The 56,266-nt window shown below is 43.4% G+C and carries 68 protein-coding genes and 1 pseudogene (1 of these 69 cut by a window edge); 5 read left to right on the top strand and 64 right to left on the bottom strand.

The window, feature by feature from the left end; genetic code table 11:
* From DZ860_RS16930 to DZ860_RS16775, 33 genes are all read right to left on the bottom strand, one after another.
* A protein-coding gene (locus tag DZ860_RS16930; RefSeq protein ID WP_120033668.1) for a conjugative transfer ATPase crosses the window boundary here: on the bottom strand, positions 1-486 show its start. It extends 2,232 nt beyond the left edge of the window; 486 of the gene's 2,718 nt are visible here — the first part of the coding sequence; its start codon is at positions 484-486; its stop codon lies off the left edge, out of view.
* Positions 486-899 carry a TIGR03751 family conjugal transfer lipoprotein gene (locus DZ860_RS16925; RefSeq protein WP_120033667.1) on the bottom strand — a complete coding sequence of 138 codons (414 nt, stop codon included), beginning with the start codon at positions 897-899 and terminating at the stop codon, positions 486-488. Before DZ860_RS16925 ends, DZ860_RS16930 begins: the two co-directional genes overlap by 1 nt.
* Complete coding sequence (locus DZ860_RS16920; protein ID WP_120033665.1) at positions 886-2,292, bottom strand: TIGR03752 family integrating conjugative element protein; 1,407 nt, start codon at positions 2,290-2,292, stop codon at positions 886-888. Before DZ860_RS16920 ends, DZ860_RS16925 begins: the two co-directional genes overlap by 14 nt.
* Complete coding sequence (locus DZ860_RS16915; RefSeq protein ID WP_120033663.1) at positions 2,285-3,130, bottom strand: TIGR03749 family integrating conjugative element protein; 846 nt, start codon at positions 3,128-3,130, stop codon at positions 2,285-2,287. The genes DZ860_RS16920 and DZ860_RS16915 overlap by 8 nt, the downstream gene beginning before the upstream one ends.
* Positions 3,130-3,765 carry a PFL_4703 family integrating conjugative element protein gene (locus DZ860_RS16910; RefSeq protein ID WP_120033662.1) on the bottom strand — a complete coding sequence of 212 codons (636 nt, stop codon included), beginning with the start codon at positions 3,763-3,765 and terminating at the stop codon, positions 3,130-3,132. Before DZ860_RS16910 ends, DZ860_RS16915 begins: the two co-directional genes overlap by 1 nt.
* Positions 3,762-4,115 carry a hypothetical protein gene (locus tag DZ860_RS16905; RefSeq protein WP_120033660.1) on the bottom strand — a complete coding sequence of 118 codons (354 nt, stop codon included), beginning with the start codon at positions 4,113-4,115 and terminating at the stop codon, positions 3,762-3,764. Before DZ860_RS16905 ends, DZ860_RS16910 begins: the two co-directional genes overlap by 4 nt.
* Positions 4,108-4,524 (bottom strand): hypothetical protein, encoded by a 417-nt coding sequence (locus DZ860_RS16900; protein WP_120033658.1) that lies wholly within the window; start codon positions 4,522-4,524, stop codon positions 4,108-4,110. Before DZ860_RS16900 ends, DZ860_RS16905 begins: the two co-directional genes overlap by 8 nt.
* A gap of 9 nt (positions 4,525-4,533) precedes the next feature.
* Positions 4,534-4,863, bottom strand: a complete 330-nt coding sequence (locus tag DZ860_RS16895) for a DUF3487 family protein (protein WP_120033656.1) — start codon at positions 4,861-4,863, stop codon at positions 4,534-4,536.
* 4 nt (positions 4,864-4,867) lie between these two features.
* Positions 4,868-5,224: a TIGR03745 family integrating conjugative element membrane protein gene (locus DZ860_RS16890; RefSeq protein ID WP_120033654.1), complete on the bottom strand. Its 357-nt coding sequence runs from the start codon at positions 5,222-5,224 to the stop codon at positions 4,868-4,870.
* Positions 5,221-5,481: a TIGR03758 family integrating conjugative element protein gene (locus DZ860_RS16885; protein ID WP_120033652.1), complete on the bottom strand. Its 261-nt coding sequence runs from the start codon at positions 5,479-5,481 to the stop codon at positions 5,221-5,223. Before DZ860_RS16885 ends, DZ860_RS16890 begins: the two co-directional genes overlap by 4 nt.
* Positions 5,478-5,780, bottom strand: coding sequence for an integrative conjugative element protein, RAQPRD family (locus DZ860_RS16880; protein WP_120033650.1), 303 nt, complete (start codon positions 5,778-5,780; stop codon positions 5,478-5,480). The genes DZ860_RS16885 and DZ860_RS16880 overlap by 4 nt, the downstream gene beginning before the upstream one ends.
* 319 nt (positions 5,781-6,099) lie before the next feature.
* Positions 6,100-6,750, bottom strand: a complete 651-nt coding sequence (locus DZ860_RS16875; protein WP_120033648.1) for an IncC plasmid conjugative DNA transfer DtrJ family protein — start codon at positions 6,748-6,750, stop codon at positions 6,100-6,102.
* Positions 6,750-8,918 carry a type IV conjugative transfer system coupling protein TraD gene (gene traD, locus DZ860_RS16870; protein WP_120033646.1) on the bottom strand — a complete coding sequence of 723 codons (2,169 nt, stop codon included), beginning with the start codon at positions 8,916-8,918 and terminating at the stop codon, positions 6,750-6,752. The genes DZ860_RS16875 and traD overlap by 1 nt, the downstream gene beginning before the upstream one ends.
* Positions 8,919-8,979: 61 nt before the next feature.
* A complete protein-coding gene (locus DZ860_RS24455) occupies positions 8,980-9,126 on the bottom strand; it encodes a hypothetical protein (protein WP_165862924.1) in 147 nt (48 codons plus the stop codon).
* A complete protein-coding gene (locus DZ860_RS16865; RefSeq protein WP_120033644.1) occupies positions 9,119-9,319 on the bottom strand; it encodes a hypothetical protein in 201 nt (66 codons plus the stop codon). The genes DZ860_RS24455 and DZ860_RS16865 overlap by 8 nt, the downstream gene beginning before the upstream one ends.
* A 25-nt stretch (positions 9,320-9,344) precedes the next feature.
* Entirely contained in the window at positions 9,345-9,746 is a 402-nt protein-coding gene (locus tag DZ860_RS16860; RefSeq protein ID WP_120033643.1) for an integrating conjugative element protein, read from the bottom strand.
* Between the two features lie 12 nt (positions 9,747-9,758).
* Entirely contained in the window at positions 9,759-10,268 is a 510-nt protein-coding gene (locus tag DZ860_RS16855) for a lysozyme family protein (RefSeq protein ID WP_120033641.1), read from the bottom strand.
* On the bottom strand, positions 10,235-10,903 hold the full coding sequence (locus tag DZ860_RS16850; protein WP_120033639.1) for a TIGR03759 family integrating conjugative element protein: 669 nt from the start codon (positions 10,901-10,903) through the stop codon (positions 10,235-10,237). The genes DZ860_RS16855 and DZ860_RS16850 overlap by 34 nt, the downstream gene beginning before the upstream one ends.
* Complete coding sequence (locus tag DZ860_RS16845; protein WP_120033637.1) at positions 10,900-11,562, bottom strand: hypothetical protein; 663 nt, start codon at positions 11,560-11,562, stop codon at positions 10,900-10,902. Before DZ860_RS16845 ends, DZ860_RS16850 begins: the two co-directional genes overlap by 4 nt.
* A 329-nt stretch (positions 11,563-11,891) precedes the next feature.
* On the bottom strand, positions 11,892-12,167 hold the full coding sequence (hbs, locus tag DZ860_RS16840) for a non-specific DNA-binding protein Hbs (RefSeq protein WP_120033636.1): 276 nt from the start codon (positions 12,165-12,167) through the stop codon (positions 11,892-11,894).
* Positions 12,168-12,271: 104 nt separating this feature from the next.
* On the bottom strand, positions 12,272-13,393 hold the full coding sequence (locus DZ860_RS16835) for a trypsin-like serine protease (RefSeq protein WP_120033634.1): 1,122 nt from the start codon (positions 13,391-13,393) through the stop codon (positions 12,272-12,274).
* A gap of 5 nt (positions 13,394-13,398) precedes the next feature.
* Positions 13,399-13,599, bottom strand: a complete 201-nt coding sequence (locus DZ860_RS16830; RefSeq protein WP_120033632.1) for a hypothetical protein — start codon at positions 13,597-13,599, stop codon at positions 13,399-13,401.
* A gap of 178 nt (positions 13,600-13,777) precedes the next feature.
* Positions 13,778-14,317, bottom strand: coding sequence for a hypothetical protein (locus DZ860_RS16825; RefSeq protein WP_120033630.1), 540 nt, complete (start codon positions 14,315-14,317; stop codon positions 13,778-13,780).
* An 11-nt stretch (positions 14,318-14,328) separates the two neighbouring features.
* Positions 14,329-15,285, bottom strand: a complete 957-nt coding sequence (locus DZ860_RS16820; RefSeq protein ID WP_120033628.1) for a type II secretion system protein — start codon at positions 15,283-15,285, stop codon at positions 14,329-14,331.
* A gap of 1 nt (position 15,286) precedes the next feature.
* Positions 15,287-15,799 (bottom strand): hypothetical protein, encoded by a 513-nt coding sequence (locus tag DZ860_RS16815; protein ID WP_120033626.1) that lies wholly within the window; start codon positions 15,797-15,799, stop codon positions 15,287-15,289.
* The gene (locus DZ860_RS16810; RefSeq protein ID WP_120033624.1) at positions 15,799-16,308 is read right to left on the bottom strand and encodes a hypothetical protein; all 510 of its coding nucleotides are present in this window, start codon (positions 16,306-16,308) and stop codon (positions 15,799-15,801) included. Before DZ860_RS16810 ends, DZ860_RS16815 begins: the two co-directional genes overlap by 1 nt.
* A gap of 49 nt (positions 16,309-16,357) precedes the next feature.
* Positions 16,358-17,350, bottom strand: coding sequence for a type II secretion system F family protein (locus DZ860_RS16805; protein ID WP_120033622.1), 993 nt, complete (start codon positions 17,348-17,350; stop codon positions 16,358-16,360).
* Positions 17,334-18,962, bottom strand: coding sequence for an ATPase, T2SS/T4P/T4SS family (locus DZ860_RS16800; RefSeq protein ID WP_120033620.1), 1,629 nt, complete (start codon positions 18,960-18,962; stop codon positions 17,334-17,336). Before DZ860_RS16800 ends, DZ860_RS16805 begins: the two co-directional genes overlap by 17 nt.
* Complete coding sequence (locus DZ860_RS16795) at positions 18,959-19,636, bottom strand: hypothetical protein (protein WP_120033618.1); 678 nt, start codon at positions 19,634-19,636, stop codon at positions 18,959-18,961. Before DZ860_RS16795 ends, DZ860_RS16800 begins: the two co-directional genes overlap by 4 nt.
* A complete protein-coding gene (locus tag DZ860_RS16790; protein WP_120033616.1) occupies positions 19,633-20,793 on the bottom strand; it encodes a hypothetical protein in 1,161 nt (386 codons plus the stop codon). Before DZ860_RS16790 ends, DZ860_RS16795 begins: the two co-directional genes overlap by 4 nt.
* Entirely contained in the window at positions 20,790-22,316 is a 1,527-nt protein-coding gene (locus tag DZ860_RS16785; RefSeq protein WP_120033614.1) for a type II secretion system protein GspD, read from the bottom strand. Before DZ860_RS16785 ends, DZ860_RS16790 begins: the two co-directional genes overlap by 4 nt.
* Positions 22,313-23,563 (bottom strand): PFGI-1 class ICE element type IV pilus protein PilL2, encoded by a 1,251-nt coding sequence (gene pilL2, locus DZ860_RS16780; protein ID WP_120033612.1) that lies wholly within the window; start codon positions 23,561-23,563, stop codon positions 22,313-22,315. Before pilL2 ends, DZ860_RS16785 begins: the two co-directional genes overlap by 4 nt.
* A 229-nt stretch (positions 23,564-23,792) precedes the next feature.
* Positions 23,793-24,713 carry a hypothetical protein gene (locus tag DZ860_RS16775; protein ID WP_120033610.1) on the bottom strand — a complete coding sequence of 307 codons (921 nt, stop codon included), beginning with the start codon at positions 24,711-24,713 and terminating at the stop codon, positions 23,793-23,795.
* An 894-nt stretch (positions 24,714-25,607) separates the two neighbouring features.
* Here DZ860_RS16775 and DZ860_RS16770 point away from each other — a divergent pair.
* Complete coding sequence (locus DZ860_RS16770; RefSeq protein ID WP_120033609.1) at positions 25,608-26,261, top strand: hypothetical protein; 654 nt, start codon at positions 25,608-25,610, stop codon at positions 26,259-26,261.
* A 3-nt stretch (positions 26,262-26,264) separates the two neighbouring features.
* Positions 26,265-27,464, top strand: a complete 1,200-nt coding sequence (locus tag DZ860_RS16765) for a helix-turn-helix domain-containing protein (RefSeq protein ID WP_120033607.1) — start codon at positions 26,265-26,267, stop codon at positions 27,462-27,464.
* Positions 27,465-27,532: 68 nt separating this feature from the next.
* Here DZ860_RS16765 and DZ860_RS16760 read toward each other — a convergent pair whose 3' ends face one another.
* The 22 genes and pseudogenes from DZ860_RS16760 to DZ860_RS16660 form a co-directional block, all read right to left on the bottom strand.
* On the bottom strand, positions 27,533-28,447 hold the full coding sequence (locus DZ860_RS16760; RefSeq protein WP_120033605.1) for a DUF1281 domain-containing protein: 915 nt from the start codon (positions 28,445-28,447) through the stop codon (positions 27,533-27,535).
* A gap of 315 nt (positions 28,448-28,762) precedes the next feature.
* Positions 28,763-29,002, bottom strand: coding sequence for a hypothetical protein (locus DZ860_RS16755; RefSeq protein ID WP_120033603.1), 240 nt, complete (start codon positions 29,000-29,002; stop codon positions 28,763-28,765).
* Positions 29,003-29,092: 90 nt separating this feature from the next.
* Positions 29,093-29,425 (bottom strand): hypothetical protein, encoded by a 333-nt coding sequence (locus tag DZ860_RS16750; protein ID WP_165862923.1) that lies wholly within the window; start codon positions 29,423-29,425, stop codon positions 29,093-29,095.
* A gap of 103 nt (positions 29,426-29,528) precedes the next feature.
* Positions 29,529-29,861, bottom strand: a complete 333-nt coding sequence (locus tag DZ860_RS16745; RefSeq protein ID WP_243641875.1) for a hypothetical protein — start codon at positions 29,859-29,861, stop codon at positions 29,529-29,531.
* 63 nt (positions 29,862-29,924) lie between these two features.
* Positions 29,925-30,434, bottom strand: a complete 510-nt coding sequence (locus tag DZ860_RS16740) for a hypothetical protein (protein WP_133305452.1) — start codon at positions 30,432-30,434, stop codon at positions 29,925-29,927.
* A 143-nt stretch (positions 30,435-30,577) separates the two neighbouring features.
* Positions 30,578-30,985, bottom strand: coding sequence for a DUF3577 domain-containing protein (locus tag DZ860_RS16735; protein WP_120033599.1), 408 nt, complete (start codon positions 30,983-30,985; stop codon positions 30,578-30,580).
* A gap of 439 nt (positions 30,986-31,424) precedes the next feature.
* Positions 31,425-32,495 (bottom strand): DNA cytosine methyltransferase, encoded by a 1,071-nt coding sequence (locus DZ860_RS16730; RefSeq protein ID WP_120033597.1) that lies wholly within the window; start codon positions 32,493-32,495, stop codon positions 31,425-31,427.
* Positions 32,488-34,584: an ATP-binding protein gene (locus DZ860_RS16725; protein WP_120033595.1), complete on the bottom strand. Its 2,097-nt coding sequence runs from the start codon at positions 34,582-34,584 to the stop codon at positions 32,488-32,490. Before DZ860_RS16725 ends, DZ860_RS16730 begins: the two co-directional genes overlap by 8 nt.
* Positions 34,585-34,659: 75 nt before the next feature.
* Positions 34,660-35,301, bottom strand: a complete 642-nt coding sequence (locus DZ860_RS16720) for a hypothetical protein (protein WP_120033593.1) — start codon at positions 35,299-35,301, stop codon at positions 34,660-34,662.
* Between the two features lie 144 nt (positions 35,302-35,445).
* Positions 35,446-36,515, bottom strand: a pseudogene (locus tag DZ860_RS16715) (IS3 family transposase); the annotation flags it as partial.
* An 80-nt stretch (positions 36,516-36,595) separates the two neighbouring features.
* Complete coding sequence (locus DZ860_RS24775) at positions 36,596-37,459, bottom strand: DUF1186 domain-containing protein (protein ID WP_165862927.1); 864 nt, start codon at positions 37,457-37,459, stop codon at positions 36,596-36,598.
* A gap of 90 nt (positions 37,460-37,549) precedes the next feature.
* Entirely contained in the window at positions 37,550-38,398 is an 849-nt protein-coding gene (locus DZ860_RS16705) for a hypothetical protein (protein ID WP_120033591.1), read from the bottom strand.
* Complete coding sequence (locus DZ860_RS16700) at positions 38,370-38,615, bottom strand: hypothetical protein (protein ID WP_120033589.1); 246 nt, start codon at positions 38,613-38,615, stop codon at positions 38,370-38,372. Before DZ860_RS16700 ends, DZ860_RS16705 begins: the two co-directional genes overlap by 29 nt.
* Before the next feature lie 91 nt (positions 38,616-38,706).
* On the bottom strand, positions 38,707-40,353 hold the full coding sequence (locus DZ860_RS16695; protein ID WP_165862922.1) for a PcfJ domain-containing protein: 1,647 nt from the start codon (positions 40,351-40,353) through the stop codon (positions 38,707-38,709).
* Positions 40,350-41,039 carry a hypothetical protein gene (locus tag DZ860_RS16690; RefSeq protein ID WP_133305451.1) on the bottom strand — a complete coding sequence of 230 codons (690 nt, stop codon included), beginning with the start codon at positions 41,037-41,039 and terminating at the stop codon, positions 40,350-40,352. Before DZ860_RS16690 ends, DZ860_RS16695 begins: the two co-directional genes overlap by 4 nt.
* Positions 41,036-41,263 (bottom strand): hypothetical protein, encoded by a 228-nt coding sequence (locus tag DZ860_RS16685; protein ID WP_120033583.1) that lies wholly within the window; start codon positions 41,261-41,263, stop codon positions 41,036-41,038. The genes DZ860_RS16690 and DZ860_RS16685 overlap by 4 nt, the downstream gene beginning before the upstream one ends.
* A gap of 4 nt (positions 41,264-41,267) precedes the next feature.
* A complete protein-coding gene (locus DZ860_RS16680; protein WP_120033581.1) occupies positions 41,268-42,065 on the bottom strand; it encodes a GNAT family N-acetyltransferase in 798 nt (265 codons plus the stop codon).
* Positions 42,066-42,094: 29 nt separating this feature from the next.
* The gene (locus tag DZ860_RS24445) at positions 42,095-42,256 is read right to left on the bottom strand and encodes a hypothetical protein (protein WP_165862921.1); all 162 of its coding nucleotides are present in this window, start codon (positions 42,254-42,256) and stop codon (positions 42,095-42,097) included.
* A 73-nt stretch (positions 42,257-42,329) separates the two neighbouring features.
* Positions 42,330-44,477 (bottom strand): DNA topoisomerase III, encoded by a 2,148-nt coding sequence (locus tag DZ860_RS16675; protein WP_120033579.1) that lies wholly within the window; start codon positions 44,475-44,477, stop codon positions 42,330-42,332.
* Complete coding sequence (locus tag DZ860_RS16670) at positions 44,477-44,872, bottom strand: hypothetical protein (RefSeq protein ID WP_120033577.1); 396 nt, start codon at positions 44,870-44,872, stop codon at positions 44,477-44,479. Before DZ860_RS16670 ends, DZ860_RS16675 begins: the two co-directional genes overlap by 1 nt.
* The gene (locus tag DZ860_RS16665) at positions 44,869-45,102 is read right to left on the bottom strand and encodes a hypothetical protein (protein WP_120033575.1); all 234 of its coding nucleotides are present in this window, start codon (positions 45,100-45,102) and stop codon (positions 44,869-44,871) included. The genes DZ860_RS16670 and DZ860_RS16665 overlap by 4 nt, the downstream gene beginning before the upstream one ends.
* Before the next feature lie 15 nt (positions 45,103-45,117).
* Positions 45,118-45,549, bottom strand: coding sequence for a single-stranded DNA-binding protein (locus DZ860_RS16660; protein WP_120033573.1), 432 nt, complete (start codon positions 45,547-45,549; stop codon positions 45,118-45,120).
* A gap of 845 nt (positions 45,550-46,394) precedes the next feature.
* Here DZ860_RS16660 and DZ860_RS24440 point away from each other — a divergent pair.
* Both DZ860_RS24440 and DZ860_RS16645 read left to right on the top strand, forming a co-directional pair.
* Positions 46,395-46,682: a hypothetical protein gene (locus DZ860_RS24440; protein ID WP_120033570.1), complete on the top strand. Its 288-nt coding sequence runs from the start codon at positions 46,395-46,397 to the stop codon at positions 46,680-46,682.
* Entirely contained in the window at positions 46,645-47,562 is a 918-nt protein-coding gene (locus tag DZ860_RS16645) for a site-specific integrase (protein ID WP_120033568.1), read from the top strand. Before DZ860_RS24440 ends, DZ860_RS16645 begins: the two co-directional genes overlap by 38 nt.
* Before the next feature lie 263 nt (positions 47,563-47,825).
* Here DZ860_RS16645 and DZ860_RS16640 read toward each other — a convergent pair whose 3' ends face one another.
* The 5 genes from DZ860_RS16640 to DZ860_RS16620 all read right to left on the bottom strand — a co-directional run bounded on the left by DZ860_RS16640 (position 47,826) and on the right by DZ860_RS16620 (position 51,845).
* On the bottom strand, positions 47,826-47,984 hold the full coding sequence (locus DZ860_RS16640; RefSeq protein WP_083163853.1) for a Hok/Gef family protein: 159 nt from the start codon (positions 47,982-47,984) through the stop codon (positions 47,826-47,828).
* Between the two features lie 285 nt (positions 47,985-48,269).
* Positions 48,270-49,208, bottom strand: a complete 939-nt coding sequence (locus DZ860_RS16635; RefSeq protein ID WP_120033742.1) for a DNA-binding protein — start codon at positions 49,206-49,208, stop codon at positions 48,270-48,272.
* A gap of 703 nt (positions 49,209-49,911) precedes the next feature.
* Positions 49,912-51,246 (bottom strand): replicative DNA helicase, encoded by a 1,335-nt coding sequence (gene dnaB / locus DZ860_RS16630; RefSeq protein WP_120033566.1) that lies wholly within the window; start codon positions 51,244-51,246, stop codon positions 49,912-49,914.
* A 13-nt stretch (positions 51,247-51,259) separates the two neighbouring features.
* Positions 51,260-51,589 (bottom strand): type II toxin-antitoxin system PemK/MazF family toxin, encoded by a 330-nt coding sequence (locus tag DZ860_RS16625; protein WP_120033564.1) that lies wholly within the window; start codon positions 51,587-51,589, stop codon positions 51,260-51,262.
* A 4-nt stretch (positions 51,590-51,593) separates the two neighbouring features.
* Positions 51,594-51,845, bottom strand: coding sequence for an AbrB/MazE/SpoVT family DNA-binding domain-containing protein (locus tag DZ860_RS16620; protein ID WP_120033562.1), 252 nt, complete (start codon positions 51,843-51,845; stop codon positions 51,594-51,596).
* Between the two features lie 277 nt (positions 51,846-52,122).
* Here DZ860_RS16620 and DZ860_RS16615 point away from each other — a divergent pair, with 277 nt between their 5' ends.
* Positions 52,123-52,698 (top strand): recombinase family protein, encoded by a 576-nt coding sequence (locus DZ860_RS16615; RefSeq protein ID WP_120033560.1) that lies wholly within the window; start codon positions 52,123-52,125, stop codon positions 52,696-52,698.
* A 32-nt stretch (positions 52,699-52,730) separates the two neighbouring features.
* Here the strand turns inward: DZ860_RS16615 and DZ860_RS16610 are convergent, their stop codons facing one another.
* From DZ860_RS16610 to DZ860_RS16595, 4 genes are all read right to left on the bottom strand, one after another.
* Positions 52,731-53,015, bottom strand: a complete 285-nt coding sequence (locus DZ860_RS16610) for a type VI secretion system PAAR protein (RefSeq protein ID WP_120033558.1) — start codon at positions 53,013-53,015, stop codon at positions 52,731-52,733.
* 2 nt (positions 53,016-53,017) lie between these two features.
* On the bottom strand, positions 53,018-53,716 hold the full coding sequence (locus tag DZ860_RS16605; RefSeq protein WP_120033556.1) for a hypothetical protein: 699 nt from the start codon (positions 53,714-53,716) through the stop codon (positions 53,018-53,020).
* A complete protein-coding gene (locus DZ860_RS16600; protein ID WP_120033740.1) occupies positions 53,713-55,653 on the bottom strand; it encodes a lipase family protein in 1,941 nt (646 codons plus the stop codon). The genes DZ860_RS16605 and DZ860_RS16600 overlap by 4 nt, the downstream gene beginning before the upstream one ends.
* 17 nt (positions 55,654-55,670) lie before the next feature.
* A partial coding sequence (locus DZ860_RS16595; protein WP_120033554.1) for a DUF4123 domain-containing protein occupies positions 55,671-56,266 on the bottom strand: 596 nt, incomplete at its 5' end.

The following is a 56,266-nucleotide window of genomic DNA, read 5'->3' as shown; positions in this document are numbered from 1 at the left end:
CAATCGCACCTGACGTTCACGCGCGCGCCAAGGGCGGCTGTTGACGGCAAAAATCCCCTGCTCACGGCCGATGATGTCAAAGTGGCGTTGGTCTTCTTTCAATACCGCTTGAGTAAAGGCATCGTTCACTCTCGCTTGCTGGCATAAACGCTCATAGACAGAGCCAAAACTATCAATATCACGAGCAAAGAGTTGCACTATCCACGGGTTTTCATCATCGCAAAGCGCAGTGAGGGTATGCGCAACATGACGTACGATAGCGTTCAGTTGTGTCTGAGTTTTGTCCTCAGTCGGCAAGGGCGTAATGGTAAAGAACAAGCCTAAAGAGCGTGCATCTTCGAGTTGCACCAATCCTTGCTCACCCACTTCTATCCAGGGCAGTTGCGAAGCAAAAGACGGGGGGACACTGTAGCTCAGTGGTTCAACGCCATGCTCCACACCCTCATTAAAAAAGGCACTCACTTTGTTTTTCATGCGCTTAAGCATCACCAGGCCTCCCTAGGAAGAATGGCCGGCGCCTCAGCCGGCGTTGCGTAATGCACTCGCTCATATAAAGGAAAAACCGTGCTGTAGCCTGGGACGGGAAGATTGCCGACGCGATGTGGCAAGATATACATCACCACATCAGGATTGGGCAGACGTGGAAATAGGTTGAGGGTTTCTCGCCAGCTGTCACGGGTGTAATCACTCTGACGCGCCGCTAGAGTTTGGGGGGTGAGTGGACGTTTAAGCGCTCCCAGCGCTTGATACTCACTCATTTCGCCTTGCATGGTCTCTTGCCAAACTTGTTCAACATTGGTGTCAGGTTGTGGCAGAACCGCCTCTTGCGAGGTTGAACACCCGGTTAACCCCGCGTTGACAGTCAGTAGTGTCATTAATAAACGTTTACGGCAGCGCATAAGAGGCCCCTTGTGATGAAGTTTGGTAACGCACACGGTAAGGTACTTCGGGTACCGAGAGCGTGATAGGTTGACGAAGATGGATCGCGGCTTTGATGCCCGGCTCGACATAGATAATGTCAAAACTTGAGCCCATGCGAGATTGAATAAAGTCGGAGACGGTGCCAGTCAATGCCGCTGCAGACTCACCTGCAGCATTTTTCATCGCACTGCCAGTGAGCGCAGAAGTACTGGTTCCCCCATCAACGGAAATGGTTTGTTGCGCGGTAGCAGCGGCTTTGGCCGCAGCGGTGGCGGCATCCAATAATCCTTTGGTGGTGAGGTATTGCGGTGCATTTGAAATGCGAATGCCGCTCAAACATGGATTGCCATTTTGGTCAGCGAGATAACCCAAATCTTGGGTTTGGACACGGCTTCCATCAAAATCAGAGGTAATTGCGCCCTCGACTTCTGGATAAGATAAAATCGTGCCATCGGTGCGAATAAAATCAATGGACTCAACGGCGCCACGTACACACGATAAGCTCCAATCGCCGGTCACAGTGCCGGTGACAATCGCCCCTTGTACCTCGGGTAAGGTAAAGCCATTCGCCAGTAAGTTTTTCGCTCCGATGACCATTGAAAATGGATAAGGACTGGTGACTTGCCCATTGACAGGGATACGACCCATCAGCGCCGTAAGAGAGGTGGCATTGCTGAGTACGGCACCACGATGCAAGGTGTAAATTGGTGTGCTTTGAGTCACATTGGTATCAAATGGCACCTCCATCTCAGACATGGTCGTTGCTTGTGTGGTCCCACTTTGCATTAATGGCGTGATCCAATGGTCAGTGTCGTCTTTTTTTGCATCCAATGGATCTATCCAGATGAGTGTTGATGATGAGGTGGTGGTATTTGATGGCGTTACTTGTTGTGAACCATCATCCAATCTATCCTCTCGCCCCGAAGCGATGCCCAATTGCTCCAGCTCTGGCGCGCTCACGGCAACGTCTTGTTGACGTTCTTTTAAGTTTGATAAATTACTGGCCAGTTTTTGTTCAATAAGCTCAAGTTGCTGATTAAAGCGCTGACTCATGGCTTCGATTTGTGCGGCATTGTCACTTTTTTGTGCATCCAGAGACGCTTGTGTCCGCTCAAGATCGGCGTCCATCTTTTTTTTGTCTTTTTGGTTTTGTGTCAAACTGGCGGTTAAGGTGCGAAGCGTGTCTTCAGGAGTATCACCAATTGCACCGAGCGTGGTCATGGACGAGTTCGAGGTTTCAACCACCACCGATTCAGCTTCTGTCTCCCCCTCTTTTTGCGCTGTTTTTGCTAGAGATGCCATGAAGACAAGCCCAGTCATGACCGCGGCCGCCAAGGCAGAATAAGCGATAAAAGAATTACGTTTAACCACGATGCCCCCCCACTGGAAGTAAGTGTTGACGAAGGGGGCCTGGTGTCACGATAAACGCCGTAGAACTCGCGCTTTCACTGCCAGTCGCCGCTATCTCAGGGTAAACAAAGCTCACCATGCAAGCGCGTGTTATGCACGCACCGCCCAACGCCACTTGTCGCGGGTCGAGTTCTTGTACGCGTTGACTGAGGTTTTTCACCTCAATTGCAGTCACAACCTCTTCACCCAGTTTCCAGGCCGCAATTGGTGTCGCCTCGACAGCCCAATAAGGAAAGGCACTGGCCTGCAGATTATGGCTTAACCCCATCGGCATACGTGTGACCCCCGGCAGCAGCTCAATGGCGTGAGTTGGGCTGTATAAACTTTGCATGGCGTAACGGATCAGCAAAGCTTGTGGCGCCATCTTCAACGCTTGGCTTGCTGAGATCACCGGCTCGTCGTTTTTTTCTGCAGTGGCACCATGACTAAGAGGGGCGCCAATGTGTTTCGGTAACACCACATCCACAAGTGGTATGGTAGTCAATGATTCATCGGCGTGAACATCCAACAAAATGCGCATCCCATCAGAGAGACGTTCAACATGCAGACGTGAGCTCTCAAATGGACGATGGGCACTTAAGTAAATGCGTCCACCGAGTGAGGCGGTGCTTAATACCCCATTAAGATGCGCTGGGATCGCGATGCGTACGTCTTCTGCAAAGTTCACTATCAACTCTTTGCCTGGTGTCATGGTCAATGGGATCGGGATCCCCTCCCAATTCATGACGCGCTCCATGGCAAGAGCGGGAGCGGAACAAAGTACGGCCGCACACCCTATTAACGCTTTTGATAACGTCATTATTTAGACTCCTTAAATTCAATATTACGCGCAGGCCCATCAAAGCAATCAATAGCTAAGCCCCATGGATTGTTATTACGGTCAACGTCATAACGCACCACTTTCAATGGCCAACGAATGGCGCTGGACTTCACCTCAACCCCACCGACGTATTCACTCAGTTGTAAATCCGCTTGTACTGTCCAACTATCACGGCTGTGTTGCTCGACTCGCCATGCTTCAAAGCCATATCCTGGGATCTGAGACAAACTGCGTTCACGTCCCGATAACTCCCCTTTTAGGCGTTTTTGGTCATAGTCTTGACTTAAAATTTGGCGACATTGGGGAGTAAAGTAATAGCTATAGAGGTGCAGATTCTCTTGGTAATCTTCACTGCCATCCGCTACCCATCGGTTCACTTGTGTAAAAATACTGACGGCAAAGTCATAGACATTCGGTTTTGGCACCTCGGACCAAACACGTGAGGCGCCGGCACTGAGATCTGGCGGATTGTGGACGGTCAACTCACCACCGGCTTTGTTCCATCCCCAAAGCGCAAAAAGCGCCAATGCACTGACACTCATCAACGCCACGCGAAGTGAGCGGATATGGGCATCTCGCCCCGCCAGGGCGCTACGAAATCGACTGTGACTCATGCCGCCTCCTGCTGTAATGGGGCTCCAATGTACTGATAGCCAGGGAATTGGCATTGGGTGAAAATATCAAAGCGGGCATATTCACTGAAAAAACTCGCCATCATATCGATATCAATCATTCCCCAGCTTTCGGCTTCGGTGAGGCCCGTTGCTTTTTCAATGCGCACGCCTACCATGATGTAGTACTTGTGCTCGGAGCGCGTGTGGTACAAAAAATAGTCATACAGAGGGTCTTGGCTTTGCCCCATGAGCGCGCCATCAAAGTGCCAATCTCGGCCACAGTTATCGGCTGCCATCAGTACCACGGGTTGAAAGTCCATTTGCTCGGTATTGAAAGGGAAATTACTCATCGTCCCCCTCCTCATCGGCTATCTCATTACCGATGATTTGAATATGAGCAAGGCCCGCTTTTTTCATGAGAGCCGCGGCGTATTGGCGGCCCATACGAAAATGAGGCTGACAGGCGTCGCGGTTTCTAAATATCTGCACATCGCATTGACGTGGTCGGTAACCGGCAATATTGGCCCCTCGGACGGTTTGGACATACACCCACTGCCCGTCGGTCGCTTCATAAAGCTCAATACGCACGCTGTCACCGCGATAGTTTTCGCCGTAATCTTTGTCTTCGCTTAAGTACAACTCGTCGTACTCGGCATAAGCACGAAGCCAACCGCGAAGTAAAATTGCGCCAGCATCGGTAGGTGTAATTTCAATGTTTAATGGCGCGATATCAGCGGCCACGTTGTCAGTCGTGTTCATTTTCTTCTCCTAGGTGCGTCGAGTCGCAAAGCGGCGACTTTGTGTGATGTAGTGTTTTGCATTGATCCAGCAGTCAAACTTTTTTTGTAAATAGTATTGACAGTGATGCGCCTTGATACGTGTGAGTGGCGCCATCAAACCTTTAGGCAATATCGCCATGCTCAGTACGCCCAGTAACAGACCGCTCACAAATGCCATCCACCATCCTGTTATGAAGGCCACAAAAAGCCCTATCACGCCAAGAATCAAGGTGTTGACGATAGTGAGTACGCCAATCTCGCCCAGCGAAAGTCCTTTGTAAAAAGGGGGCATTACATTTAAACAAGCGGTACTTTTCATCGTGCTATTTCTCCAAAACACCCAAGCCAAAGTTCAGACCCCAAATGGAAAACAGCAGCAAGACGGCCCCGATGACGCCATCACTTAATAAGTCTTGTTTGGTGGCCTGTTTTTCTCGGGTTTTTTTATACATGTCCCACATATGCCCCATGAAGTAGATGGCGCAAAAGGCGATAAAAATAGAGCCACCAATCAGTAAAATGTCGTAGGCAAAATAGAGCACCATGGTCAGGATGTTATCGCTCTGTCCTTGTGAGGGATCTTGGTTTTGTGGGATTTTCGCGTGCGCTTTCGCGCCCATAGCAAGAAAAAATACCGCAAAGCATCGGTTTAATAATGGGAAATGAATTATGTTATTCATGAGGTAATTCCGTAAAAAAGAAAAAACTGAAGGATAAGGAAGATGAAAAGCGCTCGAAAAATCATGCGCCTAAATACTTCTTTGGTGACTTTGCTGTTACGCATCCCTTTGAATCCGCTCCAGGCTGTCCAGATAACCCACGCGAGCAAGCCGACAAACGCGACAGAGCCAAGCACCATCGCCAGCGAATTTGGGGTGTATCCGGCGCCATGGGTAAAGGCATCGAGTGAGCGACCCGGATCGATTTCTACGCTCATGGCATCGCCCTTTGAACGTAGTCACCACCTAAAGGCGTGACAGGACGAGGCACAGCGCGATCTGGATGGAGGTAATCGTCGATCCCTGCTTGAATTTGGCGGATATCACTTTTTAAGGCACCATACTCAAATTGGCGTAGCGCACGATAATCCGCTTCACGTTCGGCACGCGCGATAAGGTAATCGAGCTTATCGAGGTGAGCTTGTATAAGAGCGAGCTCTTGCTTTTCGCTTTCAACGCTCGCGCTGGCGGGTAAACTTGCGAGGAGTGCAATACTAAGGAGAATGATGGTTTTCATCTTGGTTTCCTGAACTTAAAAATCGTCTGTTCAAGCTAGCAAAGAGAAGCTATAAAAATCTCAATTAGAAATGGGGAAAATAAAATATTTCTATTTAGTATTTATTTTGGAAATTGTGATATCCTTACGGTGACTTTGTTTTGATGTTGGTTTTACTTATGGTGGCAACAAAAAAGCCTCAACATCTTTCCCCCGAGAAGATGATGAGGCTTTAGGACTAACCACTGACGTTGTTATTGTTTGTATTGTAATGAGACGTCAGGGTAAGGATGGCAGACCGCATATTTAAATCAATGTGCGTCTTTACCTTTGTGATGGGCTATAGATATTTCTTGTAACTGGCGAGGCTTTGTTGCACTAATAAACCCGTAGCAATGATACCGGGGATCAACATAAGTGAGGGCGATATCGCAACGATACCCGGAACGAACAGCCATAAATAACTGCAACCGAGTACGACCCAAGGTAACGATTTATGCGCATAATAATGAACCGTTTCGGTCTCTCTCGCCACAAACGCGATACGTCGTTGTCTCGCTACTAACCCATCAAATGCCCCAAGAAACATAGCCATTAAAAAAAGCGGGTAGGCAAACACCAACAGTGCAATACGCACCATCAGTGCTAACGTGACATAGACAGCGCCGTGCCAAAACGGGGTAACAAAGGCAAATGTGCCACGAAAGTTTAATGCAAGCATCTCGCTAAAGTGCAGCATGATCGCGGATATCCATGGTAATAATCGATTTAGTATCCCTGGGTAATCAGCTTGCAACGCGTCAAGTTGTAAAAGTAAGGTGGTTTTGGCGTGAGTACCGACCTCGTTTCCCCATAGACCGCCCAACCATTCAAATAAAATCAGCACGATCCAAATGCCTATCAAGTGACCAAGTGCGGCAAAGGGCCATTGATACCAACGAAGAGGTTCATCGCGTGGGGACGGTGTTTTCGATGACTCTTGATGCTTCATTATCGATTCTCCTGACCAAACAATGTATCAAGTTCTTCTTCTGAGAAAGCACTCTTTGCGTTTGCAATACAACGGTCAAACCACTGTGTTTCATTCAGCCACTCATTAGTATCTTTGACCGCTTGTGTCTTTTCCATCATGCCATCAACCAGTATTTGTACGCTATCGGGTAACGCTTCGTCGCCAACACTGCTGGGCAGTGGAAAACGCAATTTCCAATATTTTGCCCCCTCTAATTCCGCATACGCTTGCCCGATAGGCAAGTTAGTAATGTCGTTATCATTGATAAGCAGCACCTCTTTATTTTGTAACGTATCTTTATTGGTCGAGCGAAAGCCAGTATCACTACCCGGGTTATCCGTCGCACCTGTATCGGGAATAATGTCCTTGATGGTGACTGTCGCCATTCGTGAGGTGAGGATTTGCGCGGTTTTTTGCTCGCGCACGCGAAGGCAAATTAAACTGTTGAAGTTGCCTTTTGTTTGTGCCGCTTTTGCAGCAGAGCCAAGGCGTGCTTCGATATCTGATTCAGTCTGTGTGTACGCGGTGACCACAAACTTAGCCCCCCTGGCTTTGTTTAAAATGGGGATAAATTCATCGCCTATCAGTTCATTAAATTCATCCGCGTGTATCATGATGTTACGTGGTTTAAATTGACCAAAACCGGGCGCATTACCAAATTTGTAAATCTCACCAGCCAGTGAGCATAAATCCGCAAACATCGAGTTACCAAAAGCGGCGGCGACAGTGGTATCTGAAAGCGCATCAAGGCCAACGTAGACAATACCGCCTTGCATAATGACTTCTCGCCAATCGATAACCGGTCGTTCATCCGCTGGCGTATGTCTTGGTGAGATGATTTCAGCGGTTTTCCCAGTACCGAGCTTTTCCAGCAATGGCAACAAGGACGCGACGATTTTGTCAAAATAAGTCTTATCGTATTGGATAGCACTGCGAAGTCCGGCGAGCACGTCATCATTAATGGGGTATTGACCAAAATACATTTCAAGGGCAACGACTCGTTTTGAGCGTCCTTGTAAATGGCGTGGTGTGTTTTTGTCATTCACATTGCTTTCAAAAGCCGCGACTAAATCAACCGCTTTGGGGTGATAATCAGGCAATTTTTTAATGCAATAACTCACGTATAGCTCATCAATGGCCGTGACGTAACGTTGTATTGAAGCCATATCCGGTTTTCGACCCAGCGCATCCAACGCTCTGGCGATAATGTTGACAAATCGCCAGGCAAACTGTTTAAATGCCGCACTGTTACCACCGCCATCAAGTTGCCCCGCAACCCGTGTTGCCACTTCGGTAATTCGGCCAAAGCGACCCACGGGGGAATATCGCCCACTTTGGTCAGGATAGCCAAGATGTACGATATAAAACTCATCTTCTCGACCGGCGCGCAGCGCTTCGATGTACATACGCATCAGCATATCGGCGTCGCCTTTTGGGTCAAACATAAACACCACATCACCACGACGAATATCTTGAGTAACAATCAGCTCAGCAAGGCGTGTCTTACCTACCCCTGTCGTGCCAAGCACCAATGTATGACCAGCTCTCGCGCTCATTGGCAGTAGGCAGTCGGTTTCATCCTCGATCCCAACCCCGTGCATTCGTGTATCACCGCCAACCGGTGGTAAGGGTTTAACCGGATTTAAGCCATTTAAAAAGAGATTCATCAGGGCGTAGAATCGGCCTGCTTTTTTTACCACCGGGGCGCCCGTCCAAAAACGCTCAATCCACTGCCCCTCATATTTTGCTTCCATTTTTCGTGCAAAAACATAGAGCTTTGAGGGCGTCACATACCGTTCTGCCCAGATTTGTCTTGAGTCGTAGAGTCTTTGTGCGTGACGTGGTAATACGAGAAAACCTTTCCCAAGGAATAGCTTGTTCTTGTAAACCGGTATATCCAGTGAAGACATTGCCCAAAAAGGGAGTTGCAACAAGCCTTTCTGATACGCCAGTACGTCCAACCCTTGCTTAAAGCGAACCATTAAACAATAAAACAACAACCCGGTGACCACAACACGCCACCAAAATGGTAATAAAAAGAGCTCAGGTAATACCCACAGCATCACAATCGCTAGGCCAAACATGACCGAGCTTAATAACTCTTCGGCTGGGCGTAACAGCCCCTCGGCATATCCGTAACTACTCACTTGTGCTCTCTCTTTTCAATATATCACCCACAATTGTTTGCTTTTATCGTTATGCACCCAATTAATTGGGTTGCTTTGACGCCTGACACTTTAGTTTTTCCTCTATCCATTCGATACGTTTTCGGGTTTGATGTGGCTTTGGGTCAAAGAGTCGTCTTGGTTTGGCTTTTTCACTGAGCCATTTTTGGTCAAAAGGGGTTTTATGCATTTCTCTCTCCTTGCTCGTTGTTTGCGCCTTGTTGAATTAGGCGGATCAAGGCCACTTCCGGGCGTACCCCCTCTTTGGCCGATAACGCAGAAACGGCCAACACTAAAGGGGTTAATTCTCTATTCGCAATCGCATGATGCGAAGCTGACAGCACTTGATGTACGTCGGCATTGCTAAGGGAAATCATAGACATTGTTTTCTCCATATGATGGGGCTCCTCATTGTTTGATTTTTTGGTTTTCAATCAATACGGGGTAATGGGTTAAACCAAACGCTCTCGCAAAATCTTTACCAGGAACCGGGTACATGGTGAGTCCATAACTATTCATACGAGCTAATCCCGCTTCGGATTTAACATTGACAACAATTCCCACAGCATGGATTGATTTAAGATACACTTTTCGAGCGTTTAACCATCGATGTGATAATTCATCATCACCAACAATAAACAGCGGCATCCCGATATGTGTTGGTGCTGATGAGGTTGTTACTTTGCCAGGTGTTAATTCAGCGGTGAGCACCGGCAGCATTAAGCTCATTGGATTGCTAGCATAAGCTTGAACACTGCCCATGAATCCGCATAACACGATGATGGGGAGGAAAGAATTAAATTTTGCCATCACATTAGGTCCTTAATGTTGAAGTTGAGTTAATTGGGCGACAAATCGCTGTTCATAACGACGAGCAATTTGCCCGCCTGCGGGGCGGTGAAAATAGCCAGCGGCTTTTACCCAGTTTCCGTGTTGCGCATTACCCTCGCGGAGCAATCGTGCCGCATGATGTAAATTTGCTGCGGGTTCGAAGACGGTGCATGGCGAATCAAATTGATTTTTTTGCCAACGCCAGTTGATCTGGGTAAGGCCGATATCGATAATTTCGGTATGGCGTAAAAACCCCAATAGAGCCTGGCAAGCAGTCGCTTTATCTTGGTAATAATAAGGGACACCTTTGACATTGAGTGTCCATGGCCACGGTCGGATTAACCCGTTTTTTAATCGAGTTTGGCTTTCACCCAACGCAAGGGCGTACAACACCTTAGGCGGCACCTCCCATTGCTGCGCAATGGATTGATACAGCGGAGGTACGGCTCCTGCTGTGGTGCTACCCATCAATAAGATGATGGTAAGGCAATAACGGACCATACACCCTCTTGCTCAAACGCCGCGACCGGCGTTGATTGTCCTTTGGCTAAATTGAACCACAAGCCACGCTGATCATGATTTAAAGTAATAAACCGTTCACTGACATCGGATTGCCTAACCCCTGCCAGACTTGCCCATTGACGAAGCGTAAAATCATTGCCTTTACTGTCCACCATGAATACATCCACTTTGACCCCACGAGTTCGCCACGCTTTCAGCACATCAATGCAAGGTTCACAGTTTGCGGTGACGAAAAGAGAGACACGCTCAGGTAAGCTTTGGCCGATAGGGGTCAATGTTGGATAAAGGGCTTGCCATGCATGACGGTAGGCTTTGTCGAGAGCCAATAGACCATCAATTCGTTTTTTATCAATGACAACAAGGCGCTGCGCATAACGACGACGCTCTTCATCAGTGCGAGCAAATTGACCGAGGATCACTAAGGGATTTTGGTCAATTAATCCATAAGCTTCCGGTTTATTGATGAGTGCTTGATAGCGCGACCACTCGTTGTCGGACAGTTGCCAATCTTGGGCTGAGAATGACTCTTTAATAATCTCATTGTTCACGGTGACAACGTCATCGGCCATCACGGAGCTGGTAACGATAAGGGCTAACAACCAAATTGTTCTCATGAGCGTACCTCTAATTCGATGCGATCTGTGGCTTTTTGTAATTCCACTCTGCCTGGTTCAACTTTGATCAAGCGCCAACTTAGGTAGGATTGGCCCTCTTGAATGGCATGTAATTGCGATAAATGTGTTGCACCGGGCTTACCGACGATCGCTAGATAGGTTAAGCCTCGTTTTTGAACGTCATACAGTTCAAATGGGGCGGTTAAGAGCGCCTTAGGTTGGCGGGTGCTGACGGCTTTACGCGGCTCATTGATGACGCTGCGCGTTGGCCTCGCTTGTGCTTTGTTTAATTTTGCGGTTAATCGGGTTTCCAATGTTTCAAGATTATGTGTCATGTCATCTCTTAATCGCGCATCAAGGTTTGATAACGCGCCCTCATGACTCTGTTGACGATTTGCCAGGCCGCTATAACGTTGATCAAGAGAAGTGAATTCGGCTTCTAGATTTAATAGCTTATTGGATATCACATTAAGTGCCGCGGTTTGTGTTGCCGCACTCTCTAAAAGAACTTGATTGATTTTTTGCTCGACGGCATCTAAATCAGTTTGCTCAATTGGTGGACGCAGTTGTTCATAAGCAAGCAATACACCTACTGTGATGGTGGCGCTCCAAAGGGTTAATACCGCGCACTTAATGGCCGTTTTTGCATAGGGGTTCACGAGTCTCTCCTAAAGACAGAATTTCGTTAATGACGCTAGCAGAAAACCATAGTGAAAATCTCAATTAGAAATATTTTATTTTCCCCCTCTCTAATTGAGATTATTTGAAAATACCGTGGTATAATTTCGCTGGGATTGCTATATAGACTGGCATGGCAAGCAGCTAGCGCCGCTTCGTGTTATTCCACCCAAGTTCGAAATCGTAAGCTTACAATTTATCTCTCGCATGTTTGCGGATTAAGAAGATTGGCTATGCTTGAAGGTGATTATATAGCGAACATAAAAAAGGACGCCACTGGCGCCCTATAAGAAGTTGACATCAGTTAATATTACTGATTGACGGCATCTTTAAACGTTTTTCCAGCTTTGAACGACGGTAATTTACTCGCAGCTATCTTAACCGTTTCACCGGTACGTGGGTTTCGGCCATCACGCGCAGCACGTGCTGAAATTTTAAAAGTACCAAAACCCATTAATGCAACCTCATCCCCATTTGCGAGTGATTCAGTAATACCATTCAATATGGCATCTAGAGCTCTTCCTGCATCGATTTTTGTCAGTTCAGCGGTTTCAGCAATGTGCGCTACTAATTCAGTTTTATTCATTATTTTTTCCATAAGAGAAAGTGGCTGGATTGAGCTCACTTTTAATTAATGATGCTATCCGTTTAAAATACTTATCACAGCGGAGTTCGGAAAGCGTCGCCATTTTACGCGTTAGCGTAGGTATTTTTGTGACGTCGAATACCAAAACCGATTAGAGCCACAATGGATATCATCCCTAACGAACCACCAGAGTCACCGCCCATTGGTGGGCTCACACCAGGAATACTTGGCTCTAGCGGAGTGGCAGGGATAGGTTTATTAATGGTAATAAATGCCGTGTTGGTTAAATGTAATTTACCCTCACTACCATCACTTTCGATAACGTAAGTACATTTTGAGTAGGGTTCAATATTATCGCTATCACTCATGCTTACACAGGTACTTTCTTCTCTAATCAAGGTGACGTTCTCACCCCAAGCCATGTCACTTACTCGTCCTGAGATTGGATGATGCAGAGATTGAATGGTAATGGTTGCCTTACCTTTTGTATCGAACAGCGTTGGGTAGTGCCAGTTATTAACCTGTTCAAGTAGCCAGTCGCTCGCGTAGTGTAAGTTGGTGCCGTAGGTTTCTCTTCGTCCGGTTGTGTATGGTTTGCTGCCTTTATGAATAGCAATGATTTCATTATTACTATTGATCCATGCACTGCCTGAATCACCACCAGTGGTGTGTGAGGCTGTGGTGACGTTTGCGTTGATTTGATAGTTAGGAGATGGACTACATTCCGGGCAATCGCTTAAATCAGTTTGTGTAAAATTGGCTCGATTAAGATCTTTTGGCGTTCCACCAAATCCACTGATGGTCATGGTTTGATTGTGAACGAGGACATCACGGCGTAGGTCTTTAAAAAAGCGAATGGTGTAGTAATCGGCTTGTTGAGGCAGCGAATACAACGCAATGTCATGACCTCTAGACGTATCACCTAAATTTTCGTAACTAGGGTTAAGTGTGATATTGGCGGGTAGTAATGTCATTTGGCTGTTATTAGAAAAATGTACAGTATCAATTTGATCGATGCCTTCGGTCACTTCACCACAATGTGCAGCAGTTAATACCTGGGTGCCAGCGATGAGTGTTCCGGTGCAGTATTTATAATAGTTTGGGTTGTTGTTATCGATAAGAACGGTACCATCCTCTTGTGCCCAATCCAATGGAGTACCGTTTAACACTGCCAATGAACTGAATGACATCAAACTTAATGTGCTTAACAATAATGTTTTTTTCATATATTTTACTGCCTTAATGCTTTAGTTAGATCATCAATCATGCACTGAACGGAGTAATCAGACCCAGAGCCTTTTAATGCTCTGTCAATTGCTGATTTAGATGGGTTAGTGCCTTTAGAATTTAAAATTAATCGCTCTGCCTTACGAACACTGCCTGCTTTTTTGACCAGTTCAGAGAGCTGGTTAGTACGTTCTTGTGATGCCATTATCTTTGCCGTTTTAATTTTGGTTTCAGCACTATAACCTCAACCTTTGAATATATTATATGTCCCATTATGGGATGGCGCAATAATAAGTTATTCAAAGAGGTTGTTATGTGAGATAGGTCATATTGCGTACTGTTTAATTGTAAAGGGGCGAAGTCGCCCCTTATTGATGCACTGGTTAGACGCCAGTCCATTGGTAGGTGATGGGGTTTGCTATGCCGCGACACCCCCAAGCGTGAGTGACCGCTGAATAGGTAGCTCGGATTGAATATTGTGTATTGGCTCTTAACCCACTCATCGATCCAGCAGTGCTTGGATTGGCACTATTACGACGCTGACCACCATCGTTTTCTGTGCCGTATGAGTCGGGAGATTGAACGGTACCATGAGGCGTGTTGATGATCAGCCTCACTCGGCACACACCATAAGTGGTTGGATAATCACCATTAACACTCCAACTGACTTTGCCTGACGGGCCTGTTTTGACGGTGAAGTAACCACCGTTGCTCACTTTGCCTGCCCCCGTCTCTGCACTGCCGCTTGATGGGGAGGGATTAACCTCATAAGGACCTAGCCCCGACGTGTTGGGGTTGTATAGTGCATCCAACTCATCTTCGTAAGCTTGATTGGAATTAAGGGCGTCTTCATAAGAGATTCGAGCTGTTGCGTAACTGCTCAGCAGCAGTGTCACTAATATTATTGGGGTTGTTTTCAGCATATACATTCCTTTTATTTACATTGAGTGATAGCAAGGATCTCACCATCGTTTGATATTGCGAATTCACCTGTTTCGTTATTTTCGACTCGAACTTCTAATCCTACCTCCCAATGAGTAGTGGTCTCAGTGTCGATGAATGGCTTTTGGCTCCCCGTAAGAGTGTATCGATTACTAACATTTATATAACCTAATGCTAGCCATATTCGTGGCTCTGTACCTGTAGGGCAGGACGGCTTTTTCAACCATTCTCCGTGCTTTAGGGTTGTGGTTTCACTGAGACCGCGGCTGACGATTTTTTGTGTACTGTCTGAGTTCAAAATCGTCACGTCTTTGGTGTTAACAATGGCGTGATTACCGCCCACATCCCAATCATTGGTCAAATGCACGGAGCCATCTTTGCGTAAGAACTCGTCATACATGATGCTTTTCGTCAATGGTCTTAGGTTGATTTGAATGTCCCCATTAGTTCGAAGCTGTGCCTCTGGTATTGCCAGTAATGGCAACCCCCATCGTGCGCGAGGTCCGTCGTCCGGCAATGTACTGGTCGGGATCACAAGGTAAACCTTGTTTGTTGGCCCCATAACTTGTTCAAGCGTGAGTTTTTGAGTGGTGAATGGAACCGTATCTGGGCGCACACATGCCCCAGCAGCTTCATTCAACGGTCCACACAACTCTTTAAACGCACCGCCATAATCAAGCATCAGCGCATCAAATGAAGCGGGCCAACTGTCCATAAACTCAGGAAAAAACGGGTTACTCGAAAAACCTTCCTGAGACGTTTTATGGTATTGATAGAGCTGCATTTGCACTATGGTGCTTTTTAAACTCGCCACGTACTCATCCACTTGCTTTTTCTGGTAATAACGAATCCCCATTGGAATTAGGATTAACAAAATAACGGTGGTGAGACTGAGTGCCAGCAGCACATCCAATAAGCCATAGCCACCTTGCTTACGTTTTCTTGGCATATCAGCCCTCTCTTGGGGGAACAAAGCACCCCGTTGCAAAATCAAAATGAGTCTCATCAAACTCATAACGAACGAATGGCACGGTTCGATGAATCGTCAACGAACGCGTATCTGGCTCAAATCGCCATGAACTACCAAGGCTTTGTGCGGCGCTTTTTAGTTTTTCCGCATCATGGTCAGAATCCGCGGTTAGCGTCAGCGACAACTTGGCTATTTCCCCGTATCCAAGCGTGAAATATGATGTCGTGATAGTCCATGGATAGCGCCCTTCAAAATCATTTGGCAGCCATTGGTTATCCATCAAAAAAGCGAGGCTCGTGTCCGCTGGATTTCGGATGCAACCCCCATTGGCAATGGTGTAAAACATGTTTTGTTCCATCGCTTCAAACACGGGAGCTTGAACTGCTTTAACCTTATAAGAAGTCATCCAGCGTTCCGGCTCTAGGATGCTGACGGACAACGCCGTCAGCCCTGCTGTGATGGAAGCGGCTAAAATCAGGCTTCCTATATGCATTACATGGTCACCGTAATTGTATTGCCGGAAACGGTGAGCGTGCTGCAGCCTGCCGCTTGGGTGCAGTTACCAGCGGCAAGGGCGGCGAGAGAGTCGGCCAATGCATCGATGTATTGCGTATCGACATTGGTAACGCCGACTTTGACGCGAGCCAAGTTTGAGGTGTCCGGCTCAAGGGTGTAGTTACCACCGTATTGGTTTGTCCCTACCCCATTACGTGCATCGCCACAGATTTTCATTGATACCGCGTTACGACGTTCGTCACACACTTTGGCCATATTAACGCCCGTATGATTAATGATTTTTACACTCTCAGCTCCTGCTTTGATGGATGTCACCGCGGTGACTGTCTGAGTGCGGTTTGCATAGGCTGAGCCTGTGACATAAAGCTGCACCACTCCCGCTAAGAACAGCGCGGCAAGCGCTGACCACAGTAAGAAGTCCATCAATGTGGCGCCTTTCTGCTGACGACTACGTGGGTTTTTTGGGTACGTTTTGATCGTTTTCATAAGTCAGTTCTCTTTATTAAATTAAATTAAATGTGAATGTTTGATTGAATTACATTTGTACGGAATTAAGCAGCAACATCATTGAACTGCCGATTAAAACGGCAAGCATCACGATGGCGAGCATTAAAATTACTTTTGGAAGTATCATGTCGATACGATTTAACCGTTTAACCACTTCGGCTTGGTGATAGAGTGCAGCACGCTCCAACAGGCGAATGACTTGCGCACTTTCTCCCAACACTTCCAGGTTCGATTGGCTGCGTGGTAGCAATAAACCACTGTCAAGCACCTTGCCAAGGTTGTTTTCTGTTAACAGTTTTTCTCGCATCACGTTGATGTGGCCACGCAAATAGGGGGTTCCATTTTTGGCACTCAATTCGAGCGCTTCATTCAAGTTCATCCCTGCACTTGATAGGTTACAGAGTGTACGGAGCAATCCTGCTGCGACACCGATACGGTAGTGGCTGTAAAGCGGTAGATTATCGGCCCATTGACGAGAGCGGCCCGACCAACGCGGCATTGATACCCCCATTGACAGTAATGCCAGAGTTAACCCCACTAATGTCAGCCCCCCAAAGCTTTGCAAGAACGAACGCAAGTCAATAGCAAAGCCTTGTGGCGCGCGTATGGCCGATAAAATCTCACCGGAGACATAAACGCCGAGATAGCCCACGCCCAATACAATGAATAAAGGAAACGTAACAATTTTGAACAGACGCCCTATCACGTTTTGCCCGCCGGATAACTCATTAAGCGCAGCTTCAATGCCCACCTTGCGATTTCCAGCCGATTCCGCACTGGCAATGGTGCTGGCGACGACTGGCGAACACCATTTAGCCAGTACATCTGAAAATGCCAGACCTTTACCGGGTGCCTCTAACCCCTCTCGACCAATCTTTTTGGTGGATTCATCACCGTGCTTAATCAGCAAATCACAAAACTGAGAAACGGTTAAACCATCCTCTTCACACTGCAACCATTGCTCTAGCAGCTCTTTTTGATTTGCCCTGGTAAACAGCAGCGTCTCAATCGCAATAGCCATGTTCCATCTCCTTTTGCATCTGTTGGTAGAGTGATGAGCTTGTTATCGGCATCAACTCATCAACCTGCTCAGCGGCCGATTCAATATCAACGAGACCTTGTTGAATACGGTGCAAGGTGTGTGTGCGAATATCTGGCCAGCCTTTGCTTTCTAAATGCGCTTCCCAACCCAGATAATTTTCCGCCTTGATGAACTCACGGTCATCGTTCTCAAGTGCAATCATTTCAAGCACCATGACGCGTCCCTTTTCTCCTGCATTTGGCCCATGCTTACAGTGTTCACACCCTCCAGGATGTCTCATTCGCACTGAATCTAAATGCTCAGGTAGCAATGCGGTCAATTGCGACAACTTAATGTCATAGGACTGCGAAAAACCATGGCCGTGATAGATGTTTTTGGCCTCGTCAAGAGTGAGAGCACAATGTGGACACAACTTTCGGATTAACTTTTGATGAGTAAAAAGCTGCATTAAACCTGGAGCGGATACGACCGATGCCGGGATATTCAAATGCTCAATGAATATCGCAGGTACACCAACAGCGCTATTGGCGTGCAAGGTTGAAATGGCCAAACCGCCGGTTTCACCTTTACGGGTAAACTCTTTGGTCGCACTTTTACTACGAAGCTCACCAAATGAGGTGATATCGATATCTTGACGAAGTTGCTCAAGAGCATAAAAGGTATAATCTAGGTAAACGCCACCGCCCTCTTTGAGCTCGCGACGTGGCTCAACCAACGTTTTTGTCACAAACTCTTGCTCAAACTCCACCGGATCTTCGAGGGTGTGAACACAACGCGCCACACGGTCAACTGTTTCAAGTAAGGCATATACTAAGGACGATTTACCCGAGCCCATTGGCCCAGTGAGTACAATGATGCCGCTTCGACGCTTCATCTTCTCTTCAAAAAGACGCACGTGGGTTGGCAGTAAATCCATCGCACTGAGTGTTAATGGCTCCCCCAAAGGCGTGATACAACGCAAAACTAGTTTGATACCACGATCAAGAGGCATTAACGCAGCCCGCCATTCCACCGTTTTGTCCTGACCATCTACTTGTAAGGTCAGTTCAAAACGGTCGTTCAGTGGCACACGTTCGCTGTAGTTATGGTTTCCTTTCATTTGAAACGCATACGCAGCAAGGTTAGAGCCCAACTTCCGGGACTGCCTTAATGCACTCGAACCATCGGCAAAGGCCTTAAGCACCACGCGCTTACCATCAACACGAAGCAAGAAACGGCTCTCTTTGCGGCCAACTTCCAAATGAATGTCGGAGGCTTTTGCGTTTACCGCTGATTGACAAAGCGCAGTGAGCTTTCCACTCATTTCGGAGTGGTCTTCTTTACTGCCGTCACTGATCAGTAATTCGCCCGCAATCTCGAGCATCAACTGAACCGTTTCTGTTGATGCCATCACCACCTTGGGCGATTTTCCATACAGTGCGCCGTCTGCAATCGTTGCGCATGATTGCAAATAAGTTTTGATTTCAGCTAATTTGGGTGCAGCCAAATCGTCGGTATGGATAACACCATGACCGTCCACAAATGAGTGTCCGTCATCGATACAAAGCGCTAGTAATGCAGACTCCATGAGCAGCTCATGCTTTTGCATCATAGAGACTCCCCTAGAAGTAAGGTGTGTACACCGCCCTTGCCTTTAAGCGTGACACTCTCTTTGGTGATACTCGTGATCTTGTAACCAGATAAACGACTGCCTACTTCTACACGCTTAAATTGGCCTTGTGAAAATAGACGCGCGGCATATTGCCCCTCTACGGCGGTCCCCGTTATACCTCTTAAGGTAAGAGTTGGTTCAGTGTTCACTGTTGCTGCTTTTGTTGTCACGCTAACAACATTCACTGGTGAATAATCAAGGCCAATCGCTTGATTGACAGCATCTTCTCGCTTGATTTTTTTTGCGTCCCACTCCCGCGCATTCAGCTCTGAAATGGACACTTTCACTTGTGCTATTTCACGCTTCGTCACATTTTGAATATGCTCAGCCATCGCTGTACCTAAAGCCAATGGCTCCAGGTACAAAACTGGAGAGGGCGATGGTTGTTCGATTGTTGATACTGGCATTGGCTCAACTAACGCCGTTACTTGCACATTATTTGTCTCCACAACCAATGCTTCATCGATAGGTAATGTGGGCTGACTATCAATTTGCACGTCACTCACCGATTGTTTTTGTAAATCTGACGTTTTAGGCATAAAGAGATTGCCCACGATCCCAACGACTGCCAAAACTAACGCCCCAATGGCGATACCTTTTTTCTTATCACTCATGAGTTCACTCCATAAAAAGCGAGGTTTAATACCCCTTGCCAGCGGTCATCACTAGCAGGAAGCAAAGAAAAATCTTCAATGGTCATTGGAAGAGGCGCCATTAACGCCTTCAAAACCTCAACATCAAAAAGACCTAAAGATTGATTCAAAGAGAATGAAGTGCGTTGATAAACCGCTTTGTGCTCTTCAAGTGCTTGTACTTCAAACTCCGTCATTGCCAACGTATCAAGCAACGTTTGCTGAGTTGGCTCGACGGGAATAATGCGCTGTGACCAAAAATCGAGATCCTTTTCTATCGGTGTATTCAATATCGCGCCTTCTCGACTAAAAGAGACATACGGTTTGAGTTCCGAATGAAAATCAAGCCATGCGGAAAACAGTTGAACTTGCCCAAATTTCTCTCTCTTGATACTCATTGTCACAACACCATCCTGTACTTTGATTTGGGTTGCTTGCCATTTAGGCGGAAGCAATTCAGCGACTGCCATAACGTTTTGTATCTGATGAAGGGTTCCACTGGCTGAATAACCGCGAGACATCACCGTGTGATACCCAGCCCAAGGGTCAAGGACGACAGGAGACGGCGGCGCAACATCAACCACCGCCACCTCCTGTGGAGGCGCTGGCCACATCAACACAGCCCCTAACCCCAGCGCCGCGACACCACCACCGGCTACCCATGGCAGTACGGATTTTTTCGCCTTTAAGGTGTAAGCGGACAACGCTTCTTGCTCGCTCTCGGTCAGTGGCAAGCACCACTGCCCCTCAATCACCTTATCTTCCTCAGAGACAGCGCAAAGCACCGTCTTTGCCGTCAGAATAGCCACGTTCTCTTTGATATTGAGTGAGTTCTGCAGCCACTGAGCCACAACCTCACCCTCTTCAATCACGACACAATAAAGTTGTGGCGATTCGCTTTTATCTGACAACACATCAAGAACGGCCACCGAGCGCAAATCTACGCCACGCCCCATTAATGCGTCACGCCAGATTTCACTACGAACCACTGCCGGCTCATTGGCGGTGTATAAACAAACACGGCTATCTCGAACAAACGCTCGGCTATACTTTGATGGCCACGCTTTTCTCAGCTTGCGTAAAACAGATTGAGGCTTACCGTGATGCGGTAAACTCACTAATTCGGGGATCGTTTTCATCCGTCGGCTCTCCTCGGTGTGAGGAGTACGAGCGTGTCAACGCGTTGAGTTTTCGCGCTGGTGCCACCTAAGAATGGAATACCCAAAAATGTGCTCTCTTCTGTGTTCGTGTCCATTTGTGATACCGATGCGATAACCATGGTTTGGCCATATTTCAGCTTGTTGGCAAAATTGATTTTTGACTCACGCATCCGTGGGAAGGTTTGAATCTCGCCGGCGACCTCTTCTCGCACCAAAGCTTCGATTTTGGTCAATAACCCTGACGCACGAAGATAAACATGATCACGTTGAACGTTGGGAACCACGATGAAGTCCACTCCTTCGCTGCGTTTTCCTCGCTGCGTTTCTGTCGTTACGACCCCCTCACTGCTGTTACTCTTGGTGTTTTCCACAAACTCAATGGTGTTTTCTTGTGTCACATGATTGGTTTGATGGTTTTGAACCAAAATGCTAATCGGTGTATCGGTGGAGACTTGACCTTGTTTGTTTAACGCATTGATGAGTGCCGTTGTCCCATCCCACTTACCACCACCGGTAAATGCAAAACTTGGATTGGCAGAGTTAGAGATCAAATCTGTCCCAGGGATGAAGAAATTCAAACTGTTGCCACCACCAATATCACGGACAATATTCCAGTCCACGCCGCGGTTGTGTCCAAGATTTGAGCGAAATTCTAAGACTTGAACTTCAATCGCGACTTGGCGTGTCAATGACGCTTTGTTTTCATTGACGAACGCATTCACCTCGTTCATGCGAGATGGCGTAGTGCGAACCACAATGCGGGATAACGCAGGGATCGCACGGACACTACCGACTAAGTCCTCTTTATCTGCTCCAGACGGGCTATCTTCACCTTTTGTTAAATCTGGATCTTGAGCGAGGAGCGCTTTAATGCCCTCAGCAACTTCCGTGAAAACATCAACATCATTGTTTGAGAGGGTGACAAATTGCCCCTCAACTCGGGTCTCCCCCTCCTCGCTATCGCTACTACCACTGCTCTCAGAGGCACCGATTTGGTCATTAATCATGCCCGGAGGTAGTTCCAGTTCGAACGTCTTTGAGACAAACCGCTCTACCTTTACCCGCTCTTCTTCTGCGCTAAAACCAATATTGAGTTGACGTTCAAGCGCGTTGAGCGCCCCTGATAATGCCCCCTCGTAGTTCAATGTCACCGGGACATCCATGGCGATCCCATCGCCATACCAAGGAATAACGCCAACTTGGGAAAGCAAGTCATCCATCATGAGGGATAACGGCACACGTGACTGGGTCACGCTGACACGATGCTTGAGGTAAGAGATGTCCACTGCTTCATCCAGCGGAGTTAACGACACCGGCGGTTGTTCGATGCGCACCACTTTACTGACATCATGAAAACGTGCTCGCTCTTGCTCCATGTTGGCTAAAATTTCGGCCGATTCAGCATTACGTTTATCGTATTCGTTCAAACCCAACGCCTCACACCCCATCATCGCGAGTGCAAGGGCACTGATGATGAAAACCTTTTTGGTGTTCTTTCTCATAATGGTGTTGCCTCACGAATGTAAATGGTGCGATTTGCATCTAGTCGACGCGCTTCAAGAGGGTACTGCTTTAGTAATATGCTCAGTGCGCTACTGATATCCGCTCGACGAGTCACCACTGGATAGTCGGTACTAAAGGCATAGTTAGCCGCATTCCAAGAGTGGGCCTTATCCCAGTTCCAGTCGTATTGTTTCACCGCATTGGTGATCACCTCTTCCAGGGTGTCACCTTGAGTCATAAAGACAGTCACGGCTTGGGTGCGATAAGGGTGCAGCGCTGCCAAGCCTGCAACCGCATTTTCATAGAGCGTTAATCTTGAGAGCTCTGGGGTTTCTTCGGCAAGTTTTGCTACGGCGGTGCGCAATGACCCTTTCACTAAAAATCCGGATGTTGAACGGTTATCCAACGCATCAAGAAACGTTGGTTCTTGAGCTAGGGCGACCCGCTCAAATCCCGCGCCATTAGCCCAGCGAAGGATGGCTTCTCGATAACTCTCCCCTGTAGCGATGGTGAATGTTTTTACATTCATCGCCTGAGATGATGGCGGCGTGACCGATTGACCGTTTGATAAGGTAGATTTAGTGCTGAGTAAGCTCTTTTTATTATTGATTACGGTAACCGGTTGAGTTGAATGTCGAACGGCTGAACTTGAAAACAAGTTATCGTTATCTGCATCCAAAGATTGTGCATCAGTAGCGCGATCAACCTCACTGCGATTCGCTAGTAATGCTTTATTGAGAGTCACAGAGGGTTGAATATCGTCGTATTTCGGCGGAGCCCAGACATAGCCATTTTTCAAACGAAAGCCCACTTCACGCTTTACCACATCCTCTTCCAGTTCAAAGGCTTGTCCACCGAGTACTTGAATCGCGTGACGAAGTGGGATTTGGCCCATGTCCATTTGAGCGATAGGTAGAGGCTGTGCGTACATTTGTGATTCACCATAAGAGGTCGGTGTACGGACACGCATCCCACTTCCGGTCAATAGAAAATCCAAACCATCTTTGACGGTTAAGTTCGCCATTGCTGGCATACGGGCGTCTACCGGCACATCAAGCATGTCAGTTAACTGCGAGGCAGGGCTACGTCTTTCCAATACATAACGGGATGTTTGGATAGGTGTTGCTATTTCAAGTGGCGGAGCGACTCGAAGATTTAATGGTGGTGAGGGGGGTATTGGGGTAGGCGGCTCAGAGCTCGCACAACCGACTAATACACCCATCACAGAGAGCGCGATCATACGCATACAAAAACTCCTTTGATGAATGAGGTTTATCTGCGAACAAGCTAGCAAAGAGAAGCTATAAAAATCTCAATTAGAAATGGGAAAAATAAAATATTTCTATTCAGTATTTATTTTGAAATATGTGATATCCTAACGGTGATTTTGTTGTGTGTTAGTGGTGTGAGCTTAAACGAAAAAGCCGAACTCAATGAGCTAGGCCTGTATTCTTATGATGAATGTTCGCTAATCGTTAATTCATTGCGTATGGGTATTTGTTACAGGCATATTCAAACAATGCCAACTGCGTATCCTGGTCGTACATCATGCGAACCGGCTCTAAAGCTCCGGACACAAATCGACCCATATAATCATTCGCAATGTCTTCTTTACTTCTCGCACTGATGAATTTACCCAGCGACTTTTTATATTCCGTCTTAACTTGTTTAAAGAGCTGACACAATCGCTGACAAACCAAATAACTGATCGTGACATTACTTGCTCCACCGACATAAATCACATCACTGCGGGGATCAAAAATCTCATTCCATAAATAGACATCAACGGTTCCAAATATTTTTGAAATGCGATCCGCCACGTTACCGCCGTACCAATAATAAGCCGTTCGAGAAATCATTAAGCGCTCACTCTCAGCAATATCCATCGGCCTTACTTTTAACTCAAGAACCTGAGTATCCAGAAACTGGACAACCAGAGAGTCCAGTGCTTGAGTAAATTCATACATCTCACTTTTACCACTCAGGCCTTTGAACGCGTTCCCTATTTTTTTCGTTAGACTCTGAACAGATACACTACTGTTTATACATATTTGTTCTGCCAGTAATTGAACTCGAAGATCTTCTGCCTCAATTAATTGATTTAATAACTTATCAATGGAGCATTTCGCATGAGCTGCGCATCGCTGTAGTTGCTCTACTTGTTCTTGATCTAATTGGATCACTGAATTTTGATTCGATATCGTCGGTAAGGCGATAAGAGAGATCGTCTTCGAGGTCGCTTTGTAGATCTCACCTGTTTGCAGGTTCAACTTTAGTCTTGCGTTGATCCAACGATTCAGCTCTTGAGGTAAGATTTGGGGATTATCACGCAGAAAGGCCGCCTTATTACCTCGCGCGGTTCCATAATGCGTTTGAATGTACTCTTCCAACAACATTGCTTGTTCCTTACCGTGAATATCACGAAAGCGTTTATAAACACTTTCGTTTATATCATACTAAGGATAGATATATAGGCCAAAAAGGTGAGAAATGGATGGATACCGTATCTTTGTCAATGCCACTGTTAGCGTAATCAAAAAAACGCGCAATACCCTTGTTGTATTACAAGTATTGCGCGTAAAGCCGACAGGCGTCGGATAATGTTTTTATTATCATCGCATATACTTATCTTTGGTGAGGAGATAGATAAGTTGGCATTATTTTACTTCAAAATGGCTTGTTGTCGCAGCTTGTGATGCTTAAATCGATACTTTGGTTGCAAAAAAGCCCACCTGAACACATGTGGGCTTTCATCTTATCTATAGCAAAAATAAAGATTGATCAAATCAGTCTAAATTATGCACATCCGACTGTGCTTAATCAAAGTATGATGAAATTAATGACACGAGAAGTACGTAGTACAAAATTTATGTTCGACTTCACAATTTAATTTCAACAGACGAAAAAAAAGCCCGCATACAGGAACGGGCAAAAATTCATCACAAGCCTGGTCGTATGTGATTTAGATAGTTGTAAATAGAAACATGGAAGCATTTACAATATGTGGATACTGCCAACAGACAACATCAATCGAAACTGCTGACTTAAGTAATATCTGATTAAATGGTTGACTAAGCGACCGCAATGCACTGGTTATTTGATTCTTATCACAAATACACATGATTTTATTGTGTGTATTTAGTCAGCACGATAAGCGAATTACAAAGTCCCCCGTTTTCTAAAGCGCCGCAGAAGTGCATAAATGTTTAAAGATAGGTTTTCCTCTTTCAAAACTTAATTTTTTTAGTTAAAATTCGGCTATACTTAATTTGACTTATGGCGTATTAATCGTGACACAAACCTTAACTGATAAACTCAGTGCGTTTTTAAGAATGCACTTAACTCGAGATACATTGGAAGATCTCGAAAAAAATATCATATCTCGTTATGGTGATGTTGATTCTTATATTAAAAACAATTTTACACACATCCCTAAACAACGATTAAGACAACAAATGCGTCGTTACAATATTGATGAAGCTTTGTGCATGTCAGGTGGTATCGTTTGTAATACATACCCTAGAGGTGAAAATTACATTGTAATTGACCTTGATAATGTTAAGGTCTCGCATGTGGAAGTAGCTCACAATAAACGGATTCGAGATGCAGCTCATCGTAAGTTACTATCTCAATTGAATACTATTTTAGAGCCGATACAAATAGACTTATTTGATGCAGATAAAAAAACAAATTTTGATAGCAAACTACATGCTGTCATTGTGGTAGCACATCCTGCTGCATCAGAATCATCACAAAGTACACCTAACGATATATTTATAACGATTCCTTTTTCAAACTGGCGTGGATTTCATCTATTTGTCCCTATATCTGAATTTATATTAGGTTATATGAACGAAGAACACCATCAACCAGTATTTGATATGGCTTGGCCAACACTGTTGGTCGAAATCAAAGACGAAGAAGCAAAACAGAGTAATGAGTAAATTATGAGAACTGGAGTTGGTGGTTTTCAACCAGTACGCCTTACCCAAGCGCGAGAATCATTAGGATTAACAAAGGTTGCTTTAGCTACCTTAGTTAATGTTTCAGCCGCAACGGTGACCAATTGGGAAAACGGAAAACAAAGTCCAGAATGCGATAAATTAACCGCATTATCAAACACTTTAAACATGCCTACCCATTGGTTTTTAAAAGAGATACCTTTTGAAAGTTCGACTCCATACTTCTATCGTTCTTTATCTTCAGCAACGAGAGTGGCGAGAGATACAACAAAAATAAAGCTAGATTGGATGGCTGAAGTCACTTCAACATTGGGGCAATGGTTTGAGTGGCCTCAATTACGACTACCAGAAAATACTAAACATTTTATGGCTATGTCAGAAGAAGATATAGAAGTGTTAGCCATTGAATTTCGTCAGTTAGTTGGACTTGGAAATGGACCGATACAAGATGTTGTCTTAGCTGTTGAAAATGCAGGGGTGATTTGTGCAAGAGGCGATGTTGGATACGATAAGATGGACGGTGTCTCACATTGGCATGATCATTTAGAACGACCATTTATATTTTTAGCGAGTGACAAAAATAATGGAGTACGAAGTCGCTTTGATGCAGCACACGAATTAGGGCATGTCATTTTACACAAGCATATTAATAAAAGTGAACACAACTCAACAACTATACAATTAATCGAAAAACAGGCTGATTTTTTTGCAGGAGCGCTACTATTACCATCAGATTCATTTGCTAAAGATTTAAGTAAACCAACACTGGAGACATTTTTGGCATTAAAACGGCGCTGGAAAGTATCAATAGCAGCTATGATATATCGAGCATGGCAACTTGAAATTATCGATGATTTACAAAAATCTAATTTATTCAAAAGACTATCCGTAAAACGATGGCGAATAAGAGAGCCGCTTGATGATGATTTACCAATAGAAGAACCTCGTATTTTACCTCGAGCAGTAAGAATGCTTACTGATCAAGGCGTATGTAGAAAAGAAGATCTTCTGGATAAGTTAGGGTTGTCAGCAGGTCTAAGTACTATGTTATGTAGCCTACCTGAGGGTTTTTTTAGCCCTCATCAACCGACATATGACAATTTGGTAAACTTTAAGGTTCCAACACGAACTAATACTGAGAATGTGCATAAGGCTGATATTATAAACATTAATCAATGGAAATAACATTGACCTCACTGTGTCTATTCTATTTACCCCACCAGGGATGCGCTCCCTGGTGGGGTAATAAAAACTTAACCGCCGTATTGTTCGAAATTCTCCATGATATAGTCTGGACCGACTACATCATGGTAACCCTCTTCGTTTTCTTCATCAGAAAACACCAAGTCATCCCAACACTGCTCCTGGATCGATCCATCCTCATACAAAACATAGCCGCAAAACGCACAGCCACATTCTGCAAAATAATGAGTAAAAACTGACTCAGGAAAACGAGTTGCCAACTCCTCTATAGGTGGAATAGCGGGACTCCAAGCAGTATCAAATTCAAGTTTTACAAACCCATCACTTGATTCGATAACATTAACGTCTACCATCTCCCACTTTGTTCCAAGACGTTCGCAATTATCGTCATAGCCACTTGGGACAAGCGACAACAAATGCCCATTAAACCCATTGATTTGCGACAACAGATTTGGTGGACACAAGCTACTTAACGAAAACGAGCGATGCAACACAGGCTCAGACACATCAAGCTTTGCCCATAGCACATCAAGAGGTAAACGACGAAAGTAGATACCCGACCAATCGTATGCACTGTTCTTCAACAATGGCGAGATCTTCTTTCTGGCTGCGACAGGCAAGTTACCCCAATACCGCTGCTTCAACCCCGTCTGCTCAAACAAAGTCAAAATGACAAGGCAGATTTCAGGCGTTAACTTCGGTTTTTGGTTCAGTAACATCACGAACGCATCAAAAGCGTGGTTCGCTATATTGGATTCACCGATACCGGCGATCAACTCTGGATAGACATCAAAGCGCATTGGTACAGTCGGTTTTAACAAACCACCTACACCGGCTAAAAACATCTTCACAGCCGCTTTGGTTGCATCGTAATGCAGTAGAGTTTGTGGTTCTGTCATCAAACGCTGAACGTCAAGCGCATCAGGACCACTGACATGGATTTGGTTAACACACCAGTTCGGCATAATAATTTCCTTCTTAAAATAAAAAAGGATGCCCCCATACAGGAAGCATCCTGTATGGACGGTGCGCTAGGCGCAATAATGTTGAGTTAAAAACCTTAAATTTGTTTAAGATTTTGTTAATACTTAAACTTGAACGACATAAATAAGAGAGACAATTGACACTGTGTGAATAATCAACATCACAGCTATCGATTTGACCAGGTCAACCTGTACCCTCTTTATATCTCGAGACAACTCTTCGGTTATATATCGAAATGAATCATCAGGTTTACTATCACCCAAAGATTTGTCTTGTAATCGCATCGAATCAAAACCTCACGATTTAGCAAAAGTAATGACAATTGCAAGCAGAGACACGATCATTGACATAATGAGCGCTCCCATTAACCATTTCTCGTTAGAAGTGAACCGAACACGCCGAGAAATTAACTTTTCTCGTTCAAAGTGGTTCAGGTTGCGATCATCATTCATCTGCTTGCAAGCATTAGAGATTTCACGCAAAAGCTGAATTTTCTCTAACTCACGTTCTTCTATGCGCCTTTGTTCGTCACACATAGCTTATCCTATCATCGATATAATCTAGGCAGAAAAAAGCCCCGGTCCAAATGGACAGAGGCTCTTGGTTAATTTAATGTCAGCAGTAATTTATGAGATTAAACCAGATAAAAGCACATCCTTAAAAATTACCGTAACCGCAGCCACAATAATCGTTCCACAAATGGCCCATGTCATACGATCCATTTTGTTTCGGACTTCTTTCAATTCGGTTCGAACATCTTTTACTTCACCACGCACATCAGCAATGTCTTGCTTCAGTTCGGCACGAACTTCCTTTAGCTCATCGCGAACCTGATCAATACGAATGTTAAGATTTGCTTCGAGTGTCTGTAAATTTTCTCGCGTAGCAGCATGCTGCGCAGTATCTAACAAATACATCATCAAATCTTTTTGGGTGAAATTGTCCGAGTTATTACTCATTCCTAACATATCTCTCCTGCCATTTTATATGACTATAACAAAAAAGGCAGAAAACCCCAATCCAACAGGAACGAAGTTCCTGCCGGATTAGGTGTACAAATAATTAAACTAAGACTTCAACTACCTTGTATGAAACATACCCACAACAGATCTCTCGACCCGTTGCTTTGACTATCTCAGCTTGCTCTAAGGCATCCAGAAAACCTGCATACTCATCACAATCTTTGATTATCGTTTCATTAGGCGCCAAACTCTGCTCAGGTAAACAAACCGTTGGCTTGCCAATTGGCATACCAGGGAAGATACCTTGCGCTTCATTCTCTGCACTTTGTTGAGCGATAAGTTGTAGAGCGATTTGGCTATTGCCGTATTGCGCATACTGCACAAAACAATCCACCTTCGCACCGCCAACATTTACCGTTACTGCTTTCATCATCGTTCTCCTCATTAAAAAAGGAGAAACGATGCCCAAGGGATCGAATCCCCTGTGGGTTTATGATTAATTCAATTTCGCAAGCTGAATACGTTGTTCAAGATAAAGCTTAAATCGCACATCCATGATATGTCGTTGAACATGATGAACAACTTGTCTTCCACAATTAGCTGGTAAACCGAGATCTAAAACATTATCAAATAAATCCGCCACTGCTGGTTGATGATACATGACATGTTTGAACTCAGTCCAAAGTACACCAGGGACACATCGTCCTTCGGCTAACCTGTCTTCAACTAAATCCATAAAAGACAACCATTTACCAACCTCATCATTGATGTGTTGGTTGTAGTCATATTTCACATCACAGATAGAACACTCATCCTGCTCACACTCATGGTAGCCACAATGTGAACAATTTAGGGTGTAATGCGCATTCACAGAACCGGTATGACAAGATTCAAAATCACGTCTGATTGCCATTTTGCCACAATCAGGGCACGTTTCTTCGTTTTGCCAACCATCCGTATTAACTTGCGCCAGTACAAACGCGTTGTACTGATGTTGAGTTATCATTTGTTCATTCATCATCATTTCTCCAAATTTACGAATAAAAAAAGAGAAACGATGCCCGCAGGGAATGTTTCCCCATTGGGTCAGAGTTCTTTCGCCCTTAGACGAAAATGCCCAACACGATAAACGTATTGGGCAGTCAGTTATTAAGCGGCTTGGGCTTCTGATTCAGTCTTAAAAACAACCTCATCATTAACCTTCAAGTATTTAAAACGAAGCAATCGACCTTTCAATGAAACGCCAGGCTGCCCCTGTTTTTTTCCAGCTTTATAAGTAAATTGTTCTACGCGCAAATCGCCGATAACAATGCTTGCTGTTACTTTGTCTTTATCTTGCTCAAAATTCGCAAGGTGTTGTTCAAACAGAGCAATAGCTTCTGTCCCAACAACTTTAACGTCAAAGTACGTTTTTTCGTCAGCATCGCCTCGACAAGCTGAAAAATCAGCCGCCCAGAACGGTTCGCCTCTATTCGGTACAACCTTACGTACACGGTTAATAAAACCAAATGCAGAAGTGTGAATATCGAAGTAGTTAGCGTTGTTATTACCAGACATAGTGTTTTCTCCTAACAAGTAATGAAACGAGAAAAACTATTACCCCGTTGGGAAAATAATCTTCCCGTGTGGGTGGTAACAAAGTAAGTTATGTCTACATCATAAGATGGACAAAAGTTGAAAAAGCTTTCCAGTCTCATTGAGACCGCGACACGTCTCAGAAAGCGATTTAAGGGAGGTGTAGTTCCCGTGTGCTTTGTACTATAAGTCAGTACACAACTTTAATCCTATTCAGAATAGCATTTTTCGATCGGCTGTAAAGTGATTTAGATTAAATTTTTTACAGAGGGTCAACTAGCGATCCGCTTGCCGACTTTTGGCGAATAAAAAAGCCGTTGTGATTACAACGGCCTTGTATGATGTTTAATTTTGCGTTTTGAGCGTGTAATATAATATTTAATTTATTGAATTATAAATGTTTTTACTTTTATAAATCGAGCTATGTCTGATTTACTAAGATAGCCTCTTTACACGCAGCACTCATAATACGGGCAAACTCACAAGGAAGCGCATTTCCAATAATTTGGCATACACTATCCACAGTATCAGTAACAAATCTAAAACTGTCAGGAAATGTCTGAAGTCTTGCAGCCTCACGAACAGATATAGTTCTTAATTTTGTAGGATGCCCAAACCGTCCCTTACTCAAAGTAGTACAACCGCCAGTAATAGTTGGAGAAACAGTATCAAAGCTCATCCTGCCATACACATTTGAAAAACCTTTCTGAGAACCTTTATGACAATTTGGCCTCAGTCTATCAGGAATATCAAACCTCGTACCACCAGGCTTGAGATATTTAAGCCGCTCAATATTAACTGGTGATATATATCGTCTAACGTTCCAATTAAATTTTTGGGGTCCCCCCTCCATATACGTATCTTTCAAAAGCACGGGGGCGTCCAGTCCATCAAAAGCTTCTCTAACAGTCATCCAAGCAGGTTTACCTTCTAATGCTTTTTCTGAGTGAGTAGCTTGTGGTATTTTAACTTCAAATTCTAAACCCGCTAACAAAACAAACCGCCTTCTACTCTGAGGCACACCATAGTCCGCAACTTGAAATACACCATAATTAGAAATATACCCGAGCTTATGAATATCATCCAAAAAAGCATCTAATAACGGTTTTCCTTTATCCATCAACCCTGGGACATTTTCAATCATTATTGTTTTGGGCATTAAATCCTTAACGAGCCTACCAACTTCGTTTATCAAACTATTTCTATCATCATTTCTTTTGTACTTTCGAGTAAGAGATGAAAAGCCTTGACATGGTGGACACCCAGCGAGTAAATCTAACTCTCCCTTTAATAGATTGCTTTTATTAAGAATTTCAGAACCAGAGACCAGCCTTATATCATTTTCAAAAACATAAGACGAATCATGGTTAGCTCTAAATGTTTCAGCGGCATCTCTATTATTTTCTACAGCAGATAAAATATTAAAGCCAGCTTGCTTCATTCCTTCGGAAAGACCTCCCCCACCAGAGAATAAATCAATAGAGCTAAACATTTAGTGAACCACCTGTTGTTCTATTAATACGGTCAAATAACTCCCGTAATTGAGGTTTAGACTCTGCCATTTTATTCAAAAGCTCCATTGACTCACTTCCGCCAAACTCAACCGCTTTTTTTATTCGCACATCATCATAAAACTCAGAAACCCCGTACAACATAGATGCGAGTAGTTCAACATAGTCTTTTCTAGATCGCAAGCATACATCCTGCCAAGATAAAACTTGAATATTCGGGTCTCTGTTTTTTTCTTGCCATTGCTTTGGATTTCTTCCTATCAAGTACCCATAAACTTGAGCATCAGGGTAATGATCTTCAAACCAACCTATGTAAGTACGGAGTTGATTCAAATGTGTACGCTCTAAATCCACTAATGGACTTTTGAGTTCAACAAGTATGATACGGCTATCATTAGAATCAGAAAAAATCGTGAAGTCAGGTCTAGTCGCTGAATCTGGATGATCTTTTAGATCCTCAACTGTTGAACCGTGAGCAAGTAACTTCCCTTCGATTGCCGCTTTTTTAGCTACTTCTTTCATAGTTTGATTAGCAAATAATTTTCCTTTATCAGATCCTAAAATCCAAGGAAACTGCTCTAGTAAATTCTGTAGCTGAGGTTCTGTCCCAGTTTTTGTTAATTGTTCTAATTTTGTTAGCGCAAATATTTTTTGTGAAACCATTACAGATAAAGACATAGACTCAGGGACTAAATGCTTATTAATTTCATCTATAGTCTGAATAAATTCATGCTCATCGTCTATATCCTTTACTTTAGTCCATAGAGATTTAATAATAGCTTGACTTGGCGCATGAGTCCAAGCTGATGTCAATTTTTGAATAACTTCATTCTGCAAACTTTCATCTTTCTGAATTATAGGACTCATACTACAGACAATATCAGAAATAGCATTTTGTTCTACTTCCGTCACTCTTAGATCATTAGGTAATTGTTTAATTTTATGTTTGACTCGATTTATATTATTCGTGATTTGATGTTTTTGAAACTGGTTTATCCATTTCGCCGTGAGTTCCGCACCTTTTTGATACATAACTTCGGCATCTTCATTTTCCCAATTAATACTGGTACGGTCAGTAGATACAACATCTTCATCAAGCTCATCAAGCCAATCAGCTTCAATAACACCATACATATATCTTGACCAAATTTCACGACCTTTTAACCCAAATACGAATGGTCTATCTTGAGCGATTTTTCCATGAGCATATACGCCAACGCCAGCTTGGTCTTGAGACCAATCTGCTTTGTCAACAAAACCAACCCAATAGCTAATTTCACGATCAATACCATTAATATTTATAGTTTCGGTTACTAATCCTTCATCTGGTATACGGAAACTAAAAACGGGGAGTGCTTCTCCCTCATTTACTTTTTTTTCGTTAACTAAGACTGAAAAGTCATCTCGCAACAACGTAATGGTGAAACGCTGACCAATTGACTGCTTTAATTGTTCTAGAGGTATAGTTTTTTTAAGAGATAGTGTCTCCATAATAATAGCAGTACCATGACCAAGATCTTTAATGCGGTCAATAAACTTCTCAACCTGACCTGTTTTATCTAAAGATAACGGTAGATCACTCAACTGGACACCATCACAAACTACATTTGGCTCATATAAAATAGGGGTTAACGAATCTGGATTATTAGATGTCGACAACATTCCATTTAAATCTAATTCAATCCAAAAGCACTTTTTCTCTTCTTTCGAAATTGTAATCAACGACAACTTTTGGGCAATCCCAAACGGAGCTAACTTACCAATTCCTTTTCTGCCCATAACACAACGTTGTTTTTTTGTTTGCTTAGATAGGTCCTCTCCAGAACGTTTCTTTTTACCAATAATAAGATAATTACTTTTAAGTTTTTCTTCTGACATACCAAAACCATCATCAATAACGCTTAGATGATCAGCATTAATATCAATCCATACATTTTGAGCATCAGCATCCCAAGAATTAGATATTAGCTCAGCTATAACATTGGTTGGTTTGTTTTGGTATAATTTTAAGCCTAAATGTTCAATGATGTTATGGCTGTATTGAAGTGCAAATTTAGCTGTAACTGACATTAATAAAACCCTTTTAAAAAACTTCGAGTATTTTACTTGCTATGTATATAGAACGCTGAAATCACCACAATAAAATCAGACTAATTTTTGAGTAGATATCACAAACACTCGATTATTATGAGCTTCATCAGCCCCCCAACCTTTAGGAACAAACCTCTCCATTAACTCTTCAAAGCTTTGGATACGGACAACAATTGGAGATAAGTCACTGTCCAACTCATCAAGATCAACATAGTAGACCGAAGCATCTGCAATAGAAAATGCTTCACCCATTCGGTCTAACCAAAAACGTTTACCATCTGAAGTCTGTTGTTCATCACTGATCATGATGTTATTTGATTGCAATAAGTACTGAAAAACTTGTCGAGCAAAACCTGACAAAACAAAACTATGCGGACCTGCGACCTGCCTCCAAACCAGCAATTGAGTGCAATTTTTAATTGGTAAGTAGGCGTTAGGCTCATTTCGGACAATCAATTTAACTTTATAAACTATTTCGGGCACATCACCGCCCGTATAGATAAAGCAAACTGTTTGCATCACACCATCAGCTGTTGGTGTATGGAGCTTCGTCACCAATCGATAACCCGCAGGTACAACAAAACCAGGCAGTATAAATTCCTGCGGCTGACTCGCAAGAAAGAGCGATGTTTCTGTTTTATTAGAAGATGGCATGGTGAGTTTCATATCGAAACCTACTTCAATTAATTGTGGCATGATCTAGTTTAATCCTAAACCGTAGGTATAGAATCCATACTATCGTAGTTAAATGGGATAATAAATAACAAAAACGCGCTAAAAAACCAACTGCTAACGCAGCTGGCTTAGTATAAAACTGTCACCGTATTTTAGGACGAGACATATCCCGTTGACTCTCTCTGCTAACGCATTCTGGTAGCAGTCATACCCATCGGTCATGGATGGCTTTATGTCCCCACTTTTCAACTGCTCTTGATAAACTGCTGAGCAGTATTGAAGACCGCGGTCTGAGTGATGAATGCAAGAGCATCGATATTGACGTGCTCTTATTGCCTTGCGCAGAGCTTTTACAACATCTGTTGCTTTCATCTCATTACTCAACTCATACCCCATGATTTTTCGACTAAATGCGTCTGTTACAAGAGATAAATAATGAACACCTTTATCCGATTGGACGTAGGTGATATCGCTGACCAATACTTCTTCGGGATGACTCGGCTTAAGCTCCTTCAGTAAGTTAGGATGCTTTTGCATCCAGTGTCGGCTATTGGTTGTCTTTGTAAAACTGCGTTTTGGTCGAACAAGAAGTCTCTCATTACGTAAGTAGTCAAAGAGTGCATCCCGACCTAGTTTAATGCCTGCTTTTTCTAGTTTTGGCTTGAGTAAGAAATACAGTTTTCTTGTTCCAATTCGAGGCATATAACGTCGGAGCTCTAAAACCATTTGCTTTACGGGATCGAGCTTAATTTGACGGGCAGTTGCTCGCTTTTCTCTTTGGTAAACACTTTGTCTCGATATGCCACATAAGCGGCAAATTCTAGCTAGGCTGACCCCTTTCTGTTTTTGAAGGCTTCTCGCTCCCTGGCTAGATACTTTTTTCTTAGGCTTGTCCCATGCTCAGCGTCAAGAATATCAACCACTTCATTCAAGAACAGATTTCTTATCCGCTCATCTTCGAGTTCTTTTTCAAGACGTTTAATTTTTTGAGCGGGAGACTCATTAGGCTTGGTAGTCTTATGCATAGCGTTCTTCCTTGGGTTTTGCGTCCAATCCATTTTTCCGTGCTTTCTCAGCCAAGTTAAAACAGTTGAACGACCTTGGATACCATAAATGCCTTGTGCTTGCTTGTAGGTCATTTCGCCTTTTTCTACGGCATCAACAACCTGCAATTTAAAGCCTAGTGTGTAATCACGCTGAGTGCGCTTAACGTAGAGTTTATTTGAAGCAGTCATAATTCGTCCTCAATGTGTAAACACATTTCAGGACGGGACACTTAAGCAAAAAAAGCCCCAACCAAAAGGTCAGGGCTATTTTAATTCAAGCAACACTTCTTGTACTTGTTACCACTCCCGCAAAAACAAGGATCGTTTCTACCCGGTGTTTTATCGGCAACATAAGGTTCATCAATAAGTGCCGCAAACGGATTAAACATGGCATTCCATTTATCATCACCAAGAAAAGATGCCCAATACTGAACCGTCATAATATCAAACGTACCAAAGTCATCTATTCTCTTATCAGCGTTCGAATCAAAAGACCAGCTCTCTATCTCGGAGATTTTCAACATCCCAGGTTCGATGTAATCTTGCTGAGCCAAACCCATAAAAATTGTTTGGAACGAAGAGAGCTTAAAATCAATCAACATCTCTCCTAGCACACCCAACGCATAACAATGTTGTTTTGCGACTAGCGATTCTATCCATAACGAGGCATGAACGGCGAAGTAATCGGTCGTTAGTTCGTCACATATAACCATATGCTTCAAAACTCTCAACATTCCAACTTTAACGTACTCTCCAGCATTCGAACTCAAAAGAATTTTATTTAACGGCCCAGATCTACCACTGGCGACGATAGCAACGATATTTGCCAAATTTTCAGTTAGCGCATCACCTAAAACGGATTCTAGTTGCGAATATGGCGTATCTTCTTGGTCAATAAATCGAAGCAAAGACTCAAAGCAATCCTTTTCTTTGCGGTCTCCTACGAGCAACACCGACCAAAACAAAAAACTCTCTTCTTCATCGGTAAGTGTTTCTTTTCCTACCGCAGCATCAAAAGCAGCATTAACAATGGGAACTAGCTGAGACCAATTCTCTCTAGCCGCAATCAAAGCCTGCTCAGGAAACGTGGTATCATATTGGCTTAGCTTTTTTACTATTTCTTCAATCTGCATATCAATCAACTTGTTAACATACGAAAATTACAATCATAAGCATTAGTGCATCTGGCTCCCCAAAAGTTTCATTTTCACTGGGATTATGGCTTAGTTCAACATTGACCTTGCCATCTCAACAAGATCATATTGACGAAATTGCTCATTTTTAGAATTGACTAATCCTGAAAAACGTTCGTGATGAAATGTAATCAACTCGGAGTAAACCAACACGTTTTTTCGACCTGTAATATTTAGCTCCAATGTTTCAGTCAACCTTTCGTTTACAATTGTTTGTTTATGGTGAATAAAACTTATATTGAGCTCTATGAATTCCCCTTTAGGAAAAATTACGTTGTTGTATTCATTGAATGTCAGGCGGTCGTTGTATCGTAGCATCGCAGCTCTAATCTCTTCTTTGTAGATCCGCATTCCTGCAACATTCTGCGAGCGAGCTTGATATAAAAATATCCATGGTACATTTAGCAAATTCGCCCCACTGTATAACCAACCCCTACTGTTATGATATACATCCAACATCTTCTGGAGTTGACCTTTTGAATACAATAAACCTATCGTTTCTTTGATAAGAAAAGCTACTTTGTCAAAATTTTCAATCAAGCATTGCATAATTTGAATAGATGTTTCATCTTCACGAACCCTTCGAGCCTCCAGAGTCAGCCTCGGTCTCTTTGTGTAATAAGGGCAGTACGAGAGTGCTATTTCATTTTGAAGTCCAACCGTTACACTTAAATTATGCTTAGCATATAAAGGTTCACTTTCGTGATACAAATTCATTATTTGAGTTGAGTTATTACAAGCAGGACAAACCGCAAAATGCCTCTCTTTGTCCGCTTGATGGTCAAACCAAGGAGGCATCAAGTTTGTCTGCTCTTCAAAACTGTCTCTAGTCAAATCTGAATAACCAGCATCAGTCACTCTCAACTTGTATATTTTCATCGGTATCCATCCTAATTTGATAACGAGCCATTAAAGGGAACCACCACTCTTGAGGTAACGAGGGTATATCGCCTTGTCTCTCTGCAATACGTAAACATTGTAATATCACATCTACGCTTATCATGGTCTGCGTAACTCCATTATCAATGACGAATTTTGACGATGGATCAACATCTTGTGGCGTTGGTATTTCCGTTAATGTAATTGATTTTATCATTTTTATTTCCTTCGTATATTACTCGATTTGACTAGTCATCGGTCCGCAATCAACACCACGACAACTATTTATTTCAAAATGATTGAAGTAATTAACTTCCATTTATTGCGTTAATCTGCTTTATCAATCGCTTGGCCAACTGCTGCATTGACCGACTCGCAATATCATTATCTAGGCCTCGCAATTGATCATAAGTACATTTCAATGTTACCGGGTCCATATACAACCCCAACGTCACTCTCTCTTCTGGCGTTCGCAGCGAGAATACACGGTAGCGTTGCTTTAAGCAGTCACTCAAATATGACCACACACAATGCTCCATCTCGCTCCCTTCAAGACGAAGATTCGCCCCTTGGGTAATTTCTTCAATCTCTACTTTACCGTTTTTCACGGCGGCTCGGTCCCATTCTGCGGACTCCCAACTCAACGCATCTATTTCTGTATCCCTCGTTTTATCATCCCTATTTAACTGCTCTACCCATTTTTCATGTTGCTGCACCAATGCGTACCACTTCTGATTTTTATGCACTACGCCGTTACTCCTGATAACCCAACTCAATACGTCGCTGAATTGGTTAAGAGCTCGTTGCCATTGCTCACATTGCTTTCGCACCTTTACCTGGCCAATCATTGAACTAAAGTATTGCGCCCAACGAAACACAACCCGTTGAACACGCTGGCAATCACCAACACTTAGGCGTAATTCACCAAACTCTTTTCGTTCTTTAATTTCTGAAAGGATCTTTGCTTTGATTAAAGTTGGATAGCCATCCAATGCGTCCACCAATGCCAACTCCTGCGGCGTCCACATATTTGCTTCAATAAGTAGCACTTGAATCCGCCTCGGCTGACGATTAATTTTGCGTACAGCCCCCTTACTTACCTCATCGGGTAAGTTTGATAGCAAGAACTCATAGCTAAACAAATTCGGTTGATTTAAACGCTCTCTAACTTTAATTGGTAATACACTAAGCCAAGGCAGCCATAACGCCTGCTCTTTGAAACGCTGAACATCTACGACAATACGACTAAACTTATGAATAGTCTTAAACGATACTTGGCTTAATGAGCATTGATAAATCTGCAAATAAATCGACAACTTCTCTTTATCAATAAAATGCCAAAGGTGTTTGTATAGTGAACGGCTTCCTTGTTTTATCCCCTGCTCAAGAAAACCAAACTGCTTGCCGAATTGATCGACGACCCACTGCCTAGCAACGTCCCCAATATCCAGAAGCGCAGTTTTAGCTGAACTTGCATCAACACCATCATATAACCTGCTCTTAGCCGCTTTCACAGGTATCTCTAACGTAGTGAACCCTTGCTTATCTAAATCTTTTAAAATCTCACCTACGCTGAACTCCAAGATCTTACGAAATCTCCAAACAAGTGAGCCCTGAAATGATTGCATCATGAAATCCGGTAAATAAGAGGTGGTCACCCAAGACCAGGTAGGCATAAGATCGCAATCCAATTGTAAAGATTTGCGCTGCATAGTGACCTTTTGTGATGACGTATTTTTTACGATACGAAACAACCCAGCCAATACCAAGGTGTCAAGATGACCATCTTGTTCACGCATCACCATACGACGCCACAATTGTGCGTTTATCAACGCATACAATTCACACCATGTTATCTTTTTTGGAGCTTCAAATGCCCCATCAAACCAATACAGGCTGGCAACACTGGGTGAGAGTAGCACTTGTGAATGAGGAAAAGTCGTCATTGAGTTCATTTCTTTTCTCTTAACAATTGTTTCTGGGTTAGCGCGAGCCATGGCGTTGTCATAATGCGATCGCGAGTATCAAAATCTAAATCGTTGCTTAAACTCGAATACCCTCCTATCAAAACTTCGCCATCAAATAGAGGTTTATAGCCGTGCGCCAAAAACCAACAATTAAAATCATCAAGAAAAGGTCTAACACCAAACAACCCATCCATTGTTTCTGGTTCGGGATAGCAGCTGAATTCTTCTTCATAATTACGCATCGCTTCATTCCGCTGGCTCACTGCATTTGAATATTCAATATGCGCTTGTTGGTATTGCGCTAGGCTCTTTCTCTTATGCACGCCTAAATAACGACACACTTTGAAAAAGGCACGCAAATGATCAGGTGTGATGCCGTTTTCGAAACGCATCACACCTTTACTTAGTGTAAACGAGCCTTGAACCCAATAATCGTGACGCTCTGGTTTGCTTGGCAGTGTCCATAATCCAACAAAGGAAAATTGATTTTTGGTCAGTTTTTGGATGTAAGCTTGGCCATACGCAAAGCGCTTCCGACCAATCGACCTACGAATCCCGCCAAATGAGAGCACCTCATTATTACGAAGCTGATTAAGGATGCCTTTGTAATAAATCGGGCGCCGAGACTGCTTAAAAAAGTCCAATAATGTCATTGATAACTCAGTATTCATCATCTAACCCCATACTCATTGGTCATAATTTCATGCGCACGCTTTAGCTTCATCACACCTCGATAAATATTGCGCCTCGATACACCAGTAATGAACTCAGCGAGTTCATAGGTATGCCCATTGATAATGCGCAACCTCACCGCATCGCGGGTTTTCTTTGGGAAATCACGATCGGAATAGAGTGACAGCAAGGCATCGAGCTGAGTTTCTGTTAAGAACTGGCGCATATCACTATCCCCAATCACGTACCAATGTCAGGTGTGATGGATTATCAAAGCGCTGCGCAAATTGCTGCAGAAAACCCTCGCCACGATCACTCAGTAACTCGGCATGGATAACAACTTCGGGCTTATTTATCCATTCTTGTTGCTGGCGCCAGTGATCGACAAAATGACTCACCGTCATTGCTAATCGCGAGCCTAAGCCTTTACCTTGCGCTTGGTTTATCAACATCACGGCATTAATACTAAGATAAAGCGTCGTCAAGGTTCGAGAGAGATTCATGTTCAACATGCCAATCAGCTCTCGACCATCCCAGAGCTCAAACAAAGTATGATTAGGGTGAGTAAAATAACGTTCACTCATCTGCGGCAAATCCCTCTGCTCATCACTTTGATACAACCCATAGCATTGCTTTCGCTCATCAATCGAGCTTCGACCGTAGGTGATTGCCGTAATCAACTCACTTTCATCCCAATAATCCAACAGGCATGAATCGATAACGATTGCCATTGGGATATCTGGCTCAACAGCCCTCTCTAAACATTCCGGCTTAATCAAAAGCTCAAACTGTTTAATATCCGTCGGTAATCCCTCTCGGCAGAAATGCTTTATAAACTCATCCACATTAACGGGCTCAATCATAACCACGAGAGCCACCTGCTGAGTTGCCTCATCGAACTGTAGATTCAACGGGTTAATCACCTTAAACAGCCCTGGATAATCGTGGTCAATCACTCGAACACGATCGCCTTGTTTAAAATGTTTTGCCTCAATCATTGCTTGATCAGGACACCTAGATTTCGTCATTTACCCTCCTAAATTGTGTAATAAATCAATTACCTTCCCAGTTGGAAAGGACCCGCTTGGCATTCGCTGCAATACCAGCCATTCAGCATTCTGAATGCTTTAGTCGATGGAATTTGACTGAGTAACTTATGAAACATTGCATCAGCCCCACACTCTGGACATGGCGGTGGTGTCCAATCAACCAATTTCATCTGCATCCCCTTAATTGTGTCACGAACGAGATAGCTGTATTTTTTGAGCTATCTCGATGACTCATTATTTTAATCAAGCCCCAATCTGAGGCCCTATCTTGCCTTTTTCATCAAAGTGACGCTTCGTACAACCTTGCTTCCACGCGCTGCAACTCCAGTAAAACTTACCTTTCTCTTTGCCAGACTTGCGAACTTGCACGCCTTTACCACAACTGCATTTTTGATACGCAGCAGGCTTACCTCTGGCGTTATCCAAAATCAGTCCGCACGCCTCTTTGTTGGCGCAGGCCCAGAACATTGTTTTTCCTTTGCGTGAGTGCATCGGCTGGCCACAAAGTGGACACGGATGCGTCACTTCAACGTGCTTAGGTAGCGTCAACTTGAGCTCACCACTTTTTACTTTCGAGACAATGGCACGCACAAACCCTTCTTGGCGCTGCATAAAGTCGTCCAACGTCATGGCTCGCTTTTCAATTGCATCGAGTGATTGCTCCCAAATCGCGGTCATAACGGGATTGCTGATTTCATCCGGCAACGCCCCAATCAACGCTCGACCAGAATCACTGCTGATCAACTTTTTGCTTTTACCGCTGCCTTTGGCATCGATAAAGCCACGTTTTTTTAGTGTCTCGATGATGGCTGCACGGGTCGCTTCTGTTCCAAGCCCGGCTGTCTCTTTCAAAATCGCTTTAAACTGAGCCGGGATATTCTCGCTACGCGCAATGTTGGCCATTGCATCGAGGAGCGAGCCTTCGGTAAAATGCGCCGGTGGCGTGGTTTTCTTTTCCACAACACGAGCGCTTGAAACGGAAACCGATTGACCAACCGTTAAAACGGGCAGAGATTGCTTTTGCTCTTCCCCTTTCCCCTCCTGCGATTCATCGGCGTCACCCTCCGATGCCAAGATGATCCGCCAACCTTTAACGCGCTCTACCACCCCTCGCGTTTTAAAACGATGAGCGCCACACGTCAGCTCAACTGTCGTCGCATCGTCTTCGGCATGAGGGTAAAACTGAGCGAGATAACGCTGAACAATCGCAATGTAAACATTTCGCTCTTGTTCACTTAATACCGCCAAATCAGGCTGCTTCCCTGTTGGGATGATGGCGTGGTGAGAGCTTTGCGCCACTTTCTTATCGTTCCAGCACGCACTCTTTAGCGAGGTATCAACACCTTGACACCACCCACTAAATTCACCGACCTGCGCCAAACCACGAACAATATCGTTTACTTCATCAAACTGACTCAGCGGCAAAAACGCACAATCACTTCGTGGGTACGTCGTTAACTTATGCTTTTCATACAAGGCTTGCGCCGTATCGAGTACTTGCTGGGCGCTGTAGCCATATCGTGAAGACATCGCTTTTTGTAGCGCGCTCAAGAAGAACAACGCGGGATGCTTCGCTTTTTGACGTTTAGTTTCAAAAACAGAAACAACAGCGTGTTGTCCCTGGCACTGGCTCACCACTCTCTCTGCAGAAGCACGAGCTAAACAGCGCCCTGCCTCATCACCCAATGTTTCCGGCACTTGCCATTTCGCATCAAACAAACCATTAAACCCAGCCACCACATCAAAGAACGGTTTCGAGACAAAACGAGCAATCGCCCAATCACGCTCAACGACAAGACGAAGAGTAGGCGTTTGAACACGACCAATAGAAAAAACCGTGCTGTAACCGGCATCACGTGCGAGCAAAGAGCAGAGGCGCGTTAGATTCATCCCAAGCAACCAATCTGCGCGGCTTCGAGCCATCCCAGCCCAATAAAGAGGTTCGGTTTCATGTCCCGGCTTTAAGCTCGACAGCGCCTTGCGCACACTCGCTTCATCCAAAGCACTGAGCCAAAGTCGTTGCACTGGCCCACGATAACCAACAAAATCTAGTAACTCACGACCTATCACTTCCCCCTCACGGTCTGCATCCGTGGCAATCACCACTTCACTGGCCTTAAGTAATAACTCTTTGATCACCTTAAACTGCTTTTTCTTATCGGTCGGTACCATCATTTGCCAATTAGATGGCACGATCGGTAATGTGTCATACGCCCATGCTTTTAATGCTGGGTCATAATCTTCTGGGTTCGCTTGTGACAGAATATGCCCAATCCCCCAAGTCACAGCGTCACTCGCGGCCAGCAAAGCCCCATCAATCTTTTGGTTGCAGCCAAGTACCGCCGCAACATCACGGCCTTGAGACGGCTTTTCACATAAAAACACACGCATTATGCTGCTTCCTCATCAAGACGCTCAGACAGAGTGACAACGTCACAGGGTATAGATTGACGAATAGCGCGTATCAACCCATCGCGAACTAAGCTTTCGTTGTGAAACAAATCGTCGGTATCGGCGTCTTCTCTTGCCTGCCTCATGTCCACCTTTTCCAATAAAACGGGCAATGCACCTTTTATCCAACGATAACCGTAGAACTGCACCAAAATTTCACTTAACCGACGCGCCCCAAGGCGCACACCATACAAAGCTTCGGCTTGAAGCTGGACATACACGGCAGGCTCAACTGGATGCGAGGTTTCGTGAGTAAAATTAAACACCGCTTTTTCAGCCGTTAACGGCTCAACCGGGTTGTGCAGTTGATAAGCCATAGTAGAAGATAACGTCATGATTGAGCCCCTTTCTCACGTAAGCGTGACTTAACCCAACCAGCAGTAACATTACTTAACGTCATATTGTCACGGTTTTGGATAAGCGCTTGCTGTACTTGTGCACAATAAGGCTCTTGTGTTTTGACCTCTAAGTCAGCTTGAGCCAAGAGTTGTGCATCACCACTTCGACGCGCCCGAACTCGGGCACGTAAAGCCGCAATAGCATTGGTTAAATTTACTCCTTTCATACCTCGCTCCTTATTTTAAATCTCTGGCTCAGATTGAGATGGGTGATATTGTTGTGAACGCTCTTTCAATATTACTGATTGGATCCGTTGTGGCATGATGGTTATTAATGATGCGGTTAATGCCATACCCGTTATCATAATTGATGGATTTTCTTTGTCAGGCCAAGAATCCATACGAAGTTCGCCCTCAATACGAACACGCATCCCTTTTTGTAATAATTTACTGAGCGACTCAGCATCTTTGCCCCAATAATCAATACCGACCCAAAACCCACCTTTATCCTCATAAGGCTGCTCTGGTCTTTGCGTTTTGATTAAGCGATCGTATTTCACATTAAATTTCAATAACGGTCGTGCTTCACCGCCCGATTTTTCATTACCCGGCTGCCAGCGAAGTTCTGGCGCACCACCAATGTTACCGTCAAAAATAAATAAGCTCTTTGCCATGGTATATTTCTCCGAATCAATGTGATTGATATTAATGTCAGGCAAAATGCTAACAACAAATCAATACAAAAGTCTCAATTAGAAATAGGAAAAATAAAATATTTCTAATCAGTATTTTTTTTATTAATTCTGTTATACTTCACTAGCCTATTCCTAAATATCAAACACCACGAGCAAAAACCCTTTTCCCTTTCCCCCTCATTTATTTTTTGATTTACATCAAAAAAATAAACCTCTGCGCCATATCCATCACGCTCTCACAATCACACTGCCTCAGCTAATCCTATTCCACCTTTGGACAAGCTTCTTATTTCTGCCTCACTCAACAATACCCACCTACCTGCCTCAATTAGCTGCCTCATCGCCCTATGGGTTATTTCTTCATTGCCTCAACTACTTCTAGACTAATACAAACAACCTACTCAGAAAGAACCCGTCGTTCTCCCCTCCCAGCCCCTCAACGCTGATCGCTTCGCTCAACGTTGAGGGGCTTTGTTTGCGCCAGTTGTGAGCTAATTATTGTCTTTACTGAGGCAAATTCTTGCTTTACAGTTATTTGCAACATTTATATAAATTGAAATTTATTATGACGCCTTACTATCGAGAAAGACTCATCAATGAAATGAGGCAAATCCAATCATCACGAAAAAAGAAGTTCTCCAAGCTTGATGCGTTCAAAAAAGAGATCATGATATTGAGGCAATTCAGTTTGAGTTATATCAAAATATCAAACTGGCTTTATTCAAAGCATGGCATATCCATTTCCGCGAGCCAAATAAGTAGAACTTACTGCACGATATGGAAGAACGATCCATTACTTGAAATAATTAGAAAAGAGTATGCAAATGGAAAAGGATCTTTATCAAGAATTGGCAAACCGTAATTACTTGAAACTTAAGCTAGATAATGTAGCGTTCACAAAAAAAACTCAACGCAATGGATCGCCATTAGATCGATATCGTAATGAGATCCTTTTCTTTAGACATGAAATGAAATGCTCTTATCAAGATATTGAAAAATGGTTATTAGCTTACAAAGGAGTTAAACGATCCAAAGTTAGAATTTTCAAAAAAATCAAAGAATGGGAAAAAGAGAATGCCTCCAAGAAAAAGTCGTCACCGAAAGAAACTTGAAGATAAAGCCACTAACTTTTTTCGATTTCATTATTCTGGGTTTGGTCAGAATAAAAAAGACGCAACTGATAAGTTGAGAAGTCAAGCAACTTTCTTTCGTCATGTTGAAACCGCCGCTTTTGCACAAGAACGTATTGGCGCAAAAAAACTGAGGGATATTACACCAGAGATGGCTCAGGAATATTTATTAATAAGGCAAAATGAAGTCTGCAAAAAAACACTCCAAAATGAGCGTAGAGTATTAGAGCGCATTGTATTTCTAGGAGAGCCAGAACGTCGGTTGAATTTAGGTGACAACCTAATACCAAGAGAGTGGGAAAATAGAGCCTACACACACGAACAAATATATCAAATAATGTCACGTCAAAGCCCTAAAAACCAATTAGCAACTGCTTTGTGTTTCACAGCCGGATTGAGGGCGCAAGAATTACTTACTATCCAACGTTTTGATGAGGCGTCAGTGTCAGACAAGCTAAACTGGCGAAGCGATCTGTTTGTCGGACTTGAAGGAGAAAAGTACATAGTGAAAGGAAAAGGCGGTCTGTATCGTGCTGTTATGCTACCAACATTTTTAGCTGAAAAACTTGAGCAACATAGGCTGGACTCACCGAGGCAAATCAAGGATCGAAAATGCACGATAACGAATCGTTACGATATAACCGGCGGAAAACGATTCAGTTCTGCATTCAGCCAATTATCAAAACGAGTACTAGGGTGGTCACATGGCGCCCATGGCTTGCGTTATTGCTACGCACAGGAACGTATCAATTTTTCAATTCCTAAAACTTTCGTTCAATCATTACAAATTGTCAGCCAAGAGCTTGGTCATTTCAGAAAAGAAATTACGCCACACTACCTCACCAGGGGGACTTGTTCATGATCAAAATGATGAGAGCAATAAAAAAGGCCTTCAACTGAGTTGAAAGCCTTTTTTATAAACCTTAAGTATGCACCCGAAAGTGACGTAGATCGAACCACGAATTAATCATTCAAAGCATGATTTAGGCTTATCAGTTCGGTGCTGATTTGTTTATATCATCTACAAAAATCATTTACTACAACTGCTTTTAAGTAAAAACATGGGCGCTCTTAAGCTCTGCTCTACAAACTGAATCTGGAGGGGTTTCCCCCTCCAGTCCAGCACTACTTCACTGCTTCGTAGACAACAAAATGGGCTAGAAAACTTGTGCTACCGTTTTGGTAACGAACCTCACAAAGTGAGTCCCGTACGATCCACAGACCACACAAGATTGTGACACAAAGTACAATCAACCCCGCTAATGCGGTATTATTTTTAGGCATAGTGTTGCCTCCGATAGAAAAGAGGCTGTATAATTAAGCTGTCAAACATAACTAGGGCCTCGTTAAATGAAAGTTACTGCTTCAACAGTAACCGGATAACGGGGCTTTTGTTTATCAGTCATTTACAAAACGCTCATGACTGATAAGCCAAGAGCGCCCAATGTGATTCTATCAGAATTATCACCGCTAAATCTATCTTTATACGCCTAACTCCATCACATTGAATTGACACTAATTTCCTCACTTACTCACAAAAAAAGTGCATAAGCTGGGGATGGTTAATAATTAGTCAACCTGTGATTCAAACTTATCAATATAGCGTTTCTGCTGCAGATTAATCTCTTCTAGCGACCCAATCTTCTGACTTTGCGACTGTGCTTGTGCCTTAACCTCACGCAATTCATTCAAGGCGGATTGGTAGTTTGCTTCCATCGTCGTTGCTTTTGAGACTAACGAACTATGTTGTGTTTCAAAGTCCACAATCCGTTTTTCCATTGTACTAGCGATAGAAGCTGAACCTTCTAATTGTGTGGATAACTTAGTGACTTGCTGTGCCAGATCATGATTTTCAGTTTGCAATGAAACATTGCGCTCTTCGATCTGCCCCTGCTTTGCTTTGACTTCATCGACATAGTCCTGGTTGCTTTCTAATTTAAGCTCCGATTTAGCTAACTCAGTACGCAATGACTCATTAGCCTTGGTCGAATCAACCAGATCTTTTTCCAATTGCGCAATTCGTTGGCGCAATTCTAGCGTCAGAACTTCATGGGATTGTTCGATCTTGCTCATTTCAGCTTCATAATGATTAAGCTGCTGACTACTTTCGGATTTTAGTCGAACAATATCTTTGTCTTGCTGCTCAACGACAGCATTTTGTTTATACAATCGCTCTTCGGCTTTTGATAACTCGTCGATGGCCATATCACGCTGCTCGTTCGCTTCGTCAGCCATGCCTTTATAGCGCTGTTCTGCTTCAACGCTAAAACGCGAGATCTCATTCATGAACATTTGTGTAAATTCTGAGCTAAAACCCAACTTGTCATAAAGAGATTTCTCATTAGCCTCAAGCTCTTTACGCCAGTTAGCGTAATACTTATGAACCGTAGACGTACTCGATATATCGGGCAAAAAAGTTAGAATAACTCGAACACTGACCTTCTCGCCTTTACTGTAAAGCTCATTACAAATCTCATTAATTCGCTCTTGTGTGTTATCGGTACTCATATCAACGGCTCTCAAATTGCTCATAATATCGACATAATAACGCAAAAAGAACGAACGCACAATACGAACGAACACCGTTCGTTTGCTTTATTACTAATCCCCTAAAACGCAAAAGGCCCGCATCAAATGCAGGCCTTTTACTAAACAGTCTTAAGTTACACCTCACGGTGACGTGGCCGACCCACGAATTAATCATTCAAGCATGATTTAAGCTTGTCAGCATTGAGCTGACGACAGTAACAAATTTAAGAATCTCTCCTAAAAGTAGAAATTGACACAGTAGTCCCCCTCAGAACCATTGCATCAGATAGTGAGTTACCGATCACATAGACCAGTAGTTGAGGTTCGATCGAGTAGCATCGAGATAGTTGATTTGGCACAGTGGCCAACAGTCAGTTATATCCCTCTATTGAGGAACAAAGTTGAAGAAGCTTTCCAGCCAGAAGGCCGCGACACGTTTCAGAAAGCGATTTAAGGGCTGTGTAGTTCCCGTGTGCTTAGTGTTGAGAGCCAACACTGGGCTCTTTCACGGGTATTGTAGCAGAAAATATTTAGCCAATGAAATTCGATTTAAGTGACTATTATTCATATATAACTAAATTGAACCCAAATAAATTCATTATTGCTTGGGTTCAAAAAAGTCTAGTCCCCTATACCTTTATATTCAGTCCTTAGCAAAGGAAGTAACGACTAAACTGTAGGTTTATTGTAGATTATCGAATCGAGATATATCACCATTAAATCGAAGTCTAACGTTACCAACAGGCCCATTACGCTGTTTACCTACAATGATTTCAGCCATTCCTTTGTACTTGCTTCTTTCGTTATACAGCTCATCTCGGTAAATAAACATGATAAGATCAGCATCTTGTTCTATTGCGCCTGAATCACGTAAATCCGAGTTAATAGGACGCTTATCAGGGCGTTGCTCTAGAGATCGGTTTAACTGCGACAGAGCGACAACCGGTACATTAAACTCTTTGGCCAAGGCCTTTAACGAGCGCGAAATTTCTGAGATTTCTAATGTTCGGTTATCGGCTAATGCGGGGACTCGCATCAACTGTAAGTAGTCCACCACTATCATCGATAACCCACCATGCTCGCGAGCAATCCGTCGCGTTTTTGCTCTCATCTCTGCCGGAGTTAAACCAGCACTATCATCAATATAGAAATTCGGTTTCCATTCCAAAAGCCCTAACGCCGAGTTTAGTTGAGCTTCTTGATCATTATCCAATTGTCCTGTTTTTATCTTGGTTAAACTGACTCGTGAAAGCGAAGAAACTAATTTATCCATGATTTGATACTTTGGCATTTCAAGAGAAAAAAGCAAAACCGGTTTATCTTCTTCCATAATGGCGCTTTCACAAATATTAAGTGCCATTGTTGTTTTACCATGTGATGGTCTAGCAGCGATAACCACAAAATCAGAGGGCTGCAATCCTAACGTCATTGCATCGATCTCATCAAAGCCGGTTCTCATGCCTGTAATGGTGTTGCGACTACTGGATTTAAATCGCTCTATTGTTTCTGTAATTAGGCTTTTTCCATCAAAAAGATTATCACGCTTAATGCGAGACTCTGATATTGAAAGAACCTTATTCTCTGCCAGATCCAATAGCTCTTCTAACTGTCGACCTTGTGTATTATATGCCGAATCCGCAATTTCATTGGCGGCTAATATCATATGACGCAGCATCGAGCGCTCTGCCACAATCTCAGCATAAGCCATAATGTTAGCCGCACTTGGTGTGTTCTTGGCAAGATCGGCTAGGTAAGCAAATCCCCCGACGTCATCTAATTGTCCTCTTTGCTCCAAACATTCAGATAACGTAATAAGATCAACCGGAATTCTATTATCAAATAAGGTACTGATAGCATCATAAATAAGGCGGTGTGGAAGAGTGTAGAAATCCGCTTTCGATAGACACTCACTAACAGAGCACCATCGCTCGTTATCTAAAAGTATGCCACCAATTACGGATTGCTCAGCCTCGATAGAACGAGGTGGGATTTTAATATCATCAAATTTTTTATACATAGAACAACAACTATTACGAGATAATGATTTTAGTCAATTCAGTCACTTTATCAGTGATTGATTGAGGGGCTTTCTCAATGAAGTTAACCTGGCGGTTGGATAAATCGATTGATTTAACCTGATGAACAAGGATAGAGCCTTGTGTTGATAACGCTTTAGGTAAAACCACTTCGAGTTTGATTCCTCTCGTAACGTGAGTTATCGGAACAACGATGACGAGCCCTGTATGCTCATTGAACCTTTTGCGAGAAACGACCAATACACAACGCGACTTTCTTCTTTCTTTTTCTACGTTCACATTAAAGTCAAGTGAAACAATGTCTCCTTTATCGGGTACATACATCACATTATCTCCTTACCAATGCGTTAGCATCCATCCATTCTTTATCATCTTCTGTCATGATAAAACTCTCTTTTGGACTGTCGGCCAATAGAACTTCCAACGATAAATTTTCATCAACGGGGGTCAACACAATCTTATTATCAATAATTGACAGTTCCAGTTTTGAACCTACTTGCAAGTTAAGTGTTTGCACGATGGCTTTTGGGATACTCACAATATTTGCACCACCAGATTGGCGTACAATCACAGTACTCATATATCCACTCATTAGCTTTCAATTAATATTATACCCAAGCATAACAAATCCCATATTTTACACAAGTAAAACATCCACATCCCATTATCAAAAAAACATATTGATATGACGCCAAGGAGCCTATCACCCACCCCGTACTCTCATATAGTTATATACGAGCACTTTACCTCCATTTTTTGAAAAAGCGCTCAAGTCAATAAATTCGCGTATTCAATAGTTGTGTTCTATTTTCTTTTCGCTACTATACTCGCATCATATTTAAAGTAATGAGCACAAAATGAGAAAACTAACCTTCAATTATCTTCGCGTGTCAACAAAAATTCAAAATACCGAACGTCAACTTGTTAACGTTCCCTGCGACAGGCAATTTATAGATAAGGCATCCGGTAAAAGTAGAGAGCGCCCAGCTTTAGAAGCAATGTTGAGTTTTGCGGATTCAGGTGACCATATAAATGTTCATTCCATTGATAGACTTGCAAGAAACTTAAAAGACCTAAGACAGCTTATTGATGAAATCAATAAAAAAGGCTGCACCATTCAATTTCATAAAGAAAATTTAACATTCAGTGGTGAGGCAAGCCCTTTTCAAGATCTGATGTTGAACATGTTAGGCGCTGTTGCAGAGTTCGAGCGAGCCATCATCAACGAACGTCGATTAGAGGGTATTGCTAAGGCAAGAGATAAAGGTGTGCAGTTTGGAAGGAAAGCAGACCTAGATCGTTATGACAAGATCAACGAATTGTTAGCCACAGGCTTATCACTAAGAGCTGTGGCCAAAGAGCTTAGCTGTGGACTATCAACGGTTCAGAGGGCGAAAGCTAAACGAAACAATTTGCTTAACGAAACCTCTTAGTCGTTAAGAAAACGATTAAGAGGCTGGTTAATTTAACCAATATTGACGGATGAACCACCAATGATCACTCCACCACACGAAATGGCATCACCGACCCGAGCAGCAGATTTTCCATCAATCATAACCGTCTTTGAGCCCGCACTTATCGCTCTCGAATGTTTAGGGTGTTTTGATTTATCGTGTGCTTCTAATGGATCACCTAATCTAGCAACTGCTTTTCCATCAATTTTAACCGTTGGTGAGCCCGATATGATAGGGGTTGGTGGATAACCATCATGTTCAGAGCCCACATCACCAACTAATGCGCCTTTTGCCATAGTTACTCTCCTGTCTGCGGGTCGAGAGGTGTGCTGCGATAGTTTTCTCCCGCCAAAATATCATAATTGATAATGGTTTCATCATTGAACTGAGAGAAATCAAAATAGACACTTTTAGCATTAGTTTCAGATTTTTTTGAGATTTGTTTTTCACTAACAAAATATTGGCAACCAATAATTCCTTTCCAAATATTTTTTGACCATTGGTATAACTTACCATTACAGTTTTTTGCTGTGATTTGTTCTTTTAATTCAATAGTTCCTTTCCTATAAGTATTATCTGCTTTGGCAATACGTAACTGTGCAAAGCCAACAGTATCGAATAAATTATAAGCTTCAACAGTGACATCTCGCAGCTCTACGATACAATTATCACTGTTCGTATAAGTTTTATAAGGTATTCTTATTTCAAATTGATTAACGTCATCAGCATGATTTTTCGGAAAAAACACCGTACTTTTCCCACCTCTAAATGCCTTGCGACCAAACAAATCATATGAGTACGACTCACACTCATCCCCTTTGACCCCATAATTTGCCCAAGCCTTTACTGTCGCATCATCGGGCTTAGCACCTGATATACGGATAAACGGTTGGGAGTGTAGATCATTACCAATACCCGCTCCAAAAAAAACAGCAACGATAAAAATAATAAGCCCAGTAAATATCACTCCAATTCTTTTTATACCAAACCAAATCATTGCAACTGTTCCCTTATCTCTTCAGGTAAGGATTGGCTAGCAGCCAAAAGTAAACTTAGCGGTAAACGCTCAGGATTATTCATTATTTGGGTTAATTCACTAACCACCTGATGCTGATTTTCAAGCTGATTTTTTACAATCGAGAGTTCTTTCTGTATTAACGCTCTTTTTGCCCCTAAAACTGGTGAATATACCTCACCTAATGTCTCGACATCCGCTTTTTTAACGATGTGGTATCGCTGTTTAAGATTTTTAATTTCATCGTTAATAAAATCTATCGAACCCTGATAATTTTCATACAAGCTTTCTTGACTTAAGCTCTGTAATTGATCCAATAAACCGGGTATATACTGTCCCATAGAATGATCTTCTATCGACGCATCCCATAACCCATCAACCAATGCAACAGAGTCATCATTTGCCATTTTAGCTATATCAAGCATCGTTATTTGAGTCTGTCGTGGAGTAAGCAATACCTGTTTGGACGGAGCATAAGTAATAAGTTGCGAAAGGCGTCCGTGATGTAGATAATTGTCATTATCATTGTCGCTTAACATCTTTCTTGCGAGAGCGACACGACTACCAAAAAAGTCAGTAATCGTAACACCTTCACTTAAATCAGTATTAACCCAACTCATAGGAACTTGAGGAACTAAGTCGTGATTATTAACATGGCGATAATGCAATATGTTTTGGTAACGCTCCACAAAACTTCGTGTACCTGTTCGCGGCATACCATAGGTATACAAACATAGTGTAACTGGTGTATACATATCTTGAATAAGCGCACTAAGCAATAATGCTCCAGCGCCACCCAAACTGTGTCCACATATATATATTTTTTTGTTTTTATTTTGTTCCAATTTATCACCAATAGCACTACGAAACGCCATTGCGTATTGATAAAATCCTCGATGAACATAAGCGCCTCCAAATTCCGGAGGTGCTATTTGTGCGGCATCAAAGTTCGTTCCTGCAAAATCTTGCACTGCTGGCGAATAAGCAATATCGCCAAACTTATCAGCCAATACTGTCGTCACCACAGCTTGCATCCCTGAAGACGTTTTTACTATTTCCCAAAGTCTGACGTCTTCTGTTTTGTTCCTATTACCGAAATAAGGCTCACTCCCCCGAACCCCAATAATCGCTATATCGTCATTTGACAAAATGTATCCTTCCGCACCAACCTTTGCGTCAGCGTAGTAGTTACAGCTTAACGACTTACTGTAAGGCACTTCTTGCACAATCCATTGAACCCCTAAACTACTCGAATACTCAGGGATTTTTTTACTTTTCAATTGACGAGTAACCGTACTCAAAGAACCTTTTTCATCGGTTGACTTACCGTCATCAAAACTAAAGTCATCAGTGGCATAAGCTAACTGCGACAGCAAGGCAAAGGTATAGCTATTAACCAAATTAAACTCATCTGTATCCACTATCATCGGGAGATAACTACGCAATGCCTTGATTTCCAACACACATGCACGATTATGGCAAGTCCTCAACCCTTTCGCATCTTCACGATAGTTAGCTCTTAAAGGCCCATGCTTATCCATTAAAAACTCATCGTCCGGCGGCGTATCCCATAAATCCCCCACAGAAATGGCATAGTATGCTTTAGAGCCTTGATCTCGGTCTAACGTTTCACTTGCCCATTCTTTAACCAGAGAATCTTCCCCATCCTTACGGCTTGCGTATTGCTCCACCGTGGATAAAAGAGTATCAGTTTCAACGCTAACCACCCATTCGCCTGCCGCAATATTCTCAAACACAGCGCGACCTTGTGATGCGGTGGTGTGGTGCTTTTGCTCCGTAGAGGGATTCGTGATAGTAACCTTAAGCCCATGAATAGACTCGTTTCGCTCACTGCGAAATTCCACCTGTAGCCAATTCACTTCAGGGTTACACAATAGACAATAGTTATACATCTCAATGGTCATAATGTCAGTCCTTACAATTGAGTGAACGTGTAGCGTAAGGCAAAAAGTAATTCATCATTCTGGGTTTTATCGAGAGCTTCTTGAATATCTGAATGGTTAAGCGGCTCCTCTCCATACACAAAGATAATAGCCGCCATGACCACTCGCATAATTAATGGTTGCGCATCATCCAAATCTAAAAATAGACGCTGAAATTCAGTCTGAAAATGAGGGTGATTGTTCTCGATTTTTGTCAGCATCAACGCTGGTTGATGTTGCCATAACCAACTTTCGACATTACTGGTAAGTAATGCAATATTGGGAACATCACTGATATGGTGCTCTTTAATCACCCACCAAGGACTAGACTTTAATGGTCTAACGTTCACATCTTTAGAATGATAGTTTTTCCATCCATCGACGCCTCTTAATAACAACGAGCCCCCCGCCAGCATGAGATTAAGCTCTTCAGAATTCAATCTAGGCAACATAGGTCCTAAATAATCCGGGCGATAGAATGGGAAAAACACGGACTCGCCAAGTAATATGGCCTGAAACAGACTGGCAAAATGTTCCCTCATTTTATCCGGAGTTTGAGTGGCAATCACTATACCACTTTGAGCATGCT

This window comes from Vibrio sinensis (assembly GCF_003605645.1).
Classification (GTDB): Bacteria; Pseudomonadota; Gammaproteobacteria; order Enterobacterales; family Vibrionaceae; genus Vibrio; species Vibrio sinensis.
This window is presented reverse-complemented; position numbering and strand designations above follow the sequence as displayed.

Excerpts from the sequence above, each read along its gene's own strand:
- DZ860_RS16615 (WP_120033560.1), top strand. The coding sequence starts at position 52,123 with ATGAGAAAACTAACCTTCAATTATCTTCGCGTGTCAACAAAAATTCAA.
- pilL2 (WP_120033612.1), bottom strand. The coding sequence starts at position 23,563 with ATGCGTATGATCGCGCTCTCTGTGATGGGTGTATTAGTCGGTTGTGCG.
- DZ860_RS16905 (WP_120033660.1), bottom strand. The coding sequence starts at position 4,115 with ATGAGTAATTTCCCTTTCAATACCGAGCAAATGGACTTTCAACCCGTG.
- DZ860_RS16820 (WP_120033628.1), bottom strand. The coding sequence starts at position 15,285 with ATGCCAAGAAAACGTAAGCAAGGTGGCTATGGCTTATTGGATGTGCTG.
- dnaB (WP_120033566.1), bottom strand. The coding sequence starts at position 51,246 with ATGTATAAAAAATTTGATGATATTAAAATCCCACCTCGTTCTATCGAG.
- DZ860_RS16735 (WP_120033599.1), bottom strand. The coding sequence starts at position 30,985 with ATGTCTGGTAATAACAACGCTAACTACTTCGATATTCACACTTCTGCA.
- DZ860_RS16605 (WP_120033556.1), bottom strand. The coding sequence starts at position 53,716 with ATGATTTGGTTTGGTATAAAAAGAATTGGAGTGATATTTACTGGGCTT.
- DZ860_RS16810 (WP_120033624.1), bottom strand. The coding sequence starts at position 16,308 with ATGAAAACGATCAAAACGTACCCAAAAAACCCACGTAGTCGTCAGCAG.
- DZ860_RS16815 (WP_120033626.1), bottom strand. The coding sequence starts at position 15,799 with ATGCATATAGGAAGCCTGATTTTAGCCGCTTCCATCACAGCAGGGCTG.
- DZ860_RS16675 (WP_120033579.1), bottom strand. The coding sequence starts at position 44,477 with ATGCGTGTGTTTTTATGTGAAAAGCCGTCTCAAGGCCGTGATGTTGCG.
- DZ860_RS16795 (WP_120033618.1), bottom strand. The coding sequence starts at position 19,636 with ATGAGTGATAAGAAAAAAGGTATCGCCATTGGGGCGTTAGTTTTGGCA.
- DZ860_RS16890 (WP_120033654.1), bottom strand. The coding sequence starts at position 5,224 with ATGAATAACATAATTCATTTCCCATTATTAAACCGATGCTTTGCGGTA.
- DZ860_RS16875 (WP_120033648.1), bottom strand. The coding sequence starts at position 6,750 with ATGAAGCATCAAGAGTCATCGAAAACACCGTCCCCACGCGATGAACCT.
- DZ860_RS16775 (WP_120033610.1), bottom strand. The coding sequence starts at position 24,713 with ATGTTGTTGGAAGAGTACATTCAAACGCATTATGGAACCGCGCGAGGT.
- DZ860_RS16885 (WP_120033652.1), bottom strand. The coding sequence starts at position 5,481 with ATGAGCGTAGAAATCGATCCGGGTCGCTCACTCGATGCCTTTACCCAT.
- DZ860_RS16620 (WP_120033562.1), bottom strand. The coding sequence starts at position 51,845 with ATGAGTACTGTGATTGTACGCCAATCTGGTGGTGCAAATATTGTGAGT.
- DZ860_RS16800 (WP_120033620.1), bottom strand. The coding sequence starts at position 18,962 with ATGATGCAAAAGCATGAGCTGCTCATGGAGTCTGCATTACTAGCGCTT.
- hbs (WP_120033636.1), bottom strand. The coding sequence starts at position 12,167 with ATGAATAAAACTGAATTAGTAGCGCACATTGCTGAAACCGCTGAACTG.
- DZ860_RS16835 (WP_120033634.1), bottom strand. The coding sequence starts at position 13,393 with ATGAAAAAAACATTATTGTTAAGCACATTAAGTTTGATGTCATTCAGT.
- DZ860_RS16690 (WP_133305451.1), bottom strand. The coding sequence starts at position 41,039 with ATGATGAATACTGAGTTATCAATGACATTATTGGACTTTTTTAAGCAG.
- DZ860_RS16785 (WP_120033614.1), bottom strand. The coding sequence starts at position 22,316 with ATGAGAAAGAACACCAAAAAGGTTTTCATCATCAGTGCCCTTGCACTC.
- DZ860_RS16720 (WP_120033593.1), bottom strand. The coding sequence starts at position 35,301 with ATGCCACAATTAATTGAAGTAGGTTTCGATATGAAACTCACCATGCCA.
- DZ860_RS24775 (WP_165862927.1), bottom strand. The coding sequence starts at position 37,459 with ATGCAGATTGAAGAAATAGTAAAAAAGCTAAGCCAATATGATACCACG.
- DZ860_RS16895 (WP_120033656.1), bottom strand. The coding sequence starts at position 4,863 with ATGAAAAGTACCGCTTGTTTAAATGTAATGCCCCCTTTTTACAAAGGA.
- DZ860_RS16665 (WP_120033575.1), bottom strand. The coding sequence starts at position 45,102 with ATGAAAGGAGTAAATTTAACCAATGCTATTGCGGCTTTACGTGCCCGA.
- DZ860_RS16670 (WP_120033577.1), bottom strand. The coding sequence starts at position 44,872 with ATGACGTTATCTTCTACTATGGCTTATCAACTGCACAACCCGGTTGAG.
- DZ860_RS16850 (WP_120033639.1), bottom strand. The coding sequence starts at position 10,903 with ATGAGAACAATTTGGTTGTTAGCCCTTATCGTTACCAGCTCCGTGATG.
- DZ860_RS16685 (WP_120033583.1), bottom strand. The coding sequence starts at position 41,263 with ATGCGCCAGTTCTTAACAGAAACTCAGCTCGATGCCTTGCTGTCACTC.
- DZ860_RS16750 (WP_165862923.1), bottom strand. The coding sequence starts at position 29,425 with ATGAGTAATAACTCGGACAATTTCACCCAAAAAGATTTGATGATGTAT.
- DZ860_RS16790 (WP_120033616.1), bottom strand. The coding sequence starts at position 20,793 with ATGAAAACGATCCCCGAATTAGTGAGTTTACCGCATCACGGTAAGCCT.
- DZ860_RS16740 (WP_133305452.1), bottom strand. The coding sequence starts at position 30,434 with ATGATAACTCAACATCAGTACAACGCGTTTGTACTGGCGCAAGTTAAT.
- DZ860_RS16745 (WP_243641875.1), bottom strand. The coding sequence starts at position 29,861 with ATGATGAAAGCAGTAACGGTAAATGTTGGCGGTGCGAAGGTGGATTGT.
- DZ860_RS24440 (WP_120033570.1), top strand. The coding sequence starts at position 46,395 with ATGGAAAAGGATCTTTATCAAGAATTGGCAAACCGTAATTACTTGAAA.
- DZ860_RS16645 (WP_120033568.1), top strand. The coding sequence starts at position 46,645 with ATGCCTCCAAGAAAAAGTCGTCACCGAAAGAAACTTGAAGATAAAGCC.
- DZ860_RS16925 (WP_120033667.1), bottom strand. The coding sequence starts at position 899 with ATGCGCTGCCGTAAACGTTTATTAATGACACTACTGACTGTCAACGCG.
- DZ860_RS24445 (WP_165862921.1), bottom strand. The coding sequence starts at position 42,256 with ATGAAATTGGTTGATTGGACACCACCGCCATGTCCAGAGTGTGGGGCT.
- DZ860_RS16830 (WP_120033632.1), bottom strand. The coding sequence starts at position 13,599 with ATGGCATCACAAGAACGTACTAACCAGCTCTCTGAACTGGTCAAAAAA.
- DZ860_RS16635 (WP_120033742.1), bottom strand. The coding sequence starts at position 49,208 with ATGAGTACCGATAACACACAAGAGCGAATTAATGAGATTTGTAATGAG.
- DZ860_RS16695 (WP_165862922.1), bottom strand. The coding sequence starts at position 40,353 with ATGAACTCAATGACGACTTTTCCTCATTCACAAGTGCTACTCTCACCC.
- DZ860_RS16860 (WP_120033643.1), bottom strand. The coding sequence starts at position 9,746 with ATGGCAAAATTTAATTCTTTCCTCCCCATCATCGTGTTATGCGGATTC.
- DZ860_RS16725 (WP_120033595.1), bottom strand. The coding sequence starts at position 34,584 with ATGTCAGTTACAGCTAAATTTGCACTTCAATACAGCCATAACATCATT.
- DZ860_RS16640 (WP_083163853.1), bottom strand. The coding sequence starts at position 47,984 with ATGCCTAAAAATAATACCGCATTAGCGGGGTTGATTGTACTTTGTGTC.
- DZ860_RS16765 (WP_120033607.1), top strand. The coding sequence starts at position 26,265 with ATGAGAACTGGAGTTGGTGGTTTTCAACCAGTACGCCTTACCCAAGCG.
- DZ860_RS16825 (WP_120033630.1), bottom strand. The coding sequence starts at position 14,317 with ATGCTGAAAACAACCCCAATAATATTAGTGACACTGCTGCTGAGCAGT.
- DZ860_RS16680 (WP_120033581.1), bottom strand. The coding sequence starts at position 42,065 with ATGACGAAATCTAGGTGTCCTGATCAAGCAATGATTGAGGCAAAACAT.
- DZ860_RS16610 (WP_120033558.1), bottom strand. The coding sequence starts at position 53,015 with ATGGCAAAAGGCGCATTAGTTGGTGATGTGGGCTCTGAACATGATGGT.
- DZ860_RS16755 (WP_120033603.1), bottom strand. The coding sequence starts at position 29,002 with ATGTGTGACGAACAAAGGCGCATAGAAGAACGTGAGTTAGAGAAAATT.
- DZ860_RS16880 (WP_120033650.1), bottom strand. The coding sequence starts at position 5,780 with ATGAAAACCATCATTCTCCTTAGTATTGCACTCCTCGCAAGTTTACCC.
- DZ860_RS16915 (WP_120033663.1), bottom strand. The coding sequence starts at position 3,130 with ATGACGTTATCAAAAGCGTTAATAGGGTGTGCGGCCGTACTTTGTTCC.
- DZ860_RS16805 (WP_120033622.1), bottom strand. The coding sequence starts at position 17,350 with ATGGCTATTGCGATTGAGACGCTGCTGTTTACCAGGGCAAATCAAAAA.
- DZ860_RS16910 (WP_120033662.1), bottom strand. The coding sequence starts at position 3,765 with ATGAGTCACAGTCGATTTCGTAGCGCCCTGGCGGGGCGAGATGCCCAT.
- DZ860_RS16760 (WP_120033605.1), bottom strand. The coding sequence starts at position 28,447 with ATGCCGAACTGGTGTGTTAACCAAATCCATGTCAGTGGTCCTGATGCG.
- DZ860_RS16865 (WP_120033644.1), bottom strand. The coding sequence starts at position 9,319 with ATGTCTATGATTTCCCTTAGCAATGCCGACGTACATCAAGTGCTGTCA.
- DZ860_RS16900 (WP_120033658.1), bottom strand. The coding sequence starts at position 4,524 with ATGAACACGACTGACAACGTGGCCGCTGATATCGCGCCATTAAACATT.
- DZ860_RS16625 (WP_120033564.1), bottom strand. The coding sequence starts at position 51,589 with ATGTATGTACCCGATAAAGGAGACATTGTTTCACTTGACTTTAATGTG.
- DZ860_RS16660 (WP_120033573.1), bottom strand. The coding sequence starts at position 45,549 with ATGGCAAAGAGCTTATTTATTTTTGACGGTAACATTGGTGGTGCGCCA.
- DZ860_RS24455 (WP_165862924.1), bottom strand. The coding sequence starts at position 9,126 with ATGCATAAAACCCCTTTTGACCAAAAATGGCTCAGTGAAAAAGCCAAA.
- DZ860_RS16730 (WP_120033597.1), bottom strand. The coding sequence starts at position 32,495 with ATGTTTAGCTCTATTGATTTATTCTCTGGTGGGGGAGGTCTTTCCGAA.
- DZ860_RS16700 (WP_120033589.1), bottom strand. The coding sequence starts at position 38,615 with ATGATAAAATCAATTACATTAACGGAAATACCAACGCCACAAGATGTT.
- DZ860_RS16855 (WP_120033641.1), bottom strand. The coding sequence starts at position 10,268 with ATGGTCCGTTATTGCCTTACCATCATCTTATTGATGGGTAGCACCACA.
- DZ860_RS16705 (WP_120033591.1), bottom strand. The coding sequence starts at position 38,398 with ATGAAAATATACAAGTTGAGAGTGACTGATGCTGGTTATTCAGATTTG.